Source organism: Thioalkalivibrio sp. ALE16 (assembly GCF_000381305.1).
Taxonomy (GTDB): Bacteria; Pseudomonadota; Gammaproteobacteria; order Ectothiorhodospirales; family Ectothiorhodospiraceae; genus Thioalkalivibrio.
In genome coordinates this window covers 114,521-171,097 of record NZ_KB906358.1, presented here as the reverse complement: position 1 = coordinate 171,097, position 56,577 = coordinate 114,521, and the positions used below count along the sequence as shown (strand labels likewise).

The 56,577-nt window shown below is 68.0% G+C and carries 50 protein-coding genes and 3 pseudogenes (2 of these 53 only partly in view); 44 read left to right on the top strand and 9 right to left on the bottom strand.

The genetic code is table 11. The features are described 5' to 3' along the window. The 32 genes and pseudogenes from F627_RS15580 to F627_RS0106060 form a co-directional block, all read left to right on the top strand. Positions 1-1,033, top strand: a pseudogene (locus tag F627_RS15580) (sigma-54 interaction domain-containing protein) (it extends 342 nt beyond the left edge of the window). A 199-nt stretch (positions 1,034-1,232) separates the two neighbouring features. Continuing rightward, a complete protein-coding gene (locus F627_RS0106210; RefSeq protein ID WP_018880660.1) occupies positions 1,233-2,603 on the top strand; it encodes a sigma-54-dependent Fis family transcriptional regulator in 1,371 nt (456 codons plus the stop codon). A gap of 128 nt (positions 2,604-2,731) precedes the next feature. After that, positions 2,732-3,070 (top strand): flagellar hook-basal body complex protein FliE, encoded by a 339-nt coding sequence (fliE, locus tag F627_RS0106205; protein ID WP_018866244.1) that lies wholly within the window; start codon positions 2,732-2,734, stop codon positions 3,068-3,070. A gap of 32 nt (positions 3,071-3,102) precedes the next feature. Continuing rightward, positions 3,103-4,767, top strand: coding sequence for a flagellar basal-body MS-ring/collar protein FliF (fliF, locus tag F627_RS0106200; protein WP_018866245.1), 1,665 nt, complete (start codon positions 3,103-3,105; stop codon positions 4,765-4,767). After that, complete coding sequence (fliG, locus tag F627_RS0106195) at positions 4,757-5,767, top strand: flagellar motor switch protein FliG (protein WP_018866246.1); 1,011 nt, start codon at positions 4,757-4,759, stop codon at positions 5,765-5,767. Before fliF ends, fliG begins: the two co-directional genes overlap by 11 nt. After that, positions 5,764-6,483, top strand: coding sequence for a FliH/SctL family protein (locus F627_RS0106190; RefSeq protein ID WP_018880659.1), 720 nt, complete (start codon positions 5,764-5,766; stop codon positions 6,481-6,483). Before fliG ends, F627_RS0106190 begins: the two co-directional genes overlap by 4 nt. Beyond that, the gene (locus F627_RS0106185) at positions 6,480-7,862 is read left to right on the top strand and encodes a FliI/YscN family ATPase (RefSeq protein WP_019583578.1); all 1,383 of its coding nucleotides are present in this window, start codon (positions 6,480-6,482) and stop codon (positions 7,860-7,862) included. The genes F627_RS0106190 and F627_RS0106185 overlap by 4 nt, the downstream gene beginning before the upstream one ends. Beyond that, positions 7,859-8,305: a flagellar export protein FliJ gene (gene fliJ, locus F627_RS0106180; protein ID WP_018866249.1), complete on the top strand. Its 447-nt coding sequence runs from the start codon at positions 7,859-7,861 to the stop codon at positions 8,303-8,305. Before F627_RS0106185 ends, fliJ begins: the two co-directional genes overlap by 4 nt. 65 nt (positions 8,306-8,370) lie before the next feature. Next, positions 8,371-9,462, top strand: a complete 1,092-nt coding sequence (locus tag F627_RS0106175; protein WP_019583577.1) for a flagellar hook-length control protein FliK — start codon at positions 8,371-8,373, stop codon at positions 9,460-9,462. A 290-nt stretch (positions 9,463-9,752) separates the two neighbouring features. Continuing rightward, the gene (gene fliL, locus F627_RS0106170) at positions 9,753-10,250 is read left to right on the top strand and encodes a flagellar basal body-associated protein FliL (RefSeq protein WP_019583576.1); all 498 of its coding nucleotides are present in this window, start codon (positions 9,753-9,755) and stop codon (positions 10,248-10,250) included. 10 nt (positions 10,251-10,260) lie between these two features. After that, the gene (fliM, locus tag F627_RS0106165; RefSeq protein ID WP_018866252.1) at positions 10,261-11,235 is read left to right on the top strand and encodes a flagellar motor switch protein FliM; all 975 of its coding nucleotides are present in this window, start codon (positions 10,261-10,263) and stop codon (positions 11,233-11,235) included. 11 nt (positions 11,236-11,246) lie between these two features. Further along, a complete protein-coding gene (fliN, locus tag F627_RS0106160; protein WP_018875433.1) occupies positions 11,247-11,831 on the top strand; it encodes a flagellar motor switch protein FliN in 585 nt (194 codons plus the stop codon). A 2-nt stretch (positions 11,832-11,833) separates the two neighbouring features. Beyond that, positions 11,834-12,277: a flagellar biosynthetic protein FliO gene (fliO, locus tag F627_RS0106155; RefSeq protein ID WP_019583575.1), complete on the top strand. Its 444-nt coding sequence runs from the start codon at positions 11,834-11,836 to the stop codon at positions 12,275-12,277. Further along, a complete protein-coding gene (gene fliP / locus F627_RS0106150) occupies positions 12,277-13,029 on the top strand; it encodes a flagellar type III secretion system pore protein FliP (protein WP_019583574.1) in 753 nt (250 codons plus the stop codon). Before fliO ends, fliP begins: the two co-directional genes overlap by 1 nt. A 9-nt stretch (positions 13,030-13,038) precedes the next feature. After that, positions 13,039-13,308, top strand: coding sequence for a flagellar biosynthesis protein FliQ (fliQ, locus tag F627_RS0106145; protein ID WP_017942239.1), 270 nt, complete (start codon positions 13,039-13,041; stop codon positions 13,306-13,308). 4 nt (positions 13,309-13,312) lie between these two features. After that, positions 13,313-14,086: a flagellar biosynthetic protein FliR gene (fliR, locus tag F627_RS0106140; protein WP_017942240.1), complete on the top strand. Its 774-nt coding sequence runs from the start codon at positions 13,313-13,315 to the stop codon at positions 14,084-14,086. A 1-nt stretch (position 14,087) separates the two neighbouring features. Continuing rightward, on the top strand, positions 14,088-15,239 hold the full coding sequence (gene flhB, locus F627_RS0106135; protein WP_019583573.1) for a flagellar biosynthesis protein FlhB: 1,152 nt from the start codon (positions 14,088-14,090) through the stop codon (positions 15,237-15,239). Beyond that, positions 15,239-17,341 (top strand): flagellar biosynthesis protein FlhA, encoded by a 2,103-nt coding sequence (gene flhA / locus F627_RS0106130; protein WP_018866259.1) that lies wholly within the window; start codon positions 15,239-15,241, stop codon positions 17,339-17,341. Before flhB ends, flhA begins: the two co-directional genes overlap by 1 nt. A gap of 48 nt (positions 17,342-17,389) precedes the next feature. Then, a pseudogene (flhF, locus tag F627_RS0106125) lies at positions 17,390-18,497 on the top strand (flagellar biosynthesis protein FlhF); the annotation flags it as partial. Between the two features lie 168 nt (positions 18,498-18,665). Then, complete coding sequence (locus tag F627_RS0106120; protein ID WP_038028158.1) at positions 18,666-19,490, top strand: MinD/ParA family protein; 825 nt, start codon at positions 18,666-18,668, stop codon at positions 19,488-19,490. Continuing rightward, positions 19,487-20,254, top strand: coding sequence for an RNA polymerase sigma factor FliA (locus F627_RS0106115; RefSeq protein WP_019583571.1), 768 nt, complete (start codon positions 19,487-19,489; stop codon positions 20,252-20,254). Before F627_RS0106120 ends, F627_RS0106115 begins: the two co-directional genes overlap by 4 nt. 41 nt (positions 20,255-20,295) lie before the next feature. After that, complete coding sequence (gene cheY, locus F627_RS0106110; RefSeq protein ID WP_017942246.1) at positions 20,296-20,676, top strand: chemotaxis response regulator CheY; 381 nt, start codon at positions 20,296-20,298, stop codon at positions 20,674-20,676. A gap of 95 nt (positions 20,677-20,771) precedes the next feature. Further along, the gene (locus tag F627_RS0106105) at positions 20,772-21,536 is read left to right on the top strand and encodes a protein phosphatase CheZ (protein ID WP_019583570.1); all 765 of its coding nucleotides are present in this window, start codon (positions 20,772-20,774) and stop codon (positions 21,534-21,536) included. 45 nt (positions 21,537-21,581) lie between these two features. Beyond that, on the top strand, positions 21,582-23,699 hold the full coding sequence (locus tag F627_RS0106100) for a chemotaxis protein CheA (protein WP_019583569.1): 2,118 nt from the start codon (positions 21,582-21,584) through the stop codon (positions 23,697-23,699). Positions 23,700-23,701: 2 nt separating this feature from the next. Continuing rightward, positions 23,702-24,814, top strand: coding sequence for a chemotaxis response regulator protein-glutamate methylesterase (locus F627_RS0106095; RefSeq protein ID WP_018866265.1), 1,113 nt, complete (start codon positions 23,702-23,704; stop codon positions 24,812-24,814). Between the two features lies 1 nt (position 24,815). Further along, positions 24,816-25,559 carry a flagellar motor protein gene (locus F627_RS0106090; RefSeq protein ID WP_018866266.1) on the top strand — a complete coding sequence of 248 codons (744 nt, stop codon included), beginning with the start codon at positions 24,816-24,818 and terminating at the stop codon, positions 25,557-25,559. Between the two features lie 7 nt (positions 25,560-25,566). Then, the gene (motD, locus tag F627_RS0106085) at positions 25,567-26,469 is read left to right on the top strand and encodes a flagellar motor protein MotD (protein WP_018879082.1); all 903 of its coding nucleotides are present in this window, start codon (positions 25,567-25,569) and stop codon (positions 26,467-26,469) included. Beyond that, positions 26,466-27,266: a ParA family protein gene (locus F627_RS0106080; protein WP_018866268.1), complete on the top strand. Its 801-nt coding sequence runs from the start codon at positions 26,466-26,468 to the stop codon at positions 27,264-27,266. Before motD ends, F627_RS0106080 begins: the two co-directional genes overlap by 4 nt. Further along, complete coding sequence (locus tag F627_RS0106075) at positions 27,263-27,964, top strand: chemotaxis protein CheW (protein ID WP_018875441.1); 702 nt, start codon at positions 27,263-27,265, stop codon at positions 27,962-27,964. The genes F627_RS0106080 and F627_RS0106075 overlap by 4 nt, the downstream gene beginning before the upstream one ends. A 128-nt stretch (positions 27,965-28,092) precedes the next feature. Then, a complete protein-coding gene (locus F627_RS0106070) occupies positions 28,093-28,551 on the top strand; it encodes a chemotaxis protein CheW (RefSeq protein ID WP_018866270.1) in 459 nt (152 codons plus the stop codon). A 63-nt stretch (positions 28,552-28,614) separates the two neighbouring features. Next, positions 28,615-28,800, top strand: coding sequence for a hypothetical protein (locus F627_RS0106065; protein WP_018866271.1), 186 nt, complete (start codon positions 28,615-28,617; stop codon positions 28,798-28,800). A 148-nt stretch (positions 28,801-28,948) separates the two neighbouring features. Further along, positions 28,949-29,374 carry a DUF2802 domain-containing protein gene (locus F627_RS0106060; protein ID WP_018866272.1) on the top strand — a complete coding sequence of 142 codons (426 nt, stop codon included), beginning with the start codon at positions 28,949-28,951 and terminating at the stop codon, positions 29,372-29,374. Here F627_RS0106060 and F627_RS0106055 read toward each other — a convergent pair. Further along, a complete protein-coding gene (locus F627_RS0106055; protein ID WP_019583568.1) occupies positions 29,369-29,728 on the bottom strand; it encodes an EscU/YscU/HrcU family type III secretion system export apparatus switch protein in 360 nt (119 codons plus the stop codon). The two genes, F627_RS0106060 and F627_RS0106055, sit on opposite strands and share 6 nt — an antisense overlap. Positions 29,729-29,731: 3 nt before the next feature. Beyond that, positions 29,732-30,796: a flagellar hook-length control protein FliK gene (locus F627_RS0106050; RefSeq protein WP_026280717.1), complete on the bottom strand. Its 1,065-nt coding sequence runs from the start codon at positions 30,794-30,796 to the stop codon at positions 29,732-29,734. 360 nt (positions 30,797-31,156) lie between these two features. Here F627_RS0106050 and F627_RS0106045 point away from each other — a divergent pair, with 360 nt between their 5' ends. Continuing rightward, the gene (locus tag F627_RS0106045; RefSeq protein WP_026279202.1) at positions 31,157-31,648 is read left to right on the top strand and encodes a low molecular weight protein-tyrosine-phosphatase; all 492 of its coding nucleotides are present in this window, start codon (positions 31,157-31,159) and stop codon (positions 31,646-31,648) included. Between the two features lie 127 nt (positions 31,649-31,775). Here F627_RS0106045 and F627_RS0106040 read toward each other — a convergent pair whose 3' ends face one another. Then, positions 31,776-34,736 (bottom strand): Rne/Rng family ribonuclease, encoded by a 2,961-nt coding sequence (locus F627_RS0106040; protein WP_018866276.1) that lies wholly within the window; start codon positions 34,734-34,736, stop codon positions 31,776-31,778. Between the two features lie 435 nt (positions 34,737-35,171). On the opposite strand from F627_RS0106040, the gene F627_RS0106035 reads away from it, so the two are divergent. The 3 genes from F627_RS0106035 to F627_RS0106025 are packed head-to-tail and all read left to right on the top strand — an operon-like array spanning position 35,172 to position 37,826. Further along, positions 35,172-36,155 (top strand): RluA family pseudouridine synthase, encoded by a 984-nt coding sequence (locus F627_RS0106035; protein WP_019583567.1) that lies wholly within the window; start codon positions 35,172-35,174, stop codon positions 36,153-36,155. Further along, the gene (locus F627_RS0106030) at positions 36,152-36,847 is read left to right on the top strand and encodes an HAD family hydrolase (protein WP_019583566.1); all 696 of its coding nucleotides are present in this window, start codon (positions 36,152-36,154) and stop codon (positions 36,845-36,847) included. Before F627_RS0106035 ends, F627_RS0106030 begins: the two co-directional genes overlap by 4 nt. 13 nt (positions 36,848-36,860) lie before the next feature. Further along, entirely contained in the window at positions 36,861-37,826 is a 966-nt protein-coding gene (locus F627_RS0106025) for a S49 family peptidase (protein WP_018866279.1), read from the top strand. 15 nt (positions 37,827-37,841) lie between these two features. Here the strand turns inward: F627_RS0106025 and F627_RS0106020 are convergent, their stop codons facing one another. From F627_RS0106020 to F627_RS0106000, 5 genes are all read right to left on the bottom strand, one after another. Next, positions 37,842-38,519 (bottom strand): CsiV family protein, encoded by a 678-nt coding sequence (locus F627_RS0106020; protein ID WP_019583565.1) that lies wholly within the window; start codon positions 38,517-38,519, stop codon positions 37,842-37,844. Beyond that, complete coding sequence (gene mfd / locus F627_RS0106015; protein ID WP_019583564.1) at positions 38,520-41,990, bottom strand: transcription-repair coupling factor; 3,471 nt, start codon at positions 41,988-41,990, stop codon at positions 38,520-38,522. 249 nt (positions 41,991-42,239) lie between these two features. Continuing rightward, a complete protein-coding gene (locus F627_RS0106010; RefSeq protein WP_019583563.1) occupies positions 42,240-43,136 on the bottom strand; it encodes a carbon-nitrogen hydrolase in 897 nt (298 codons plus the stop codon). A gap of 21 nt (positions 43,137-43,157) precedes the next feature. Next, positions 43,158-44,231 (bottom strand): agmatine/peptidylarginine deiminase, encoded by a 1,074-nt coding sequence (locus F627_RS0106005; RefSeq protein ID WP_019583562.1) that lies wholly within the window; start codon positions 44,229-44,231, stop codon positions 43,158-43,160. Next, positions 44,228-44,575, bottom strand: coding sequence for a hypothetical protein (locus tag F627_RS0106000; RefSeq protein ID WP_051074646.1), 348 nt, complete (start codon positions 44,573-44,575; stop codon positions 44,228-44,230). The genes F627_RS0106005 and F627_RS0106000 overlap by 4 nt, the downstream gene beginning before the upstream one ends. A gap of 123 nt (positions 44,576-44,698) precedes the next feature. On the opposite strand from F627_RS0106000, the gene F627_RS0105995 reads away from it, so the two are divergent. Together F627_RS0105995 and F627_RS0105990 are read left to right on the top strand one after the other, a co-directional pair. After that, on the top strand, positions 44,699-45,949 hold the full coding sequence (locus tag F627_RS0105995) for a lipoprotein-releasing ABC transporter permease subunit (RefSeq protein ID WP_018866285.1): 1,251 nt from the start codon (positions 44,699-44,701) through the stop codon (positions 45,947-45,949). Then, positions 45,942-46,661: an ABC transporter ATP-binding protein gene (locus F627_RS0105990; protein ID WP_019583561.1), complete on the top strand. Its 720-nt coding sequence runs from the start codon at positions 45,942-45,944 to the stop codon at positions 46,659-46,661. The genes F627_RS0105995 and F627_RS0105990 overlap by 8 nt, the downstream gene beginning before the upstream one ends. Positions 46,662-46,680: 19 nt before the next feature. Here F627_RS0105990 and F627_RS0105985 read toward each other — a convergent pair whose 3' ends face one another. Further along, positions 46,681-47,268: a DUF2062 domain-containing protein gene (locus F627_RS0105985; protein WP_018880646.1), complete on the bottom strand. Its 588-nt coding sequence runs from the start codon at positions 47,266-47,268 to the stop codon at positions 46,681-46,683. Between the two features lie 215 nt (positions 47,269-47,483). Between F627_RS0105985 and F627_RS15575 the strand changes: the two are divergent. The 6 genes and pseudogenes from F627_RS15575 to pheA form a co-directional block, all read left to right on the top strand. After that, positions 47,484-49,797, top strand: a pseudogene (locus F627_RS15575) (DNA internalization-related competence protein ComEC/Rec2). 4 nt (positions 49,798-49,801) lie between these two features. Continuing rightward, positions 49,802-50,878: an S-methyl-5-thioribose-1-phosphate isomerase gene (gene mtnA, locus F627_RS0105975; RefSeq protein ID WP_018875455.1), complete on the top strand. Its 1,077-nt coding sequence runs from the start codon at positions 49,802-49,804 to the stop codon at positions 50,876-50,878. A gap of 142 nt (positions 50,879-51,020) precedes the next feature. Then, on the top strand, positions 51,021-53,639 hold the full coding sequence (gene gyrA, locus F627_RS0105970; RefSeq protein WP_019583559.1) for a DNA gyrase subunit A: 2,619 nt from the start codon (positions 51,021-51,023) through the stop codon (positions 53,637-53,639). Next, the gene (gene serC, locus F627_RS0105965) at positions 53,636-54,718 is read left to right on the top strand and encodes a 3-phosphoserine/phosphohydroxythreonine transaminase (RefSeq protein ID WP_018866291.1); all 1,083 of its coding nucleotides are present in this window, start codon (positions 53,636-53,638) and stop codon (positions 54,716-54,718) included. Before gyrA ends, serC begins: the two co-directional genes overlap by 4 nt. A gap of 49 nt (positions 54,719-54,767) precedes the next feature. After that, complete coding sequence (locus tag F627_RS0105960; protein ID WP_018875458.1) at positions 54,768-55,931, top strand: phosphoglycerate dehydrogenase; 1,164 nt, start codon at positions 54,768-54,770, stop codon at positions 55,929-55,931. Between the two features lie 3 nt (positions 55,932-55,934). Next, a protein-coding gene (pheA, locus tag F627_RS0105955; protein ID WP_019583558.1) for a prephenate dehydratase crosses the window boundary here: on the top strand, positions 55,935-56,577 show its 5' portion. It continues 473 nt past the right edge of the window; 643 of the gene's 1,116 nt are visible here — the first part of the coding sequence; its start codon is at positions 55,935-55,937; its stop codon lies off the right edge, out of view.

Below are 56,577 nucleotides of genomic sequence, written 5' to 3'. Positions count from 1 at the left end.
CGCGAGCCGGGATACGACGACATGCCCGGGCTGGTCGGGTCGCATCCGACCATGCAGGCGGTCAAGCGCCTGGTGGGCCAGGTGGCCCGCACCGACGCCACCGCGCTGATCCTGGGCGAGACCGGCTCCGGCAAGGAGGTGGTGGCCCGCGCCATCCACAACGCCTCGGACCGGGCGGACAAGCCGTTCGTGGCGGTGAACTGCGGCGCGATCCCCGGAGACTTGCTGGAGAGCGAGTTGTTCGGGCACGAGAAGGGCGCCTTCACCGGTGCCTTCACGGCCCGCGCGGGGCGTTTCGAGCTGGCCGAGGACGGCACGCTGTTCCTGGACGAGATCGGCGACATGCCGCTGCCGATGCAGGTGAAGCTGCTGCGCGTGCTGCAGGAACGCGTCTTCGAACGTGTCGGTTCCAACAAGTCGCTCCCGGCGCGGGCCCGAATCATTGCCGCCACCCATCGCAACCTGCGATGACGCGGTGGCGGATGGCAGCTTCCGCCAGGACCTGTTCTTCCGCCTCAGCGTGTTCCCCATCGAATTGCCGCCCCTGCGCGAACGCACCAGCGATATGCCGCAACTGATCGGTGCGCTGGAAGAACGGCTGCGCGAGCAGGGCATGAGCCCGGCCCACCTGACGCCGGCCGTGGTCGCGCACCTGGGGCAGCTCAACTGGCCCGGCAATATCCGCGAACTGGCCAACCTGCTGGAACAGCTGGCGATCATGTATCCCGATCTCCCGGTGGATCTGGCACAGCTGCCTCCCCGGGTCCGTCCGGAAGGGATCGAGGATCTGGCCGTGACCTCTCCCACACCCGGCGGCACCGAGTCGGGGTCGGCGGGCGCCAGCCTGCTGGCCGGTGGACTGCCGCCGGAGGGGGTCGATCTGCGCAGCTTCCTCAATGATCTCGAACGCGACATGATCACCCGCGCGCTGGACGAGACCGGGCATGTGGTGGCGCGCGCGGCGCGTCGCCTGGGGATGCGCCGCACCACACTCGTGGAGCGCATGCGCAAGTTCGGGCTCGGCAAGGCCTGACCCGGCCTCCGGCCAGACGGGCCCCGACCGTAGTGGAGGTCGGGATCCCGTCACCACAAGCCCTGAATTCCCGCGCGACGGTCGACGGATGCTTGACGGGTTGCCCTCCCGTTTTGGATAAACCCCCAATTAATCAGTTACCTGTAACGCTGGCGCGTTTTTTGCTGAACCTTCCCCGAATCTCTATGGGAAGACGTTCATGTCGCGAGCCACAATCCTGTTGGTGGATGCCGAACCGGCACTGCGCGAGGCCGTGGTCCGGGTCCTGGCCACGATTCCTCGAGTCCGACTGCAGGCCTGCAAAGCGGCCGACCTGCCGCAAACCGTGGAAGGGGCCCGTCCCGCAGCGGTGCTGCTGGGCGGTGAACCCGCCCTGAGCGGAGAAGTCCTTCCCGAACCGCGATCCTGCGTCGCCGCGATCAGTCTGGAAGCCAGTCGCGAACGCGAGCTGTCGGCCATGCGAGCCGGGGTGGACGCGCACTTTGCCCTGCCGGAGATGGCGGACGCTCTGGCCGAGTGGCTGCGGCCGCTGCTGGTCTCGGCGCAGGAATTCGAAGCGCCGGCGCTGGTGGCCCGCAGTGCTGCGATGCAGGGGATCGATCGTTTTGTATCGCGGATCGCGCGCAGCGCCGCCACGGTCTTCGTGACCGGCGAGTCAGGGGTGGGCAAGGAGGTCCTGGCGCGGCAGCTGCACGCGCGCTCCCCCCGCAGCCGCGGGCCGTTCGAGGCGATCAACTGCGCCGCGCTCCCGGAGGCCATGCTGGAGGCGATGCTCTTCGGGCATGCCAAGGGCGCCTTTACCGGTGCGCTGGAGGCCCGGCCCGGCAAGTTCCAGCGGGCCCACGGCGGGACCCTGCTGCTGGACGAGGTGACCGAAATCCCCGTGCACCTGCAGGCCAAGCTGTTGCGGGCGCTGCAGGAGCGGGAGGTAGAGCCGCTGGGCGGGCGCCAGGCACAGCGTGTGGATGTGCGGGTGATCGCCACCTCCAATCGCGATCTGCGCGAGGCGGTGGCCGAAGGCCACTTGCGCGAGGATCTGTATTACCGCCTGAACGTCTTCCCGCTTTGCATCCCGCCGCTGCGGGAGCGCCCGGAGGATATCGTGCCACTGGCACAGGCCCTGCTGCGGCGGCTGAGCCGCGGGCGCCTGGGGAAACTGGACGCCGCGGCGCAGCGGCGACTGCGGGAGCACGACTGGCCGGGCAATGTCCGCGAGCTGGCCAATGTGATGGAGCGCGCGATCACGTTGCACGAAGGCGATGACGACCGGGTGACGCTGGAGGCGGTCTGGCTGGATGCGGACATGCTGGCACCCTGGAGCTCGGGCGACTCCGGCAATCAGGCGATCCGGATGAACACGCCCGAGTGGTCGGCCAGCGACGAAAACCCGACGCCGATGCTGGAGCAGACCCTGCAGACCCAGGAGAGCCGGGTGATCCTGAATGTCCTGCGCGAGTCCGGCGGGCGGCGCAAGGAGGCCGCGGACCGACTGGGAATCAGCCCCAGAACATTGCGTTACAAGATTGCGCGCCTGCGCGAGAACGGCTTTGCGGTTCCGGCGTCGGGATGACGCCCAGCGAGGCTGGCATATGGATTGCTTGGAGTTTTGAAGAAAACGGTAAGCCGCGCACATGGGAGCACAAGGGGTCCGTGCAGGCCGCCGGGTCGCCATAGCGAGAACCCCCGAGGGTAGGAAAGATGAGCGAGATGCAGATTCAGAACGTCCTGCAGCAGATGCGTCAGCTGACGCAGACCAGCGGGATCGAGGGGACCAACCCGGCCCAGCCCAATCGCGAACCGCAGCGGGTAGGCGGGGCGGATTTCCAGAACGTGCTGACCGAGTCGCTGCGCGGCGTGAACCAGACCCAGCAGGCCGCTACGGATCTGCAGACGCGCTTCGAGCTGGGCGACGACAGCGTCAGCCTGCCGCAGGTGATGACCGCAATGAGCAAGTCCAGTATCGCCTTCGAGGCGACCAACCAGGTACGCAACCGGCTGCTGACGGCGTACCAGGAAATCATGCGGATGCAGGTCTGATCGGCCGGACGGGCTGAGGGAGAGAACGGACGATGGCCGACAATGCACAGTCCCTGCCCGCGGTGGTGACCGGGGGATTCAAGGAGTTCAACGGGATGCCCGCGGGCCGCCAGCTTGCCCTGATCGGGATGCTGGCCGGCGCGATCGTGGTGATCGTGGCGCTGCTCTACTGGGCCATGCGCCCCACCTACGTGCCGCTGTTCCCGCGCATGGACGCCGAGGACGCGGCCGAGGTCGTGCAGGTGCTGTCGCAGGCCGGCATCCAGTACCAGGTGGATTCCACGACCGGGCAGGTGAAGGTCCCGCAGGGCGATGTCGCCGACGCGCGGCTGCAGCTGGCCGGCGAAGGGCTGCCGCGCTCCGGCGACCTCGGCTTCGAACTGTTGCAGGAGGACACCGGGCTTGGCACCAGTCGGATGATCGAGGGGGCGCGTCATCACCGGGCGATGGAAGGCGAGCTGGCGCGCACGGTCGCCTCCCTGGATGCGGTGGATCGCGCGCGTGTGCACATTGCCGAGGGGGAACAGTCGGTGTTCGTGCGCGACCGCCGGCCGGCCAGCGCCTCCGTGGTGGTGCACCTGCGCGGCGGACGATCCCTGAGCGAGACGCAGGTGGGGGCCATCGTGCATCTGGTGGCCTCCAGCACCTCCGATCTGGATCCCGAGCGGGTCACCGTGGTCGACCAGCGCGGCACGCTGCTGACCCAGGACGGCGGCGAGGCGGGCATGGGCGGCAGTGGCGATCGCCTGAACTTCACACGGGATGTGGAGAACCGCTATACCGACCGCGTTCGGGATCTCCTGATCCCGATCGTCGGGCGCGACAAGGTGCGCGTTCAGGTCAATGCCGATATTGATTTCTCGCGCGTGGAGCGAACCGAGGAGCTGTACGATCCCGAGACCATCGCCCTGCGGTCCGAACAAAGCCGGGAGGAAGAGCGCACGGGTCCCGAAGGCGGTGCCGGGGGCGTCCCGGGCGCGCTGACCAATCAGCCCCCCGAGGGCGGCGTGGTCGGGGAAGAGGGCGAGGAAGGTGCCGCTGCTCCGGCGCCGCTCCCGGGCAGTCGCAGCACCAACGTGACCAGAAACTACGAGGTCGATCGCCGCATCAACCACATCCGCGAGATGCCGGGCGGCGTGCGCCGGGTCTCCACCGCGGTGGTCGTGGACTTCCGTCAGGAGGTCAACGAGGACGGCGAGACGGTGCAGGTGGCGCGGGACGCCGAGGAACTGGAGCGCATCGAGGCATTGGTGCGCGAGGCGGTTGGATTCAACGCCGAACGAGGCGATACGATCAATGTGGTGACCGCGCCGTTCGAGGCGCCCGCGGACGAGATCCCGGCGGAGGAGATCGCCTTCTGGGAGCAGCCCTGGTTTATCGAGGTGCTGAAGATCGTGGCGGCGCTGTTGCTGGCCCTGATCATCCTGCTGACGGTGGTGCGCCCGGCAATGAAGCAACTGATGAAGCGTCCGGCACCGCCCCCGCGGCGCGAGGATGACCGCGAGGCCCTGACCGACGAGTCCGGCGGCGAGGCCGGCATGGGGCCGAGCGAGGGTTCGGCCGTGGCCGCGCTGACGGGTCCCAAGGGTCCGGATCAGCAGGAGATGGATCTGGAGGCCGTGCGCGAGATGGTCCGCGAGGATCCCAAGCGCGTGGCGCAGGTAATGAAGACCTGGTTGGGTGACGATGGCCGCTGACAAGAACTCCAAGCTGGAAGGCGCCGAGCGCGCCGCCGTGTTCATGATGAGCCTGGGCGAGGATGCCGCCGCCGAGGTCATGCGCCACATGGGGCCCAAGGAGGTGCAGAAGATCGGCACCGCCATGGCCTCGATGGACCGCATCTCGCGCAGCGATGTGAACGCCGCGCTGCACGAGTTCTCCACCCATGTGCAGGAACAGACTGCGCTGGGCGTGGGCGCCGACGAATACGTGCGCAGCGTCATGGAGAGCGCGCTGGGCGACAAGGCCTCGGGCCTGATCGACCGCATCCTGCTGGGACGCAATTCCAAGGGCATCGAGGCCCTCAAGTGGCTGGACCCGCGCGCCATCGCGGACATGCTGCGCAATGAGCATCCGCAGATCGTGGCCATCGTGCTGTCCCATCTCGATTCCGACCAGGCCTCCGACACCCTGCAGTACCTGCCCGCGCGGGTGCAGTCCGACATCGTGATGCGCATCGCCACCATGGATGGCGTGCAGCCCCAGGCCCTGCAGGAACTCGACGAGATCCTCGACCGGCAACTCTCCGGTAATGCGGCGAGCAAGACCTCGATGCTGGGGGGCGTGCGCTCGGCGGCCAACATCATGAACCTGATGGAGGGTTCGCGGGAGGCCGAGATCATGGAGACGATCAAGGAGTCGGATTCCGATCTGGGCACGCGTATCGAGGAAGAGATGTTTGTCTTCGATAACCTGGTGGATATCGACGACCGTGGCATCCAGACGCTGATGCGCGAGATCCAGACCGAATCCCTGGTGCTTGCGCTGAAGGGCGCCGACGACGACCTGAAGGACAAGATCTTCCGCAACATGTCCAAGCGCGCCGGCGAGATGCTGCGCGAGGACCTCGAGGCCAAGGGCCCGGTCCGAGTCAGCGAGGTCGAGGCCGCGCAGAAGGAGATCCTGTCGGTGGCTCGGCGCCTGGCCGAGAACGGCGACATTGTGCTTGGCGGTGGCGGTAGCGAGGCCATGTTGTGAGCGACAGCTCGGCGGCCAGGCTGTATACCGACGCCTCGGCGTCGCTGTGGGAGCCGCCGGAGATCGGTGACGACGGTGTCCATCCCCCGCGCCGTCTGCCCACCGCCGCCGAGATTGAGGCGATCGAGGAAGAGGCGCGCAAGAACGGTTTCGAGTCTGGCTATGCCGAAGGTCACGAACTGGGCCAGAAGGAGGCGGAAAAGGCGGCCCGGGCGCGCGAGGACAAGAAACTGCGCGAAACGGTGGCCGCACTGGAGGCAGTGGCCGGTAGTCTCGCCGATCCGCTGGCCGATGCAGCCGACGCCCTGGAGCCGGAGCTTTTGGCCCTGGTGACGGTCCTGGCGCGCAAGGTCGTGCAAAGCGAGCTGGAGTCCCGGCCGGAGCAGATCCGGGCGGTTCTCGAGGGCGCTCTGGCTCAGTTGCCGGGACGCAACCAGGAGGTGCGGGTGCATCTGAACCCGGAGGACCAGGGGCTGGTCGAGACCTACGCCGAGCGCGCGGACGCGCGCATCACCTGGGTCCCGGATCCGGGCCTGGCACGCGGCGGGTGCCGGGTGGAGGCGGGCGCGGCGAGCGTGGACGCGAGCCTGGAGCGGCGCTTGCAGCATGCGGTCGAGGCCCTGTGGAACGGCGAGTATGCCCCGGCCGCTGACGCCGAGCCCCGGGATGACAGCGCCCATCAGGCGTCCGACCGCCCGGATGCGGAGGAGTCATGAGCACTCCGATCGACGAACTGAGCCGCAAGGGCCGCGAACGTCTGAGCACGGGGCTTCTGGACCGGTTGCAGCAGTCCCGGGGTCGCGTGGAGCGGGTCAACCCACCCCAGGCGGAGGGGCATCTGTCGCGCCTGACCGGCCTGACGCTGGAGGCCGAGGGTCTGCGCCTGCCGATTGGCGGGCGCGCCCTGATCCACGGCGAAACCGGGGAGCCGGTGCCGGCGGAGGTGGTCGGTTTCCAGAACGAGCGCACCTTCCTGATGCCGGAGGAGCTGGCCACCGGGTTGACCCCCGGGGCGCGCATCGAACCGCTGGACAACCAGCGCCAGATCCCGGTGGGCGAGGGGCTTCTGGGACGGGTGATCGATGCCAACGGGGCACCCCTGGATGGCCAGGGGCCGATCCGCACCCATGATTTTGGGCCGCTGGCCGGGCGTCCGATCAACCCGCTGCAGCGTGCGCCCGTGCGCGAGCCGCTGGATGTCGGGATCCGGGCGATCAACGGCCTGTTGTCGGTGGGGCGCGGCCAGCGGCTGGGCCTGTTCGCGGGTTCGGGGGTCGGCAAGAGCGTTCTGCTGGGCATGATGACGCGCAACACCACAGCGGACGTAATCGTGGTCGGCCTGATCGGCGAGCGTGGTCGCGAGGTGAATGAGTTCATCCACGAGATCCTGGACGAGGAGTCGCGTACCCGTACCGTGGTGGTGGCGGTTCCCGCGGATCAGTCGCCGCTGCTGCGCCAGCATGGTGCCTGGGTGGCCACGGCGGTGGCCGAGCATTTCCGGGACCAGGGGCTGCACGTGCTCCTGCTGATGGACTCCCTGACCCGGTTTGCCCAGGGGGCGCGCGAGATCGCGATGGCCATTGGCGAGCCGCCTGCTTCCAAAGGCTATGCGGCGTCGGTGTTCGCGCGCCTGCCACAGCTGGTGGAGCGGGCGGGCAATGGCGATGTCGGCGGGGGCTCGATCACGGCCTTCTACACCGTGCTGGCCGAGGGTGATGACCAGAACGACCCCATTGTGGACGCAGCGCGGGCCATCCTCGACGGCCATGTGGTGCTCTCGCGGGAGATCGCGGAGACGGGCCGCTACCCGGCCATTGATGTCGGGGCGTCGGTCTCGCGTGTGATGTCGTCACTGATCACTCCGGAACACGAACGCGCGGCCCGCCGCTTTCGTGATCTGGCCGCCACCTACATGCGCAATCGCGACCTCATCGCGGTGGGGGCCTACCGCAAGGGTGCCGATCCGCATCTGGACGAGGCGGTGGCGATGCATGAACGCCTGGAGGCCTATCTGGGGCAGGGCCGCGACGAGGCCGTCAGCTTCGACCGCGCCCGGGATGATCTGCTGGCACTGGTCGGGGGTGGCGCGGCATGAACCCGAAGCGCCTGGAGCGCCTGCTGCGGCTGCGCAAGATCGAGGAAAGCGAGGCGACGCGCCAGCTGGGCGAGCGGCTGCAGCAACTGGATGCCATCGCCGGGCAGCGCGAGCGCCTGGAGACCTATCAGCGGGAATACCTGCAGGCAACCCTGCCAGACGATGCCAATGCGCTGAAGTGGCTGGCCGGCATGCGCGACCAGCTGCGCTCGGCGCTGGAGCAGCAGGATCTGCGCATCCAGGCGGCCGAGTCCCAGGTGGAGACGGCGCGCCAGGAGTGGCTGGAACGCCATCGAAACAGCCTCTCGCTGGAGAAGCTGCTCGAGCGCCGGCGGGCCGAGACCGCGCGGCATGACGCGCGGCGTCAGCAGACGGAACAGGATATGTGGGCCACCCGCCAGGCCCATGCGCGCGAGGCAGACGCGCGTTGGCAGGGTTCTTGAATGGACCCTGGGTATAGATTGAGGCAAGGGCCCGGGGATGACCCCGGCAGACCGAGGATTCGGCAATGATCGCAACACAGAATACGGGCCAGGGCATGCTGCCGCTGCTGCAACTGCTGGGCGGCAGCTCGATGCAGGGCCTGGACGACCTGAAAGGCCTGCAAGGCCGCCTCAAGGGCCAGGACGGCGAGGATTTCCTGGCCATCCTGGAGCCCCAGATGGAGTCGCTGCTGGCCAGCCTGGGCGTTCCCGGCGAGGAACTGGAAGGGCTGGATCTGGAGGCGATGCTGGCGCGATTCCAGGACTTGCTGGACGGGCAGCCCCTGGCCGCGGATCCCGAAGGGGGTGGCAATGCCTTGCCGGTCGCCGCGCTGATGGCTGCGACCCAGGAACCGGGACGAGCCGAGGTGCCCCGCGCCGAAGGTACCCCGGCCCGGGGAGGAGGCGAGGAGCGGGCCCTGCCCGTGAAGCCGCTGCCGGCCGCGGTCATGCGGCTGTTCGTCGAAGCGGCCCAGGCCAACGCCGGACGCGATGGCGCGGTTGCCCTGAAGCCCGACGTGATGGGTGCGCAGGGAGGCATGGCCCGCGACAACGTCCTGGAGATCCTCGCCCAGTGGATGGGGCAGGGGGGTGACGAGGCGCGCCGCGGCCGTTCCGACCCCCTGAGCGGGGTGCTGCCGGCCCAGGGGCTCGGGCAGGCCGAAGGGACGGACGGGGCGCGGGCGCTGCCGCGCCTCGATCTGACACGACTCCTGCAGCAGCCCAACGGGGCCCGGGAGCTGGCCGACCAGGTGCGCATGCTGGCCCAGGCGCAGGGCGGGCGTACCGAACTCAAGCTGCACCCGCCGCAACTGGGCAGCCTGGATGTGCGTGTGCTGGTCGAGGGTGATCGCACCAGTATCCAGTTCATCAGTGCCAATTCGGTGACCCGCGAGGTGCTGGAGGCGGCCATGCCGCGCCTGCGTGACAGCCTGGCCGAGAGCGGCCTGATGCTGGACGATGCGACCGTGTCCGACCACGCGGCCGAGGAGCAGGCGGAGCAGGAGGCCGGCGAGACGGCGCTCTCGGCGGATGACGAGCCCGCCGAGGCCGAGGACCGCGAGGCCGATGGCAGCACGCTCTCCATGCTGAACCGGCGCCTGGACCTGTTTGCTTGATCCCTCCGTCCCGGTGGCAGCCGCGGCCTGTGGCCGTGGCTGCCGGCTCGTTCCTGCGCTGATGCCGGGTTCTCCCTGTTCCCGTGTGCCGCCAAGATTCCGTCTTTCACGGCGGCCGGGCGGCCGATTCTTGACGTTCTTCATGTTTTCCGCGCCCGCTTTTGCTCCGGAACACCGCCAGTAACCAACCGTAACTGACGGATTAAAAAGACTAAAACGACTTCTGGCATCAGCCTTGCTATGGTCTGTACCGAGAACGAATCCTCGGTTTACCGGACAGCGGGTGCGATATGGCAAAGAAGGAAGTCAATCTGGACGACGACGAAGGCGGCGCCCCGAAGAAGGGCGGGAAGGGCAAGCTGATCGTCCTGATCCTGGTCGTCCTGTTGCTCGTAGTCGGCGGTGCGGCCGCCGCCTGGTTCTTCCTGATGGCGGACGGTGACGATACCGAGCAGGTCGAGGCCGGCCCGCCCGAGCGGCTGTACACCAGCCTCGAGCCGATGACGGTGAACATCGAGGCCCCGGGGCGCATCCGCTACCTGCGCGCGGAACTTGCTCTGGTGACCCATGACCCGGCGGTCGCCGAGGCCTTCGAACGGCACCTGCCGGCAATCCGAAACGACCTCCTGGGCATCCTGGCAGAACAGCGCTACGAGGATCTCAATACCCGCGCGGGCAAGGAGGCCCTGGCGGAAGAGCTGAAAGAGACGATCGCCGGGATCCTGCGTTCCCGCGATGCCCCGGACGCGGTCGAGGCCGTGCTGTTCAACGAACTGGTGATGCAGTAGGAGCCCCGTCATGGCACAGACGGATATCCTCAGCCAGGACGAGATCGATGCCCTCCTGCACGGCGTGGACGAGGGCGACGTCGAGACGGAAGACCCGTATCCGAGTGATGGCCAGGCACGCGAATTCAACTTCGCCACCCAGGACCGGATCGTGCGTGGGCGCATGCCCACGCTGGAGATGATCAACGAGCGCTTCGCGCGTCACCTGCGGGTCCGTCTGTTCAACGTGCTGCGTCGCTCCGCCGAGATCTCGGTGGTGGGCACCCGCATCACCAAGTTCTCCGAGTACATGCATTCGCTGTTCGTGCCCACCAGCCTGAACCTGGTGCGCGCGCATCCGTTGCACGGCACCGGGCTGTTCGTGTTCGACCCGAAGCTGGTGTTCATCCTGGTGGACAACTTCTTCGGCGGCGACGGCCGTTACTACACCCGCATCGAGGGGCGTGACTTCACCCCGATGGAGATGAAGGTGGTGCACGGCGTGCTGGAAGGCGCGTTCGAGGACATGCAGAAGGCCTGGCAACCGGTCATGGAGCTGGAGTTCGAGTTCCTGAACTCCGAGGTCAACCCGCAGTTCGCGAATATCGTCTCGCCGACCGAGATCGTGGTGATCAGCGAGTTCCACATCGAGCTCGACGGGGGCGGTGGCAACCTGCACGTGACCCTGCCGTACTCGATGATCGAGCCGATACGCGAGCAGCTGGACACCGGTATCCAGTCGGACCGCTCCGACGTGGACCAGCGCTGGATGCACGCACTCCAGGAGGAGATTCAGACCGCCGAGGTCGAGATCAGCTCCATCCTGGCCGAGACCGAGGTGACCGTGCGCGAGCTGCTGGATATCCAGCCGGGCGACATCATCCCGGTTGATCTCCCCGAGAAGATTTCCCTGCAGGTCGAAGATATCCCGATGTTCCGCGGGAAGTTCGGCGTATCCAATGGGCTGAATGCGATCCAGATTTCGGAACGCATCATCAAACGATAGAGGGCCGCAGCATGGCAGACACCGACGATCCCAAACAGGACACCCCCGGCCCCGACGCGGAGGCCGCCGCCGAGAATCCGGAGACGGAGGGCGGTTCCGATGACCAGGCCCTGGCCGACGAGTGGGCGGCCGCCCTGGCGGAGCAGAAGGACGAGGATGGCGAGGCAGCCGCCGACCCCGACGCGCTGCTGAACGAGGCACAGGGCGGGGCGTCCGAGGACCCGGCGCAGGAAGCGCCGAAGGCCGAGAAGCGGGAACGCAAGCACAAGCCGGACCCGGGCGCGGAGGCCCTGCAGCCGGAGCAGCTCTCCGGCGTGGTGCAGGGCGACGGGGAGGAGCTGAACCTGGAGATGGTCCTGGATGTACCGGTGACCATCTCCATGGAGATCGGCCGCACGCGCATCCCGATCCGCAACCTCCTCCAGCTGAACCAGGGCTCGGTGGTGGAGCTGGACCGCCTGGCCGGCGAGCCGCTGGACGTGCTGGTGAACGGGACGCTGATTGCGCATGGCGAGGTGGTGGTGGTCAACGAGAAGTTCGGGATCCGGCTGACCGACGTGATCAGCCCCAGCGAACGGATCCGCAAGCTCAAATAGCCATGAATCAACGCTATACGCACATCGCGGCCCTTGTCCTGACGGCCGCCACGGGGAGCCTCTGGCCACTGACCGCCCTTGCCGAGGGGGGTGGCGGCGGCGCCGCCGGGTATCTGGCCCAGCTGATCGGCGGCCTGGTCCTGGTGATCGGCGCGATCGTGGTGCTGGGCTGGGTCCTGCGGCGCACACAGGGCGGGCTCAATCGCGGCTCCCAGGTGATCGAGATCGTCGCGGCGCGCTCGGTGGGTGCGCGCGAGCGCCTGGTGCTGGTCCAGGTGGGGGACGAACAGGTACTGGTGGGGGTGGGACCCGCCGGCATGCGCACGCTGCACACCATGAGCGAACCGGTGCTGGCGCCGGCCGGCGAGACTCCGGACTTCTCCAGCGCGTTGAAGCGCGCCGTGACGCGGCGTGCGCCGGCCACCGGCGAGCGGGGGCAATCGTGATGTCGGTGCTGCTGCGGATTGGGCTGGGGCTGGCTCTGCTGGCCCTGCCGGGCCTGGCCGGAGCGCAGGTCGCGCAGGGCATCGAGGCCCTGACGGTGACCACCAACGGGGATGGTGGCGAGACCTATTCGGTGACGCTGCAGATCATCCTGCTGATGACGCTGCTGACCCTGCTGCCGTCGATCCTGATCATGATGACCGCGTTCACGCGCATCCTGGTGGTGCTGGCCATCCTGCGCCAGGGGCTGGGTACGACCCAGACGCCGTCCAACCAGATCCTGATCGGTCTGGCGTTTTTCCTGACCCTGTTCGTGATGGCCCCGGTGTTCGAGGAGATCTACGACACCGCGTTCGTGCCCTACGTGAACGAGGAGATGGGGACCGAGGAGGTGCTGCAGGCCGGGGTGCAGCCCCTGCGCGAGTTCATGCTGGCGCATACCCGCGAGAGCGATCTGGCGATGTTTGCGGAGATCAACGGGATCGACGGCTTCGAGGAGGCGGACGATATCCCGTTGAGCCTGCTGGTACCCGCATTCATCACCAGCGAGCTGAAGACCGCCTTCCAGATTGGCTTCCTGATCCTGATCCCGTTTTTGATCATCGACCTGGTGGTGGCCTCGGTCCTGATGTCGATGGGGATGGTGATGCTGTCGCCGCTGATTATCTCGCTGCCGTTCAAGGTGATGCTGTTCGTGCTGGTGGACGGCTGGGCGCTGATGATGAACACCCTTGCCACCAGCTTCTTTGTCTAGGAGGTTCCGATGACACCCGAATTGGTCGTCGATGTAGGGCGCGAGACGCTGACCGTCGTGGTGCTGCTGGCCGCGCCGCCGCTCCTGACCGCGCTGGCCGTGGGCCTGGCGATTGGCATGCTGCAGGCGGCCACCCAGGTGCAGGAAATGACCCTGTCGTTCATCCCGAAGCTGCTGGCGATGTTCGCGGCCCTGCTGATCAGTGGCCACTGGATGCTGGCGCTGCTGATCGACTACACCGAGCGGCTCTACGAGGGCGCGCCGGGGATGGTGGGGTAGACCGATGACCCTGGCGGCGGAACAGCTGGTGCTGTGGGTGGGGGCGGTCCTGTGGCCGTTCGCGCGCATTGGCGCCATGCTCGTCGCCATGCCGATCTTCGGCGCCGATACCGTGAATGCCCGGGTGCGCATGGGCCTGGCACTGCTGCTAGCGATCTTCGTCGCCATGCAGGGGCCCGTTTTGCCGGATATCGACCCCCTCAGCCTCGAGGGCGTGGTGGTGACCCTGCACCAGGTCGCCATCGGTGTTTTCATGGGCTTCATCCTCCAGATGGTGTTTTCCGCCGTGACCCAGGCGGGCGAGGTGATCGCACTGGGCATGGGCCTCGGCTTTGCCTCCATCGTGGACCCGGCCCAGGGGGTACAGGTCCCGGTGGTGTCGACCATCTTCGTGATCTTTTCGACCCTGCTGTTCCTGGCGATGAACGGCCACCTGATCGCGCTGGAACTGATGCTGACCAGCTTCGAGACCATGCCGATCGCGCCCACCGGCCTGAACGCCGAGGCCTTCTACGCGTTGGTGGCCTTCGGTTCCACGATGTTTGTCGGGGCGGTGCTGGTGGCGCTGCCGGCGGTGGCCTCGCTGCTGCTGGTCAACATCTCCATGGGGGTGATCACGCGCGCTTCCCCGCAGCTCAACATCTTCGCGGTTGGCTTCCCGATGATGATCCTGATCGGCTTCGTGCTCCTGATGTTCACATTGCCGGGCCTGCCCGAACGCTTCGGCGAGCTGGTGCTCGAGGGCTTCACCCTGATGCAGACCCGGATGGGCTTCTGACATGGCCGAGAACGAGAGCGGACAGGAAAAAACCGAAGAGCCCACTCCGAAACGCCTCCGCGAGGCGAAGGAGAAGGGCCAGGTCCCGCGTTCGCGCGAACTCAGCACCTTCCTGGTGCTGATGACCGCGGGGGCGTTCATGTTGATGTACGGCCCGAACATGGGCGCGCAACTCGCTGAACAGATGAGCAGTCGTCTCGATTTCGAGCCGGAACTGGCGTACGACTCCTCGCTGCTGCTGCCCTACCTGGCACAGGAACTCTTCCGCACCCTGCGGACCCTGTTTCCGCTGTTCGGTGTGCTGATCGTCGCGGCGGTGATGGCGCCGATCGTGATCGGGGGCGCGAACTTCTCCTGGAAGGCAGCGGCGCCGAAGGCCTCGAAGCTGAATCCCGGAAAGGGGCTCAAACGCATCTTCTCCTGGCAGGGGCTGATGGAGTTCGGCAAGACCTTCGCCAAGTTCGTGCTGATCTCCAGCGTCGCGGTCGCGGTGCTCGCCACCTTTTCCGATCGCCTGCTGATGCTGGGCTACGAGCCGATCCATCAGGGTATCGCGCATACCGCCCAGCTGGTGCTGGGGACCTTTATCGCGGTATCGGCCGCGCTAATCGTGGTGGCGGCCATCGATGCGCCGTTCCAGATGTGGAACCACCAGAAGCAGCTGCGCATGACCCGCCAGGAGGTCAAGGATGAATACAAGGAGACCGACGGCAAGCCGGAGGTCAAGCAGAAGGTCCGCCAGCTGCAGCAGGAGATGGCGCAGCGGCGGATGATGGAGGAGGTCCCGAAGGCCGACGTGATCATCACCAACCCGACCCATTACGCCGTGGCCATCGTCTACGAGGCCTCGCGCATGGCGGCGCCCAAGGTAGTGGCCAAGGGCGCCGACGAGGTCGCGGCCTCGATCCGTGCGGTCGCCGACGAACACGCGATCGTCCGCGTCGAGGCGCCGCGCGTCGCCCGCGCGATCTATTTCACCACGGACCTGAACCAGGAGATCCCCAACGGCCTGTTCGTCGCCGTCGCACGCATCCTGGCCTATGTCTACCAGCTCAAGCGGGCCGACGCCGACGCGCAGATGCCGGATGACCTGCCAGTGCCGGAGGATTACCTCGATCCGGACAAGCAGCGCGGCAAGCGGAGGGATCGCTGATGGCCTTCTTCGACCGCCTCGGGAACGTCGGCAAGTGGGGACTCGGCGCGCCGATCCTGCTGATCGCCATGCTGTCGATGATGGTGCTGCCGCTCCCGCCGCTGGCGCTGGACGTGCTGTTCACCTTCAATATCGCGCTTTCGCTGGTGGTGATCATGGTTGCGGTGTATACGCCGCGGCCGCTGGAATTCGCCGTGTTCCCGACCGTGTTGCTGGTCGCGACGCTGCTGCGCCTGGCGCTGAACATCGCGTCTACGCGGGTGATCCTGCTGGAAGGCCATACCGGGACCGACGCGGCGGGCAAGGTGATCCAGGCCTTCGGCGACTTCGTGGTGGGCGGCAACTACACCGTCGGCCTGGTGGTGTTCGCCATCCTGATCATCATCAACTTCGTGGTGGTGACCAAGGGCGCGGGGCGAGTCTCCGAGGTCAGCGCCCGCTTCACCCTGGATTCCATGCCCGGCAAGCAGATGGCGATCGACGCCGACCTGAACGCCGGCATCCTGACCCAGGAAGAGGCGCGCAAGCGCCGCGAGGAGATCGCCAGCGAGGCGGACTTCTATGGCTCCATGGACGGGGCCTCCAAGTTTGTTCGCGGTGACGCGATCGCCGGCATCCTGATCCTGTTCGTGAACATCATCGGCGGCCTGACCATCGGGGCCGTCCAGCACGGCATGACGATCGGCGATGCCGCGACCAATTACGTGCTACTGACCATCGGCGATGGTCTGGTCGCGCAGATCCCGTCGCTGGTGCTGTCCTCCGCGACCGCGATCATCGTGACCCGCGTGACCAGCAGCCAGGACATGGGGCAGCAGGTCTTCGGCCAGATGTTCTCCAACCCGCGCGTGCTGTACGTGGCCGGGGGTGTGATCGCCGCACTGGGGATCGTGCCGGGCATGCCCAATGCCGTGTTCCTGGGCCTGGCCGCGCTTATCTTCGGCGGGGCATACCTGCTCAAGCGCCAGGCCCGCGAGGCCGAGGTGGAGGTGGAGCGCATCCCGCAGGAGGACGAGGGCGGGGCCCGGTCCGAGGATCGCGACCTGACCTGGGAAGACGTGCCGCCGGTGGATCTGGTGTCGCTGGAGGTGGGCTATCGCCTGATCCCGCTGGTGGATCGCACCCAGGACGGCCAGCTGATGGGCCGGATCAAGGGCGTGCGGCGCAAGCTCTCGCAGGAGCTGGGATTCCTGCTGCAGCCGGTGCATATCCGCGACAACCTCGAACTGAGCCCGAATGCCTACCGCATCAGCCTGCTGGGCGTGACCGTGGCCGAGGCCGAGGTCTTCCCCGAGCGCGAACTGGCGATCAATCCGGGCGAGGTGTTCGGGACGGTGCCGGGCACGCCGACCAAGGACCCGACGTTCAATCTGGATGCGCTTTGGATCGACCCGGCGGACCGCGACCAGGCCCAGGGTGCCGGCTATACCGTGGTCGACTGCGCCACGGTGATCGCGACCCATCTGTCACAGGTGTTCCGCGAGAACGCGCATCGCCTGATCGGCCACGAGGAGGCGCAGCACCTGCTCGACCAGCTGGCGCGCCATTCGCCGAAGCTGGTGGAAAACCTGGTGCCCAAGACGCTGTCCCTGTCCATCGTGCTGAAGGTGCTGCAGAACCTGCTGGCCGAGCAAGTCTCGATCCGCGACCTGCGCACGATCGCCGAAACCCTGGCAGACGAGGGGGTCAAGAGTCAGGATCCCGGCACTTTGACCGCGGCGGTGCGGGTGGCCCTGGCGCGCTCGATCGTGCAGGACCTGGTGGGGCCGGAGGACGAGCTGCCCCTGATCGCGCTGGATCCGTCGTTGGAACAGCTCTTGCATAAGTCCCTGCAGGGGAGCTCGGGCGGCACGGTTGGACTGGAGCCCGGGCTGGCGGAGCGGCTGCAGCGCTCGGTGGCCGATGCGGCCCGCCGCCAGGAGACGGCCGGACAGCCGGCGGTCCTGGTGGTGGCACCGGAGATCCGCTCCTGGATCGCCGGGTGGCTGCGCGGCGCGGTCCGCAGTCTGACCGTGCTGGCCTTCACCGAGATTCCGGACAATCGCCGGATCCGGGTGGTCGCCACCGTCGGCCAGGAAGAGTCGCAGAAGCAGTCCGCCTGAACGACACGATGAAGGGTTCCGCCGCGCGAGCGGCGCAGGAGAAAAAGCATGAACGTCAGACGATATCGGGCCCGGGACATGCGTGACGCGATGCGCCAGGTGCGCGAGCAGCAGGGCGAGGACGCGGTCATCCTGTCCAGTCGCCGGGTCGACGGCTGGCTGGAGGTGGTCGCGGCGCTGGAGGACGGCGCAGCGTCGGAGCCGGTAGCCGCGCAGGACGCGCCCGCGACGAGCCGCGAAGCGAGCACAACCGCCCGGCCGGCTCGCGAGCGCGGCGCCGGTCAGGCCGCAGCGTCGTGGCCGGCCGACCCGGAGCTGACCGCCATGCGGCAGGAGCTGCGCGACCTGCGCAGCCTGATGACGCGCCAGTATGCGGAGAGCGAAGAGGCGCGCTGGGCGGCCCGCCACCCGCTGGCGGCGGAATGCAAGGCGCGCCTGATCGACCGCGGGTTCAGCGAGGCCCTGGCGCGCAGCCTGGCCGGAAGCATTCTCGATGACAGCTCGCCGGAACAGGCCTGGGAACGCCTGCGGGCACGGTTGTCGGGCGCGATTGCCACCCACCGACCGGACATCCTGGACGAGGGCGGCCTGCTGGCACTCGTCGGGCCCACCGGCGTTGGCAAGACCACCACGCTGGCCCGCATCGCGCTGCGCCAGATCCGCCGCATGGGCCCGGATTCGGTTACGCTGGTCACCCTGGACAGCCAGCGCATCGGGGCCACGCGCCAGTTGCAGGCCTTCGCCCAGATGGCGGGGATCTCGGTGCGGGTGCTGCAGAACGCGCGAGAGTTGCGCGAACTGGCGCGCCGCGTGGAGGATGGGCACCTGATCCTGGTGGATACGGCGGGACTGGCCCCGCGGGCAGTGGAGGACGAATCCTTGTTCGCGCACCTGCCGCCGGACATCCGGGCCGAGAGCTGGCTGGTGGTGTCGGCGACGACCCAGGGGAGCGCATTGCGGCGGGTGCTGGAGGCATTTCGCAAGGCGGAGCCCTCGGCGCTGGTGCTGACCAAGCTGGACGAGGCCGAGGAGCTGGGCGAGGTCCTGTCCGTACTGCTCGATCAGCACCTGGGGCTGGGGTTCGTCAGTGATGGCCAGCGTATTGCCGAGGACTTTCACCGGGTCGATACCGGGTATCTGACCCGACTGGCCCTGGAGGATGCCGCCGATGAACCCGGGGCAGCGGCCAATGCCCGCGAGACCTGGGCGGCCGAGCGCCTGGCGGAGATGGAACCGCCGCGACGCGCGCGCGCCCAGGCACGTCCGGCACGGGCGGCGGAGCCCGCCACGCTGGAACTGATTCAACCGGTCGGGAAGGGGCGCTATGCCACGCACTAACAAGCCGTTGAAGGTCATCGCGGTTGCCTCGGGCAAGGGCGGGGTGGGCAAGACCAACGTATCGGTGAACCTGTCGGTGGGCCTGGCCCGGCTCGGGCGCGAGGTCATGCTGTTCGACGCCGATCTGGGCCTGGCCAACGTGGACCTGCTGCTGGGGATGCGTCCCGAGCGCACGCTGCACGACCTGGTGACCGGTGATGTGGACAGCCTGGAGGATGTGCTCGTCCAGGGGCCGGACGGGGTAAAGGTGGTGCCTTCGGCTTCGGGGATCGCGGCGATGGCCAACCTGACGCCGGCCGAGCATGCCGGTCTGATCCATGCCTTCAGCGCCTATCGCAAACCCCTGGATGTGCTGATCGTGGACACCGCGGCCGGCCTGCAGGAATCCGTGACGTCGTTCTGCCGCGCGGTCCAGGAGACCCTGGTGGTGGTCTGCGACGAGCCCGCCTCGATTACCGACGCCTATGCCCTGATCAAGGTCCTGCACCGCGATCATGGCCTGCGTCGCTTCCGCATGGTGACGAACATGGTCGACGGCCGCGAAGGCGCCGAGCGACTGATGCAGAAGCTCAATACCGTCTGCGGCAACTACCTGCCGGAGGTGGTGCTCGACCTGGCCGGCTATATTCCGATGGACGATCACCTGCGCAAGGCGGTGCAGAAACGCGCGCCAGTGGTACAGCAGTACCCCGGGAGCCCGGCGGGGAAGGCCTTTGCCGAACTGGCACGGACCGTGGACCGCTGGCCGGTGGGGGGCGGTGACCACGGTGGCGTCGGGTTTTTCGTGGAACGGATGCTGCAGAGCGCATGATGACGACGCGTAATCGACTTTCCGGCTATCAGGCGACCTCCGCGGCCAGCGGCGGACACGAACAGCTGATTGCCGATCACGTCGAGCTGGTCCACCGCATCGCCCATCACCTGATGGCGCGGCTCCCCGCCTCGGTGCAGGTGGATGATCTGATTCAGGCGGGCATGATCGGGCTGCTCGAGGCGGCGCGCCAGTTCGAGGGCGGCCAGGGCGCGACCTTTGCCACCTACGCCGGCATCCGCATCCGTGGCGCGATGATCGACGAGCTGCGCCGCAGTGACTGGACACCGCGTTCGGTGCACCGCAACAGTCGGCGTATTGCCGCGGCGATCCAGACCGTCGAGGCGCGCGAGGGGCGGGCGGCGCGTGGCAGCGAGGTCGCCGCCGAGCTGGACGTGCCGATCGACCGGTACTACGAGATGCTGCAGGATCACGCCGGGGCCCACCTGTTCGCTTTGGACGACCTCGGCGGGGGTGACGACGGGGCTGATCGCGTGATCGAAGGGCAGGAGGTGTCGCCGGCCCGCACCCTCGAGGCCGGTGAGTTCCGTCAGGAACTGGCCGAAGCCCTCGGCGACCTCCCCGAACGCGAGCGGCTGGTGCTGTCGCTCTACTACATCGAAGAGCTCAACCTGCGCGAGATCGGTGCCGTGCTGGGCGTGACCGAGTCGCGCGTCAGCCAGATCCGAAGTCAGGCCACCATTCGACTGCGTGCCCGCCTGGGTTCGTGGCTCGAAGACGGTACGGCTTTGCAGTTATTCTAAAACCCACCCTACGAATCCCGGAGTGACGTGTGGACAAGGGAATGAAGATTCTCATCGTGGACGACTTTTCCACGATGCGGCGCATTATCAAGAACCTGTTGCGTGATCTTGGCTTCAACAATACCCAGGAAGCCGACGACGGCAGCACCGCGCTGCCGATGCTGCAGAACGGGGATTTCGACTTTCTGATCACCGACTGGAACATGCCCAACATGCCGGGGATCGACTTGCTGAAGGCCGTGCGCGCCGACCCGAACCTCAAGTCCATGCCGGTGCTGATGGTGACGGCGGAGGCCAAGCGCGACCAGATCGTCGAGGCGGCCGAGGCGGGCGTGAACGGCTACGTGGTCAAGCCGTTCACCGCCGAGACGCTGAAGGAAAAGATCGACAAGATCTTCGAACGCATTGAAGCACAGGGATAATCATGCGCCTGTGACCGATATGCCCGGCGCCCGTGGCACCGACCGCCGCGGGCGTTGTCCGAAACCTTCCGCGCCGTACCCGCAAGAGGCTTCTCATGACTGAACAGGAACACCCACCACGCGACGATCAGCTGGAGCTTGCGCGGCAGCTGGTCAAGACGCTGGAGGCGGGCGACGACACGGGCGCCCGGGCGCTGGTGCAGGATCTGGCACGCCCCTATGACCGCGAACTCTTCGACGAGCTGGGCAAGCTGACCCGTGATCTTCACGAGGCCCTGCAAAGCTTCCGCGGCGATTCGCGTCTGGTCGAACTGACCCAGGCGGAGATCCCGGACGCAAAGGAACGCCTGAATTACGTGGTCACGATGACCGAACAGGCGGCCCACGACACCATGAATGCCATCGAGTCGAGCCTGCCGATCGCGGAGTCGTTCAGCCAGCAGGCGGCCGACCTGACGGCGAAGTGGACGCGCTTTCGCAACCGCCAGCTCTCGGTGGAGGAGTTCCGGGACTTTGCCCGCGAGCTCGACACGTTCTTCGCGCAGGCGGGGGAAGACACCGAGGAGCTGCGCCGGCTGCTCTCCGAGGTGCTGATGGCACAGAGCTATCAGGACATTACCGGCCAGGTGATTCGCCGCGTGATCCAGCTGGTGACCGACCTGGAAGAGAACCTGGTGTCCCTGATCCGGCTCTCCAGTGGGCGCATGGAGCAGGTCGAGGCGGCCGAGGCGTCGCTTGAACAACGCGAGGCGGACCGCAAGGGTCACGGTCCCAGCGTGCCCAAGACTCAAGATTCCGCCGCGGATGTCGTTCAAGGACAGGACGAGGTGGACGATCTGCTATCGAGCCTGGGCTTCTAGGCAGTTCCCCTCATGCGAATGGCGCCACGCGACCGGAGAGACTGAATGGCCATCGACCCCAATGACGAAATCCTTCAGGACTTCCTGATCGAGGCCGGGGAACTGCTGGAGGGGCTCAACGAGCAACTCATCGACCTGGAACAGAATCCGGATGACCGGGATCTGCTGAATGCGGTCTTTCGTAGCTTCCATACCATCAAGGGCGGAGCCGGCTTCCTGAGCCTGGACCCCCTGGTGACCGTGTGCCATCACGCGGAGGACGTCTTCAACCTGCTGCGTAACGGTGAGCGGCGGGCGGACAGTCACCTGATGGACACCATGCTGCGGGTGCTGGATACCCTGAACGTGATGTTCGGGGACCTGCGCTCCGGCGTGGATCCCACGCCCGCCGAGGCCGACCTGGTGGAAAACCTCCGGCGCATGGCGAACAACGAGGACGTGGCGGCGGAGCCCGCCGCGCCGCCGCCCCCGGAACCCGAGCCGGAGCCAGAGCCCGAACCGCAAGCGGATACGGATGCGGAACCGGCGGCGGATGGCGACGCGATGGTCGGCGCCGATGACGAGATCACCGACGACGAATTCGAGGCCCTGCTCGACAGCCTGCACGGCGATCAGCCGCCGAAGCCCGTGGAGACGGGCTCCACCGCGGGCGATGCGGCCGGAGAAGAACCGGCTGCGGAGGATGCGAGTGGCTCCGGCGACCTGATCACCGACGACGAATTCGAGAACCTGCTGGACGAGCTGCAGGCCAAGGGCGCCGGGCCGGCCGCTACCGGGGCAGTCCCCAGCCCCGCAGACGACGAACCTGCGGAAGCCCCGTCGGCGAAGCCCGAACCGGCCGAAACGGAGAAGGCCGCCGCGCCCGCCGATACCCCTGCAGGAGTCCAGGGCGGTGGCGGCGCGCGTGCCGGCGGCGGGGGTGCCGAGGGGGGCGGCCGGGCAGCCCCGCAGGGCGAGACTTCCGTGCGCGTCGACACCGAGCGCCTGGACGAGATCATGAACCTGGTGGGCGAGCTGGTACTGGTGCGCAACCGGCTGAGCATGCTGCGCTCGCAGCATGTCGATGACGAGCTGGGCAAGGCGATCAGCTCCCTGGCCCTGGTGACCTCGGATCTGCAGACCTCGGTGATGAAGACCCGCATGCAGCCGGTGAAGAAGGTCTTCAACCGCTTCCCGCGCGTGATCCGCGATCTCTCCCGCAATCTGGGCAAGGAGATCGAGCTGGAGATCTTCGGCGAGGACACCGACCTCGACAAGAACCTGGTCGAGGCCCTGTCGGATCCGCTGGTGCACCTGGTCCGGAATGCCGTGGACCACGGCATCGAGACCCCCGAGGTACGCGAGGCGGCGGGCAAGCCGCGCAAGGGGACCGTAGTGCTGGGGGCCGCTCAGGAAGGCGATCACATCGCGCTGCTGATCAAGGACGACGGCGGCGGCATGGACCCGCAGGCCCTGCGGCGCAAGGCCGTGGAGAAAGGCCTGATGGAACCGGCCATGGCCGAGCGCATGACCGATCGCGAGGCCTTCAACGTGATCTTCATGGCCGGCTTCTCGACCAAGACCGAGATCTCCGACGTCTCCGGCCGCGGGGTCGGGATGGACGTGGTCAAGACCAAGATCTCGCAGCTCAACGGCACCATCGAGATCGACTCCGAGGTGGGCGTGGGCACCACGCTGCGGGTCAAGCTGCCCCTGACGCTGGCGATCCTGCCCGCGCTGATGGTGATCCTGGATGGCCGGCGCTTCGCCATCCCGCTGGCGTCGGTATCCGAGATCCTGGATCTGGACCTGACGAAGACGCATTACGTGGATGACCAGGAGGTCATCATCGTGCGCAAGCAGGCACTGCCGATTCACTACCTCAAGCGCTGGCTGAAGCCGGGCCACGAGCCCGAGCCGCGCAAGGACGCCCATGTGGTCGTGGTGCATACCGCCGATCGCAAGGTAGGTCTGGTGGTGGATGACCTGGTCGGTCAGGAAGAGGTCGTCATCAAGCCCCTTGGGCAGAATCTGCAGGGCGTGAAGGGCCTGGCGGGCGCCACGATTACCGGGGATGGCGGGATCGCGTTGATCCTGGATGTCTCGGATCTGGTGACCATCCTGATGCGGCAACTGCAGATGTCCGGCCGTCCCCGCCGCGCATCGCGCACGAGCGAGGGCTGAGGATGCCGATCAGGGTTCTGGTCGTCGACGACTCCGGGTTCTTTCGTCGGCGCATTGCGGAGATTCTGGATTCCGACTCGGGCATCGAGGTGGTCGGCTCGGCCGAGAACGGCGAGCAGGCGATCGCAAAGGTGCGCGAGCTCGACCCCGATGTCGTGACCATGGATATCGAGATGCCAGTGATGGACGGCATCACCGCGGTGCGCAAGATCATGGCCGAGAGTCCGCGGCCGATCCTGATGTTCTCCAGCCTGACTACCGAAGGCGCCCAGGCCACCCTGGATGCGCTGGAGGCCGGGGCGGTGGACTTCCTCCCCAAGCGGTTCAGCGACATGGCGGGCGACGAGGACAGCGCCCGCATGCTGCTGCGCCGCCGGGTGCGTTCGCTGTCGCGCAGCCGCGCGCGCTCGGCCAGCGCGCCGGGCACCAGCACACCGGCCCGCGAGTCGCGGCCGACCGCGCGGCGGGAAGAAGCCGACCGTCAGGCCGCAGACGCTGCCAAGCAACAGCCGCCGGTCGCGCGCACCCGGCCGCCAACACCCCTGCGGCAACTGCGGGCGGTCCTGATCGGGACTTCCACGGGGGGGCCGGTCGCCCTGCAGGAGGTGCTGAAACCGCTACCAGCCAGTTTCCCGTTGCCGATTGTGCTGGTCCAGCACATGCCGGCCAGCTTCACGCCGGCCTTTGCCGACCGGCTGAACGCGATGTGCAACATCGAGGTGCGCCAGGCGAAGGACGGCGATGCCCTGAAGCCGGGCGTGGCCCTGCTGGCCCCCGGGGGCATGCAGCTGACTCTGGAACGGGGCAGCCAGACCCATGTGCGCATCGCGGAGAGCCCGCTGGGCACGATCTACAAGCCAAGCGTGGACGCCGCATTCAGCTCCGCCGTGGATGCGCTGCGCGGACAGGTCCTCGCGGTCGTGCTGACCGGGATGGGTGCGGACGGTCGCGAGGGTGCGCGGGCGCTGAAAGGGGCCGGGGCGCAGGTCTGGTCGCAGGACGCGGCGACGTGCGTGGTCTACGGGATGCCGGCGGCGGTGGCAGAGGCCGGTTTGTCCGATCACGTCTATCCGCTGCCCGAGATCGGTCCCGCGCTGGTCAAGGGGTTCTGCTGACATGGATATCCTGAGCCTCATCGGGGTGACGCTGGGGCTGGTGGCCGTGCTCGGAGGCAGCATTGCCAAGGGCAGCGGCCTGGGCGCACTGTGGAATGCTGCGGCGTTCGTGATCGTGGTGCTGGGGACGCTGGGGGCGACCCTGGTGCAGGCGCGCCTGACGGTGTTCATGCACGGGATGCGGATCCTGCCGTGGGCCTTCAAGCCGCCGAAGATCGACAACCGGGCCATGGTCGAGCAGATCGTGGAATGGTCGCATGTGGCGCGCAAGGAAGGCCTGCTCGGGCTGGAGACCCTCGCCGACGAGGAGAGCGACGGCTTCGCTCGCAAGGGGCTGCAACTGCTGGTCGACGGTAGCGAGCCGCAGACCATCCGCCAGATCCTCGAGGCCGACCTCGACAACCGCGAGCACTTCGACATGCAGGGTGCGAAGGTGTTCGAGAGCATGGGCATCTATGCGCCGACCCTGGGTATCGTGGGGGCGGTCATGGGCCTGATGGCGGTGATGCAGAACCTGGCGGATCCGAGCAAGCTGGGGGCGGGGATCGCCGCGGCCTTCGTGGCGACCATCTACGGGATCGCCTCGGCCAACCTGCTGTTCCTTCCGCTGGCCAACAAGTTAAAGTCGATTATTCAGAACCGCTCGCAACACCAGCAAATGCTGATGGAAGGCCTGATCGCGATCGCCGAGGGCGAAAACCCGCGGAATATCGAAAGCAAGCTGAGTGGCTTCATCCACGAGTGAGGTCACCATGGCGCGACGCAAGCGGGCGGAGGAACATCAGAATCACGAAGCATGGGCCATTCCTTACGGGGACCTGGTCACGCTGCTGCTTGCGTTCTTCGTCGTGATGTACGCGATCTCGTCGGTGGATGATGGCAAATATCGCGTGCTGTCGGAGTCCCTGGTGGATGCCTTCCGGGCGCCCATGCAGGCGGAGCCGATTCAGGTGGGGGATCCCACCGTGGCACGCGACCGCACCCCGCAGGATCTCCGCGCACTGGTGCCGATCGAGGTCCAGCCGGGGCTGGTGGAGGACGGTCCGCAGCCCATCGACATGGCGCTGAGCGGGATGCTGGACGACAGCCCCGACGACGCCGGCATGCAGGCCTTTCTCGACGAACTGGCGGAGACCGCCCGCGAGATCGAACAGGCCATGGCGCAGTGGATCGACCAGGGCGACCTGCGCGTGACCCGGGAGGCCTACTGGCTGGAGATCGAGATCACCAGCCGCCTGCTGTTCCCGTCCGGGTCGGCGACGCTGAACCCGGAGGCCGAGGCGTTGTTGCAGGAAGTGGGGGGCATCCTGGCCCCGCGGGTGTCGCGCGTCCACGTGGAGGGGCACACCGACAACGTCCCCATCCAGACGGCGGTCTATCCTTCCAACTGGGAGCTCTCGTCGGGACGCGCCGCGGCGGTCGTCAGCGTGTTCGAGGAGACGGGTGTGGACCCCGAGAATCTGGTGGCCCTGGGGTATGGCGAACACCGACCGGTGGCCAGCAACGAAACGGCGGAGGGCCGTGCCGAGAATCGGCGCGTGTCCATCGTGGTCTTGCCCGGGGCGCGGCCACGCGCCGAGGGGGCGCAGGAACCGGAGCGCCTGCGCGAGGATCTTCCGCCCGCGCCGCTCCCGACGGATGGAGACACACCATGAAGGTCTGGGCGGTGGCAAACCAGAAGGGCGGGGTGGGCAAGACCACGACCACCGTAACGCTGGGCGGCCTACTCTCCGGTCCGGAGCAGCGTGTGCTGCTGGTGGATGTGGATCCGCATGGTTCGCTGACGGCCTATTTCGGCCACGATCCGGAAACCGCCACGCGCGGGGTATACGAACTGTTCAGCCAGTGCGCCGAAGGGGCCGACCCGGATCCCAACGGGTTGATCCGCGAGACCCGCTTCCCGGGGCTGGATCTGCTGACCGCGAGCACCGCCCTGGCCACTCTGGACCGCCAGCTCGGGACGCGCAGCGGCATGGGCCTGGTGCTGAGGCACGCGCTGGAGAAGGTCTCCGACCAGTATGACTACGTGCTGCTGGATTGCCCGCCGATGCTGGGTGTGCTGATGGTGAATGCGCTGGCGGCCTGCGACGAGCTGCTGGTGCCCGTACAGACGGAATTCCTCGCCCTGAAGGGGCTTGAACGGATGATCAATACCCTGAAAATGGTACAGAAGTCGCGCAAGGCCGAGCTGCAGTACCGGATCATCCCCACGCTTTTCGATCGCCGCACGCGCGCCGCGCACGAGGCCCTGGCCGAGCTGCGCCGGCTGTACGGGGACGACGTGTGGCCCGGGGTGATCCCGGTGGACACGAAGTTTCGGGATGCCTCCAGCGCCGGTCAGCCGCTGTGCTTCATGATCCCCGATGCACGCGGCGTGCTCGCATACTCGGACCTGCTGGAGGCGATCGGCGGACAGCTGTCCGAACCCCATGAACGGAGGCGGCGCGGATGAAGCGATCCACAGTCGACAACCTGGCCCTGAAGGCGGAACCGGACGCGCTGGACGACTATTTCGGCAGCCTGCTCGACGAACCGGAACCGGTGCGGACGCTGTTGCGTCAGGATCTGCTGGAGCCGCCCGCGCCGGTGGCGGAAGCCGTTCCGGAGGTCGACACTTCGACGTCGGTTGGGGAGCCGGAGGTAGCGCCTGCCGCGACACCGCCCGCACCGCCCGCACCGCCCGACGATCCGGCGGAGCGGGACTACCCGCGCCCCGAGGAGTCGTTCTCCGCCCTGGTGATCGAGGCCGGCAACCTGACGCTACTGGCGCCGCTCCACGCGCTGGGCGGTGTGGCCCCGCTGGATAGCCTGGAGGTGCGACCGACCCCGAATCACTCCGTCTGGTACCTTGGGCTGGCCGATACCAAACAGGGCCGGGTGCAGCTGATCGACCTGGCCGCGGTGGTGACGCCGGAGGACCGCGAATACGAGCCGGATACCGCCCGCCAGGTCGTGTTCCTGGCCGGCTCCCGCTTCGCCCTGGCCTGCCGGGCGATCCACGGGACCCGCGTGATCCAGCCGGATTCGCTGCGCTGGCGCAGCCACCGGCGGCGCCTGCCCTGGCTGGCCGGGGTGGAGCGCGAGAAGATGGCGACACTGCTGGATCTCGAGGCCCTGGACCAGACCCTCGACGAGGGCGGCTGGGACTGAAGCACCCCGCGCGGCATTCAAGCCTCGCGGCGAGCGGCCGATAACCCGGTCAGGACGACACCACAGGGCGAAACCCGCCTGCACGGAACATCGAGGACGACATGAGCAGCGCACAAGACGTAGAAGCCATGGCCAAGGCCGACACCGCTCCGTATGTGACCTTCAGCCTTGCGGAGGAAACCTACGCGATCGACGTCCTGCAGGTTCAGGAGGTCCTCAAGGTCACCGAGATCGCGCCGGTCCCCGGCGTTCCGGATTACATCCTCGGGATCATCAACCTGCGCGGCAATGTCGTGACCGTGATCGACGCGCGGCGGCGCATGGGGCTGGACGATCGCGAATCCGACGAGGCCTCGCGGATCGTGATCATCGACGTGGACAACCAGAACGTCGGGATCCTGGTGGACTCGGTATCCGAGGTCGTGCGGATCGCCCCGGACGCGGTCGAACCGGCGCCGGAGGTCGGCAACGATGACAGCAGCCGTTTCATCCAGGGGGTCACCAGCACCGAGGAGGGGCTGACCATCCTGGTGGACCTGAACAAGCTGCTGTCCGACGAGGAGTGGGCGCAACTGCGCGAACTGTAGCGCGGGCGTCGGGTCCAACTCCCTGAACAAGCGGGCCATTGGGCGCAAGCCGGGAGGTGAGCCATGGTCGACGAGTTTCAGCCGGATCGCACGGTCCGGCCCGTGCATACCACCGTTCCCGGTCGCCGTCTGAGCGACGATCACGACCGCGACCCGGTCTTTCGGCCCGCGGTGCGTCCGACCCAGCAGCGCCCGCCACGCAAGGAGGAACGCGGCAAGCGGCGGGGTCTGATCGACGATTACGCCTGAGACCTCCGTCCGCGCGCGCCGCTGCGAGAAATCCGCAAACCCGGGCTGATCGCGCTCCGGCAATCGCGCTGCGCTGGTCAGGCGCCCACGATTCACGCGACAATCACCGGGCCCGGTATTCAGGAGAGTGCGCGCAATGGGAGAGGGAATGGTGATCTGGCTGGTCGCGCTGATCGCGCTGCTGGCGACCATCGTGGCCGCATTTTCCGTCGGGCTGGTGATTCTGCTGCGGCGCCAGCTCGCCGCCCTGCGCCAGGACTATCAGCGCCAGGCGACCTCGGTGATGGCGTTGCAGGGGGCCATGAAGGCCCTGTCCGAGGGTGTAGCCACCCATGGCCAGGCCCAGGCCTCCGTGCAGCGGGCCCTGGAACGCCTGCATGACCAGCACAGCGAGTTGCGGGCCCGCGAAGGGGACAGCGGTGCCTACGAGCAGGCCATTCGTCTGATCCAGCAGGGCCTGGGGCGCGAAGAGGTGCGCCGGCGCTGCGGGCTCACATCCACCGAGCTCGACCTGCTCTTCAGCCTGCACGGGACCGGCACGGCGGCGCCAACGGGTTCTAGCGGGCGTTCATGATTCCGGCTCGGGCTCGCCGCCCGAGCGTCCCCGGTTGCGCGATGCATCCCGATAGTCATCGGGGGTAATGCCCGCCAGGAGAAAGACGAAGGCGAGAATCTCCGCCACCGCCACGTACAGTTCCTCCGGGATCTCGCTCCCGACGGGGATCTGCGCCAGCGCCTCGCTCAGCGCCGGGTCCTGATGCAGCGGGATGCCGTGCTCCTCGGCGATCCGCAGGATGGCCTCGGCGGTGGCTCCCGATCCACTGGCCGTGATCTTCGGCGCCCGGCGCCGATCCCATTCCAGCGCAACCGCCCGCTCGGGCGCCCCGTCGCGCCCGGCCTTTCGCTCTCCGGTGTCCCCGCGTGCCACCGTTCAGGCCTGCTCGTCGAGCATACGGTGGGTGCCCGGCGGCCGCGGCTCGGGGTCCACCTCGCCCTGGCGGACCGACAGCCCGGTGACCGTCAATTCGCGCTCGTCCAGACGTTCGCGCAGCCGGGGCAGTTCCTGCCGCAGGCGCGCGACCGTCTCGGGCTCGCTTGCGGTGAAGTGCACGTTGACGCCTGCTGTGCGGGCGCCCGCTGCCACGCGCATCGGTCCCAGGTCCCCGATATCCAGGGTCAGCACGATCGACCAGGGAGGATCCGGCTCCTCGTCAGTGGGCGACTCGCGCTGGATCTCGCCGAAGACGCCGTGGACGGCCTGCTCGCTGCGTAGCGGCAGCTCGAAGAACCAGCGGCTGTTCCCGGGTTCGTCGCTGGCGAAGGATTGCAGCGACTGGAGCTGCAGGGAGGTGACGCGCTTCAGCAAGCCTTCCAGCAGCCCCGTCAGCGCTGGCAGGGCGGGTGCGTTCGCTGGCGTCGCGGGGGCCGGCGGGGCCGCCGCGGGGCGGGATTCACTTCCCTGGCGGAGCTGATCGGCCGCGCGCAGCAACTGGGCCTTGAGATCGACGGCCAGGGGATGGGCCGGGCCCTGGCCCCGGGCCGCGAGCCCCAGCATGGCCTCCATCCAGAGCCCGGATTGCTGAACCTGCTGGCGCAGGCTTTCCGGCTGTGACAGTTGTGCCGGCGACGGGAGGAGGTCGACAAGACGCTGGAGCGCTGGCGGTAGAGGGGCCGCCGCTCCGGTGGCCTGCGTTGGCGCTTCGCCGCGTGGAGCTCCACCGGCGGGTGGTAGCAGCGCCTGCAGGGTAGGGCCCAACGGACGCGCCCCGGGGAGGTGCTGGCGGAGTTCCTGTCCCAGCCACTGCTGAGCGGGACTGGCCGACGGACCAAGCCCGGCGGGTCGCGGGCCGGCGCGGTCCAGCGTCAGGGGTAGCAGACGCACCTCCAGGCGCGGCTCGGTCCGGGTGATCTCGGCGAGCATCACCGGCGGGCCCGAGCCACCCGCGGGTCGATTCACCAGTGCATCGGGCAGGGCGCCGGCCAGTTGTGCCGTCACCAGCGCAGGGCTCGCCGTAGGTCGCGCTGCCGCTCCGGCTGTCCCCGCGGTGTTCGCACCGGCGGTATTCGCACTGGGTCCCAGACGCAGGCGCACGCTGCGATCCGGGAGGACATCCAGCACCCGAACCTCGATACGGGCCCCAACCTGGAGGCTTGTGGCTTCACGACTCCCGGCACCCCCGGTCAGGGTGCCGGGGGATGTCCAGCCGGGGATTCGCGGGCCGCCAAGGTCGACCATGACCACTTCCTGAGTTTAAAGGCTCAGCATCGCACACCGCGGGGCCGGGCATGAAACGAATCCGCCGGCGCATTCCGGTTTGGTATCCTGCGTGTTTTGATGATCGGGATGACGATGGAGATGGCGAAGATACGTGTACTGATGGTGTGTCTGGGCAACATCTGCCGTTCGCCCATGGCGCACGGGGTGTTCGCGGCGCGCATCCGCGAACACGGGCTGGAACACGCGATCGAGGTGGACTCGGCCGGGACCGCGGGCTATCACGTGGGTGCCAAGCCCGATCGCCGCGCAAGCCAGGAGGCGCGTTCGCGCGGCTACGACCTGGATGATCTGCGCGCACGCCAGCTGGAGCCGGAGGACTTCCTCGAGTTCGACTACATCCTGACCATGGACGACGCGAACTACCGCAACGCCGAGGCGATTCGTCCGCCCGAGGCGCGGGCCGAGTTGCTGCGGTTTCTGGACTTTGCCCCGCAGTTCGATGAACACGAAGTCCCGGATCCGTACTACGGCGGAGACGAGGGCTTCGTGCACGTCATGGATCTGGTGGAGGCGGCCGCCGACGGGCTTCTGGCCCACATCCGCGAGCGTCACACGCTGAAGGCCTCCTGAGCCGACCCCGGGACCGTAACGCCTGATCGCGATGATAGGAACGGGTCCGGGGATAGCGGAGCCGGACCCACAAAGAAAGGGCCCGCCGAAAGGCGGGCCCTTTTCGATTGGAACCGGCTGGTTCCGTTCAGTCGTTGCCCTTGCGCTCCGTGTCGCCGGCCGTGGTGTCGGCCGGTTCCGGGGCAGGCTTGGGCGTCGAGACGCGTTCGGCCTTGGCCTCGTCGGGCTTCGACGGGGCAGGGGCAGAGGATGCGGCGGCTTCGTCGCCGGACCGTTCCGGGGTCGGTTTCGAGCGCGCGCTCTTCGCCGTGGCCGGTGCCTCGGTCGATTCCTTCGGCGTAGCTTCGCCCGGGTCCGGGGTCGCTTCGCCGGCTCCCGTCTTCGCGGCACCACGCGGCCGACGCTTGGCCGGGGCCGGGCTGTCGGCCTCCGGTTTCGGTGCCGCCTCGGCACTGGGGGCGGGCGCGTTTTCCGACTTTTCCGGTTTCGCTGCGCCCTGGCTTTCGCTGGAGGCCGGGCTCACATCCCCGGTCGGGTCGGCATCGGCGCCAGGCTTGCGGCCGCGTCCACCGCGGGTACGACCCTTGGCTGACGGCGCATCCGCCACACTTTCATCGCTGTCCGCTTTCGCCGGTGTTCGCTCCGGTGCAGCGTCCGGCGAGGCGGGGGTCGATTCGGTTTGCGGCTGCCGACCGCCCCCTGACGGGGCGTCCCGGGGCTTCCCGGAGGCCGGGGCGGAATCGGCCGGAGTCGGCGCGTCCCGACCGGACTCGGTGGCGTCTGCATCCCCCGACGTGCTCTGGGTGCCATCGCCCCCGGTGTCGCCGGCATTGTCACCGGAGCGGCTACGGCCACCGCGACGACGGCCTCCACGGCGGGAGCGGCGGGACCGCGTACGCCCCTTGCTGCCGTCGTCCTCGTCGGATTTCTCGGGGCCCTTGCCCGCGGGGGCACCGCCGGTGTCGCCGGTCGCGGGTTGATCCTGATCTCGCGCAGGCGGCTTCTCCGCCGGCTTGCCGTTGCCCTTCTTGTCACCGGCGGTCTTGTCAGCAGTCTGGCCCTCGGGGCCCCGGCTCTCGGCCGCGGGTTTGGTCGCATCGCGGCCCGGACCCTTGTCGGCCTCGCTGTCCTTCTTGCCGCCGCGCCGCGAGCGACCCTTGCCGCCATCACCCTTGTCGGACCTGGCGTTATCGGACTTGGCGCCATCGGCCTTGTCGGGGCCGCCCTTGCGCCCATTGCTGCTGTCGCCGCGTTTGTCGCCGGACTTGCGGCTGCCGCTGTCGGCCTTTTTCCGGGAACCGCCGCGCGCGCCGCCACCCTTGCCGCCACGGTCGCGGCCGCCTTCCTTGCGACGACCTTCCGATTGTTCCTGGTCGGATGCGGGCGCGGCATTGGGGAACAGCGAGGACCAGATACGGGCAAAGAATCCCGGCTGTGTGACCGGCTCCGACGGTTCGGGGGCCATGGGTGCGGCTTCGCTGACGGGGGCGGGCCCGGTCATCTTGACACCCTGGACCAGCGGCTTCTCGACCTTGCTGCGGCGCTCCTGATGCGGATCGCTGTCGTCCTCGACGATCTCCACGAGTTCGTGCGAGCCGCGATCGCTGATGGTCTCCTCGCGTTCGTCACCGCGCACGCGACGGACCTCGAAGCGCGGGGTGAGGTACTGTGGGTTGGGGATGATGCTGATGTCGACCTGGTGGCGACCCTCGATGTCGGTGATCGACTCGCGTTTCTCGTTCAGCAGGAAGGTGCCCACGTCGACCGGGACCTGGGCCATGACGAGCCCGGTCCGGTCCTTCATGGCCTCTTCCTCGATCAGCCGCAGGATCGACAGCGCCAGGGATTCCACGCTGCGGATCTGGCCGTGGCCCTCGCAGCGCGGGCAGGTGTTCTGGCTGGATTCCCCAAGGGAGGAGCGCAGCCGCTGGCGCGACATCTCCAGCAGCCCGAAGCGGCTGATGCGTCCCACCTGGACCCGGGCGCGATCCATCTCCAGCGCCTCGCGCAGGCGGTTCTCGACCTCGCGCTGGTGCTTGTTGGCGTTCATGTCGATGAAATCGATCACGATCAGACCGCCCAGATCGCGGATGCGCAGCTGGCGCGCGACCTCTTCGGCCGCCTCCAGATTGGTGTGGAAGGCGGTCTCCTCGATGTCGCCGCCCTTGGTGGAACGGGCCGAGTTGACGTCGATGGAGATCAGGGCCTCGGTGTGATCGATCACCAGGGCACCGCCGGAGGGCAGGGTGACCTCGCGGTCGAACGCGCTCTCGATCTGGCTCTCGATCTGATAGCGGTTGAACAGCGGGACCGGGTCATCGTAGCGCTTGAGCTTGCGCAGGCTGTTCGGCATCACCAAGCGGACAAAGTCTTCCGCCTGCTGGTAGACCCCGTTGTCATCGATGATGACCTCGCCCACGTCGTTGCGCATGTGGTCGCGCAGGGCGCGGATGATGACGTTGCTTTCCTGATGGATGAGTGCCGGGGCCTTGGCCTTGTCCGCGGCCTCGGTCACGGCGGCCCACAGGGCGGTCATGTAGTCGAGGTCCCATTGCAGCTCCTCGGTGCTGCGCCCGACGCCGGCGGTACGGGCGATTACGCCCATGCCTTCCGGCATGTTGAGCCCGGAGAGGGCATCGCGCAGGGAGGCGCGATCCTCGCCTTCGATGCGGCGGGAGACGCCCCCCGCCTTCGGGTTGTTGGGCATCAGGACCAGGTAGCGGCCCGCGAGGCTGATGTAGGTCGTCAAGGCGGCGCCCTTGTTGCCGCGCTCTTCCTTCTCGACCTGGACCAGCAGTTCCGTGCCTTCCTTCAGGAATTCGCGGATCGGCTTGTCACTGTCGGCGGGGGCGCCAACGGCGGTATGGGCAATCTCCTTGAACGGGAGGAAGCCGTGGCGATCAGCCCCAAAGTTGACGAACGCGGCCTCCAGGCTCGGTTCGACTCGGGTGATCTTGGCCTTGTAGATATTGGCCTTCTTGCGCTCTCGCGAGGGCAGTTCGATATCCAGGTCGTACAGCCGCTGGCCGTCGACCATGGCGACACGCAGCTCTTCCGGCTGCGTGGCATTGATCAGGATGCGTTTCATGCAATGGACTCGGTAGGGCGTCCTGGCGTCCGGCGGGGAACCGCGGGACCCCGGGTGCGGCGATCGAGCGGCGGCACGGCAACGCTTGCGCACGCGTGCTCGCAGCGGCGGCGCGTAGCGAAAGCCAGCGCGCCAGCCAGGTGTTCACCAGCAACCACGGGATCAGTCGCCTGCTGGAGGCGGAGCCGGGGAGACAGGACTGGGTTAGAAGAAATAGCGTCACAGTGTCGCTTTGCGGCGATGGCCCTTCGACCGGGAGCTGTCGAAAGCTCGTGGGTCGAAGTGGCGGGTGATTCGAGGCGCGTTGCCGGCAACTCGCAGCAACGTACCGTGCGCCAATGTAGGGCATAACCCCCCGTATGGGCAAGTTTTTCCGGCCGCGGGAACGCCGCGTGCAGTAGCCCGGGAAGCGCCGCTCCGGTAGCATCCCGCGCCATGAATGCAAGGCGTGAACCCTCCGGCCCGCGCAGCTTCCGGGTCACCGAGCGTGGTGACGGGCAGCGGCTCGACAACTTTCTGCTCCGCGAACTCAAGGGCGTGCCCAAGGGGCTGATCTATCGCCTGGTACGCCAGGGCGCCGTGCGCGTCGACGGACGCCGGGCCAAGGCCCACAAACGCCTGGCGGCGGGCAACGAGGTTCGCGTGCCCGATCTCGATCGGCCGGAAGCGGCCGCCTCGGAGATCCCGCCGAAGGTGCTGGATCGACTGCGGCGGGCCATCATCCACGAGGATGACGACCTGCTGGTGCTGGACAAGCCCTCGGGCCTCGCCGTGCACGGCGGCAGCGGGCTGGCCTTCGGCATTATCGAGGCGATGCGCCAGTTGCGGCCGGATACGGAGCTCGAGCTGGGCCACCGCCTCGACCGCGAGACCAGCGGGTGCTTGTTGCTGGCGAAGAACCGCCCCGCGCTGCAGGACTTCCACGCCGCACTCCGCGAGGGCCGGGTGGAGAAGCGCTACCTGGCGTTGCTGGTGGGCCCGTTCCCGGGTGGCCAGCCCATCGAGTGTGATGCCCCGATCGCCAGCGGCCGCCAGGATGACGGCCGGCGCCGGATGCGCGCCGGCGGGGAGGCCGGGGATGACGGGCCACGGGCTCGTGCCGCCCAGAGTGTCTTTCAGCCGCTGGAGGTGCATGGCGCGTACCAGCTGGCGGAGGTGCGGATCGGAACGGGGCGCACGCACCAGATTCGCGTGCACGGCCAGGCGATTGGCCACCCGGTGGCGGGCGACCACGACTACGGCCTGCCGGATGCCAACCGCCACCTCCGCAAGCAGGGCCTGAAACGGCTGTTCCTGCATGCCCAGGCGCTGGCCTATCAGTCGGCGGACGGCGAGCGGCATGTGTTCTCCGCACCGCTACCGGACGAGCTGTGCGAGGTGCTGGCGCACCTGGATGCCGGCGCTGGGGACGACGCATGAGCATCCCGCTCCTGCCGCCCGGCGACGCGGACCTGCGTCTGATCGTATTCGACTGGGACGGGACCCTGATGGACTCGCCGCGCCGCATCGTCCACTGCCTGCAACGGGCAGCGGTCGCGACCGGCGCCCCGGAGCGCGACGAGGCCAGCCTGAGCAATATCATCGGGCTCGGGGTGCAGGCGGCGGTGCAGGAGCTGTACCCGGGCGCGGACGAGGCATTCGTTCACCAGTTCACCGCCGCCTACCGCGCCTGTTACCTGGAGGCTGAAGATGCCCCGGAGACCCCGCTGTTCGCCGGCGTGCCCGAGATCCTGAACTGGCTGGATGCGCGCGAGGTACTGCTGGGTGTGGCCACCAGCAAGTCACGCCGCGGCCTGGACCAGGCGCTGGAGGCAACCGGTCTGGCGGGCTACTTTGTGGCGACCGCCACCGGCGACGAACACCCGTCCAAGCCGAACCCGGCCATGCTCCGCTGCGTGATGGAGCGGGCGGGTGTGGAACCGGGGCGCACGCGCATGGTCGGTGATAGCGTTTATGATCTGGAAATGGCTCGCCATGCCGGTGTGCCCGCGGTGGGGATATCCCACGGCGTACATCCGCCACAGAGACTGCAGGGCGCCGAGCCGCTGGCCCTGCTGCCGAACCTGGCAGCGCTGCTGGAGGCCTTCCGGCAGGCCGAGCGTACAACCTGAACAAGGAACCACGATGGGCTGGGCAAACGAGAACAAACCGGGCTGGGAACGCGAGACCCTGGAGAAGCTGGTCCAGGCACAGGTGATCGAGCAGCGTCGGGCCCGGCGCTGGGGCATCTTCTTCAAGCTGCTGTTCTTCTTTTACCTGGTCGCACTGCTGATCCTGGTGCGCGGCGGCGACATGGGCCTTGCCGGCCTGTTCGAGACCGAGCGCGAGCCCTCCGAACACGTGGCGGTGGTGGAGGTCGAGGGTCTGATCGCCTCCAGCGCGGCGGCCAACGCCGAGGATATCGCCAAGGTCCTGAACGAGGCGTTCGAGGCCAAAGGTACCCAGGCGGTGATGCTGCGCATCAACAGCGGGGGCGGCAGCCCGGTGCAGGCCGCGAACGTGCACGACGAGATCCTGCGGCTGAAGGAGAAGCACCCGGATATCCCGGTGTATGCGGTCATCGGGGACGTGGGGGCCTCGGCCGCCTATTACATCGCCGTGGCCGCGGACGAGATCTATGCCAGCCAGGCCAGTATGGTCGGCTCCATCGGGGTCCGCATGGACAGCTTTGGACTGGTGGACCTGATCGACAACATCGGGGTGGAGCGCCGCCTGTTCACCGCGGGCGAGAACAAGGGGTTCCTGGACCCCTTCCTGCCGCTGGACGAGGGCCATGTGAACCACCTTGACGGCGTACTGCAGGGCGTGCACCAGCAGTTCGTGGACGTGGTGCGCACCGGGCGCGGCGATCGCCTCGTGGAGCGGGACGACCTGTTCAATGGCCTGATCTGGACCGGGGACCGGTCGGTGGAGCTGGGCCTGATCGACGGGCTGGGCACTGACCGGAGCGTGGCCCGGGACGTGATCGGCGTGGAGAAGCTGGTGGTGTTCAAGCCGCGCCGCAGCCCGCTGCAGTTGTTGTTCGAGGACCTCGGCATGGCCGCCTTCCAGCAGTGGATGACCTGGGAATCCACGCCGCAGTGGCGCTGACCGGCCTCGGGCGCGTCAGGTCTCGTCGATGCGGGTGACGCGGGCGATCATGCCGATCACCGGGTGATCCAGGTAGAACAGGTCATCGCCGGAGTTCATGCGCTGGCTGCCGCGCACCGTGATTGCGCGTGGGGGGCGGTCGTCCAGCGGCTCCTCGACGTGGTAGATGAGGTCGGTCTCCAGGTGGAGGAAGCGTCCCACCCAGATGCGCAGGCGGCCCTCCAGCTCGAAGCGCTCCTCGACGGCTTCGGCCAGCGGGCGGGGTGACAGGCCGCTCGCATCCCCGAGGGCATCGTGCACCCCCAGGCGCCGCCCCTGCTGGACCCGCAGCCAGGGGGCCGACGCATGGTCGCGCCCGGTCTGGTCCCAGGCGAGGCGGGCGATGATACGCCCGGCGCCGGAATCCTCCACGCGCCGTACCACCCGCTGCAGTTCGAAGCCGCGGCGCGAATCCCGGTAGTTCCGCCCACCCAGCTCCGATTCGCCGAACAGCGGCTCGCGCGGGGCCGCGAGCTCCATCTGCAGCCGCCGGCTCTCCTCTGTGCGGTGCTCGAAGATCACCAGTTCGATGCGGTACCGGCGCCCGGCCTGGGCGAGTACCGGGCCGCTCAGGCCGGCCACGGGCAGGGCGGCCAGTCCGGTCAGGATCCGGCGACGCAGGGGATTCGGGACGGGAAAGGTGTTCTTGGGCATTCAGGCGGCCTGCTGTTCGGGGCTGATGGTATCCAGTAGACGCAGAACGGCCTGCGCCCGGGCCTCCAGTGTCTCCATTGGTGCGAAGAAACGGAAGGCCTTCTGGCCGTCCAGTTTGTACGCCTGCGGATCGGATTGCACCAGCTGGATCAGGGCCGCGATGTCCAGATTGGGACTCGGCCCAAAGACCAGACGGCCCCCGGCCGGTCCCAGTTCCAGCTTGCGGATGCCGAGCGGCGTGAGCTTCAGGCGCAGGCGGGCCGCCTCCATCAGGGCCTTGGCCGGGGCGGGGAGCAGGCCGAAGCGGTCCACCAGTTCGACCTCCAGCTCGCGCAGGGCGTTGGCAGAGGCGGCGCTGCTGATCCGCTTGTAGAGGATCAGCCGGGTATGCACGTCGGGTACGTAGTCGTCCGGGAGCAGGGCCGGCAGGCCCAGCTCGACCTCGGTGCCGGTGGCCTCGGGCCCCTCCAGCTCCGGGATCTTGCCGGAGCGCAGGGCGTTCACCGCGCGGTTGAGCAGGTCGTTGTACATCGAGAAGCCGACCTCGTGGATCTGCCCGCTCTGTTCATCGCCCAGCAGTTCGCCAGCGCCGCGGATCTCCAGGTCGTGGCTGGCCAGGGTGAAACCGACGCCCAGGTCTTCCAGCGAGGCAATGGCCTCCAGGCGCTTCTTCGCGTCGGCGGTCATGGCCTTTTCCGGTGGCGTGATCAGGTAGGCATAGGCGCGGTGGTGCGAACGGCCGACGCGCCCGCGCAGCTGGTGCATCTGCGCCAGGCCCAGCTTGTCGGCACGGTTCATCACGATGGTATTGGCGGTGGGGACGTCGATCCCGGTTTCGATGATCGTGGTGCAGACCAGAATGTTGTAGCGCCGGTGATAGAAGTCGAGCATCACCTGTTCCAGCTCGCGTTCGCGCATCTGGCCGTGCGCGATTCCTACCCGCGCACCGGGCAGCAGCTCCTGCACGCGCTGGGCGGTGCGCTCGATGGTGTTCACCTCGTTGTGCAGGAAGTACACCTGGCCGCCCCGACGGATCTCGCGCAGGCAGGCCTCCTGGATAATGGCGTCGTTCCATTCGTTGACGAAGGTCTTGATCGCCAGGCGCTCGCGCGGCGGGGTGGTGATCACCGACAGGTCGCGCAGGCCGGCCAGGGCCATGTTCAGGGTGCGCGGGATCGGGGTCGCGGTCAGGGTGAGCATGTCCACTTCGGCGCGCAGCTTCTTCAGCGCCTCCTTGTGGCGCACGCCGAAGCGCTGTTCCTCGTCAACGATCACCAGTCCCAGGTTGGAGAAGTCGAGGTTGGCCTGCAGCAGCTTGTGGGTGCCGATCACGATGTCGACCTTGCCGTCCTTCAGGCCTTCCAGCACCCCGGCCTGCTGCTTGGCACTGCGAAAACGCGACAGGGACTCGATACGGACCGGCCAGTCGGCGAAACGGTCGGTGAAATTCTGATGATGCTGCTGGGCGAGCAGGGTGGTGGGGACCAGCACCACCACCTGCTTGTTGTTCTGCACCGCGACGAACGCGGCGCGCATCGCCACCTCGGTCTTGCCGAAGCCGACATCGCCACAGATCACGCGATCCATGGGCCGGGTATCGGCCATGTCCGCGAGGACCGCGTCGATCGCCTGTTGCTGGTCCAGGGTCTCCTCGAACGGGAATCCCGCGGCGAAGCCGTGATATTCGGGGGTGTCGGTGGCGAAGACGGTGCCCTGTTTCGCCGCGCGCCGGGCGTGGATGTCCAGCAGTTCCGCAGCCACGTCACGCGCCTTTTCCGCGGCCTTGCGGCGCGCCTTGTCCCATTGTTCGCTGCCGAGCCGGTGCAGCGGGGCATGCTCGGCGTCGGCGCCGGTGTAACGGCTGATCAGATGCAGCGAGGAGACCGGCACATAGAGCTTGGCGCCATCGGCGTATTCCAGGGTCAGGAACTCGGAGGGCTGGCCGTTGAAGTCGAGGGTCTGCAGCCCGAGGTAGCGGCCCACGCCCTGTTCCTCGTGTACCACCGGGGCGCCGATGGTGAGGTCGCTGAGGTTCTGCACAACCGCATCCGCATCCCGGGTGCTGCGGTTGCGGCCGCGGGTCTGCCGGGCCCGTTCGCCGAGCAGCGCGGCCTCGGGGGCGACCGCGACGCCATCGGGCAGGACGAAACCCTCCCCGAGGGCGGCGACGGTGACGTGCAGGCCCGCCCCGGCATCGAGGAAGGCGTCCCAGTTCTCCACTGGATGGTGCGGGACGGCCTGTTCCCGCAGCAGGGTCAGCAGGGCCTCGCGCCGCCCGGCCGATTCCGCGGTGAGCAAGACTCGCTGCTGCCCCTCGATGAACGCCTTCAGCCGCTGGGCCGGGTCTTCGCGACCCTGCTGCATCCCCAGTTCCGGGAGCGGGTCGCAGGTGAACGCGATTTCGGCGCCACGGTCCGCGGGAAGTGGTGCGGCCGGGTGGCCCATGGCCACCCCGGAGTGCGCGCGCAGGGCGTTCCCGAGCTGGTCGATATCCAGATAAAGCCGCTCCGGCGGCAGCAGCGGGCGATCGTACTGGTGGCTCAACTGCTCGAAGCGATCGCGGATCTCCTGCGCAAACTCCTCCGCGGCGCCGGCGATATTGCCGAGCTGCACCACCTGGGCCTCGGGGCAGTAGTCGAACACCGTGTCCATGCCCTCGAAGAACAGTGGCAGGTAGGCCTCGATACCCGGCGGGACCAGCCCCTCGCTGATGTCGCGGTAGATCGGGTGCCGGGTCGGGTCGCCGGCGAACTGAGCCCGGTAGCGTGTCCGGAATTCGCGGATGGCCGTATCGTTCAGCGGGAACTCGTGGCTGGGGAGGATCTCCAGGCGCTCGACCTTTTCGGTGGAGCGCTGCGATTCCGGATCGAACTGGCGCAGGGAGTCGATCTCGTCATCCAGGAACTCGATACGCACGGGCTCGTCGGCACCCATCGGGAACAGGTCCAGGATCTCCCCGCGGGCCGCGAACTCGCCATGGCTGATGACCTGCTGCACGGCGTTGTAACCGGCCTCGGCGAGATTCTCGCGCAGGGTCATGCGGTCCAGCCGCTGGCCGGTCTGCAGGGAGAGCCCCTGACTGGTCAGCCAGTCGCGCGGCGGGAGACGCTGCATCAGGGTGGAGACCGGCATCAGCACAATGCCGCGTTCCAGACCGGGGAGGTGGTACAGCGTGCGCAGGCGTTCCGAAATGATGTCCTCGTGCGGGGAGAACACATCGAACGGCAGGGTTTCCCAGTCCGGCAGGCGCAGCAGCGGAAGGTCGCGGTCGCCGGCAAAGAACTCCCATTCCTCCTGCCAGCGGTCGGCGGCCTCGTTGGATTCCGTGATGACTAGCAGCGGGCGATCGAACGCCGCAGCATTGCGGGACAGGGCGAGGGTCGCCGCCGTGGCGTTGAGTCCCGACCAGATCTCGAAACCGGAGCCGGGGAGGCGACCGGGCAGAAGCGGATTGCGCCGTTTTTCGGACATGGGCCTGCGGATCGGGGCTGCGGAAAGGGCAGCGATTATACGGATTCCGCCGCACGGGTGCGCGAGGTCCTTGTGTCGATCAAGGGCGATTCACAGGAAGCCTGGAAGGCAAGAAGGGTTTCAGGGTGAAGAAATCATGAGGACGCCGTTGCCTGACACGGCGCCTGTCGTGCCCCTGCGGCCGCTCAAATCATCCCCCTTCCAATCTTCCCTTCTTCCTGTAAACGCTTTTGTTTGCGTTCAGGGGAATCAGTCGGGGTCGATGTAGCGCTTGAGGATGGGGGCGTAGGCGTCGATGCGGCGGTCGCGGAGGAAGGGCCACTGGCGACGCACGGCCTCGGTGCGGCCGCGATCGAGCTCGACAGCGAGGATCTCCGGCGCGTCCTCGCCGGCGCGGGCCAGGAACTCCCCCTGGGGACCGGCGACGAAGCTCGTGCCCCAGAAGGTTGCGCCGGGCGAATGCCCCGAGGGGTCGGGCTCGTGGCCGGTGCGATTGCAGGCGATCACCGGGAGGTTGTTGGCCACGGCGTGGCCGCGCTGGACAGTGATCCAGGCCTCCTGCTGGCGACGCTGTTCCTCCGGTGTGTCCTGCGGGTCCCAGCCGATCGCGGTCGGGTAGATCAGGACCTCGGCGCCGGACAGCGCCATGATGCGCGCAGCCTCGGGATACCACTGGTCCCAGCAGACCAGGACGCCAAGCCGGCCGACGGAGGTGTCGATGGGCACAAAGCCGGTATCGCCCGGCGTGAAGTAGTACTTCTCGTAGTAACCCGGGTCGTCCGGGATGTGCATCTTGCGGTAGGTGCCGACCTGGCGGCCGTCGGTTTCGAAGACCACGGCGGTGTTGTGATAGAGCCCCGGGGCGCGCCGCTCGAACAGGGAGCCGACGAGGACCACGCCGTGCTCTCGCGCGATCGCCGCCAGGCGTTCGCTGCTGGGACCGGGGATCGGTTCGGCCGCATCGAAGGTGGCGAGATCCTCGGTCTGGCAGAAATAGGGGCCGGTATGCAGTTCGGCCAGGACCACCAGGCGGGCACCGTTCGCCGCGGCCGTAGCCACGGCCGCAGCGGTGGCGTCGAGGTTGGCCTCGACGCTGCCGGCGTCCTGGTGCTGAATCAGGGCAACGGACAGGGTGTCACGGGACATGATGGGGACTCGGGCTGGCGGTTATTCCTGCGGGATGCCGAGGGCGGCCGCGGGATACTGCATGGTCAGGCAGTGAAGGCTGCCACCCTGACGAATAATGGGGCGGCAGTCGATTTCCACGATCTCGCGTCCCGGAAAGGCCTCGGCAAGCCGGTCCCGCGCGAGGGCATCCGCGGCATCGTCATACACCGGCAGGAGGACGGCTCCGTTCAGGATCAGGAAATTCGCATAGGTCGCGGCCAGTCGCCGGCCATCCTCGAAGATCGGGGCGGGCCAGGGCAGAGGGATCAGGCGGTAGGGTTCGCCGGACGGCTGCCGCAGGGCCCGTAGCTCCTGTTCCATTGCCTGCAGTTCCGGGTAGTGCGGATCCTGCGGGTCGTCGCACTGGACGTAGGCGATGGTGTCCTGCGCACAGAAGCGCGCCAGCGTGTCGATATGGGCGTCGGTGTCGTCGCCCTCCAGCTGGCCGTGTTCCAGCCAGAGCACGCGCCGGGCCCCCAGCCATCGGGCCAGGCTTTGCTCGATGCCTGCGCGATCCAGCTGCGGGTTCCGGGTGGCGGACAGCAGACAGCGCGCGGTGGTCAGCAGGGTGCCGGCGCCGTCCGATTCGATGGAGCCTCCCTCCAGGACCAGGCCGGTCGGCTCCGGCACGCAGCTCCCGAAGACGCCCTGGCTCGCGAGGGCCCGGGTGATGCCGTCGTCGAGGTCCGCGGGATACTTGCCCCCCCAGCCATTGAAGGTGAAGTCCAGCAGGCGCGGCTGGTCGCCATCGAATACGGTGATCGCGCCATGATCGCGCGCCCAGGTGTCATTGCTGGGGGCCAGCGCGAACCACAGGCGATCCGGACGGATCGCGGTCTCGGTGAGAAAGCCGGAGATCTCCTCGATGTGTTCAGGGTCGCGCGCGACGATAATCACCGGTTGGTACTGGCTGATGCTCGCCGCGATCAGCGCGAACACCGGATGCACCTGTTCCAGGACCGGGGCCCAGTCGGTGTCATCATGCGGCCAGGTGAGCTGGATCGCGCCCTGGGGCTCCCATTCGGCCGGGAGCCGGCGTTGCGTCATTGTCGGGCCGGTTTCCCCGGTGCTCATGGACGATCGGCGCTGGATCCGTTGCGCACGGCACTGTGCAGGACGTATTCGCCCTCGAACACCACGGAGAAGTCGGCGTAGTCCCAGCGCGTAATCGGCGGGTCGCCCACCGTGGCATGGCGTCGCTCGGGCTCGCCGTGCTGGCGGATTACCGCGGCCTGGGTCTGGCCACGGGTGGGAACCCCTTCGCGTTCCTTCACGGTGAATCCACCATCGGGACTGCGCAGGATGTCGGCCGATGCAGTCGCCATGGCCCCGGCAAACAATGCCAGGACGAGGGCGCTGGCGACGGTGCGCACAGTGGTCTTCGGGGTGGGGTTAGAGGCGTTGCATTTCCCTGGCATGGCCGACTCTCCGTTTGCTGGACAGTCCCATGGTAGCGTCTAGCGTGACGCCATGCCTCCCCTCCCTCAACGCAGGTCCGCCGGGCTATAGGCGCGAACGGGTATCTCTGGCATGATTTCGCGATGTTTCGCCCCCTGACCCTCGCCATCGGCCTGCGCTACACGCGCGCGAAGCGGCGCAATCACTTCATCTCGTTCATCTCGGTGGTGTCCATCATCGGGCTGGCCCTGGGCGTGATGGCGTTGATCACGGTGCTGTCGGTGATGAACGGGTTCGAACGCGAGTTGCGCGACCGCATCCTGGGCATGGCCTCGCATGCCACGATCCGCGAGGCCAATGGCGGGCTGCGGGATTGGGAACGCCTGCAGCGCGAGGCCCCGGAGATCGACGAGCGCGTGGTCGCGGCCGCGCCGTATGTCCAGGGCGAGGCCATGCTGAGTGCGCGCGGGAATATCTCCGGGGCACTGATCCGGGGCGTGGAGCCCGAGGCAGAGGAGCGCGTCGCGCGCATTGCCGAGCACATGCTGCAGGGCGAGCTGGGCAGCCTGGAGGCGGGGCGCTACCGGGTGGTGCTCGGGCGGGAACTGGCGGCCGAACTGCGCGTCCGGGTCGGCGACTCGATCATCCTGATGGCGCCTCAGGCCTCGGTCTCGCCGGCCGGCGTGATGCCGCGCATGCGCCGCTTCGAGGTCTCCGGCCTGTTCGAGGTGGGGATGTACGAGTACGACCGCGGGACGGCGTTCATCCACCTGGAAGACGCCCAGGCGGTGTTTCAGATGGGCGAACAGGTGACCGGGCTGCGGCTGCGCCTGACCGACATGATGGAAGCGGGTGTGGTAGCCCGCGACGTGGCGGCCCAGCTGGACGGGCTTTTTCGGGTGTCCGACTGGACACGCCAGCACGCCAACCTGTTCCGCGCGATCCAGATGGAAAAGATGGTGATGTTCATCATCCTGTCGCTGATCGTCGCGGTCGCGGCCTTCAACATCGTCTCGACCCTGATCATGCTGGTCACCGACAAGCAGGGAGACATTGCCATTCTGCGTACGCTCGGGCTGTCGCCGGCGGGGATCATGGTGATCTTCATGGTCCAGGGGGTGGTGATCGGGGCGATCGGGATCCTGCTGGGCACCATCGCCGGGGTGTCGCTGGCCGCGAACATCGACGTGGTGGTCCCCTTCATCGAGCGGGTCTCCGGCATCGAGTTCCTGTCCGCCGAGGTGTACTACATCAGCGACCTGCCCTCGGAGCTCAAGCTTGCGGATGTGCTCCGGGTCGGGGTGCTCGGCTTCCTGCTGACCGTGGTGGCCACACTGTTCCCGGCCTGGCGTGCCGCCCGCACCCAGCCGGCGGAGGCGCTGCGCTATGACTGATCACGCCACCCCGGTCCTCGAGGCGGTCGGTCTGGAGCGCCGTTTCCGCGACGGCAAGCTGGACGTGGCCGTTCTCAGCGGGGTGGACTTTGCCCTGCAGCCCGGCGACCAGACGGCGATCATCGGGGCCTCGGGGAGCGGCAAGAGCACTTTGCTGCACCTGCTGGGCGGGCTGGACCGCCCGACGGCGGGGTCCGTGCGCCTGCTGGGAATGGACTGGACCCGCATGAGCGAGGCCCGACGTGGCCACCTGCGCAACCAGCACCTCGGCTTCGTCTACCAGTTTCACCACCTGCTGCCCGAGCTGACCGCGGCGGAGAACGTGGCCCTGCCACTGCTCATCCGCGGGGTCTCCAACCGCAAGGCCCGGGCCGAGGCACGCCACTGGCTGGGCCAGGTGGACCTGGAACCCCGCCTGGAACACAAGCCCGCGGAGCTCTCCGGTGGCGAACGCCAGCGGGTCGCAATCGCCCGGGCGCTGGTGACGCGCCCCTCGGCCATCCTGGCGGACGAACCCACCGGCAACCTGGACCAGGAACGGGCGGCGCAGGTGTTCGAGTTGCTGCGCGCGATGAACCGTTCCACCGGGACTGCTCTGGCCCTGGTGACCCACGACATCACTCTGGCGCGCGAGCTTGATCGCTCGGTCCAACTGGTCAAGGGCCATCTGGAGCTGGAACCGTTCGACGGTCAGCTCGCCACGCACGAATAGACCGCGTGTCTCTCTCGCTTCAGGCGCCCCGGTCATCCGGCGGGCGGCCATCCCGCCGCGCGGCCGCCTGGCGTTCCGCCATTTCCTTGCGCAGCCGTCGCAGGTAACGCCGGCTGCGCACGCGCTGGACGACGTTCAGCCGCCACAGGAAACGCACCAGCAAGTAGCCCGAGAGGCCGGCTGCCACGCCGAGCAGGACGCTGCCCAGGAGCAGGGGCTGCCAGATCGTCAGCAGCTCCGTGGAGAACCACTCCCAGCTCCAGTCCAGATGGATGTCGCGGCGCGGTTCGTCCAGTAGCTTGCGCCCGATCGTGTAGGCCAGATACAACATGGGCGGCATGGTGACCGGGTTGGAGATCCAGACCAGGATCACCGAGATCGGCAGATTGACGCGGACCAGCACGGCCACGGCGGCCGCGATCAGCATCTGCATGGGCAGTGGCAGGAAGGCCACGAAGAGCCCGACGGCAAACGCACCAGCCACGGAGCGGCGGTTCAGATGCCACAAATCCGGCGAACCCAGGCGCGGCCCCAGCGGGGCGAGCGCCTTGTGCCCGCGCATGTGTTCCATGCCGGGAAACATCTTCTTGATGATGTGTCTTGCCATGTACCGGGCTGCCGATGGTCCGTCGTGCGTGGGTGCGCCGCCGCGCACCTGCCGTGCATTCTCGCCGCTATTGTACGTGCGGGACCATGGTCGGCGGGGCAAGCCACATCCGGTCCGGCCATGGCGCCTGGTCAACGGGGCCTTTTGTGACGGGCTTTGCCCTCGGGCTGATCGCGGCGGCGTGGGGCCTTTACCGGCTGCCCGAGCCGGTTCCTTTGATGCCCGGACCCATACTGGCCCTGTTCCTGGCCGCCGCGGGCGTCAGCCTCGGCCTGCGGCGCCTCGGCTATGCGGGTCTCTGGCCCTGGACGCTGGCGCTGGGTGCGCTGCTCGCCTGGGGGCTGGTCCAGCAGAACGCCGACATCTGGCTGGAACATGCGCTGCCTCCCGCCCTGGCCGGGGAGGAGGCCACCGTGTTCGCCACGATCATCAGTCTGCCGGAACATGGCGAACGTCGCAGCCGTTTCCGGATACGAGTGGCCGCGAACCGATCGGGACCGGAAGCGTTTCGGGCGCGCGAACTGCTGGTTTCGACGTACCCCGCGCGCCCCGAGCTCGAGGCGGGATCGCATGGCTACATGACCCTGCGCCTGCGGCCGGCCCGGGGGCCGGCGAATCCGGGTGGGTTCGATCGTGCCGGCTGGTACTACCGCGAGGGCCTGCATGGATCCGCGACACTGCTCGACTTCGAGGCGTTAGAGGACGCCCGGGCACCACGGATTCGGGACGCCCGCTGGCAGGCCGGGTTGCATCGCATGCGCGGTGCGCTGCGCGAGCGCCTGGAACAGGCGGCCCCGGGCCTGCGCCACCCCGGCCTGGTGCAGGCCCTCGTCATCGGCGACCGGCAGGGCATGACCGACGAGGAGTGGCAGGCCTTCCTGCGGACCGGTACCAACCACCTGATGGCGATCTCGGGCCTGCATGTCGGCCTCGTCGCCGGGTTTGTCGGATTGCTCGCGGGGCTTGCCTGGTCCGGTCTCGTCCCGGTGCAGGCGCGGATACGCAAGCCGGCCTTCATGGCGCTGGCGGGCCTCGCCGGGGCTGCGCTCTATGCCGCGCTGGCCGGCTTCAGCATTCCGACCCAGCGCGCGCTGATCATGCTGGCGGCTTTTATGGCCGCGCTGTTGTGGCGGCGCGAGGCGTTTGCCTGGCGCGGACTGATGCTGGCGGCGATCGCCGTGGTGCTGTGGCGGCCGACCAGTGTGCTGGCTCCGGGCTTCTGGTTTTCCTTCGGCGCCGTGGCGGTGATTCTTCTGCTGTTGCAGGGCCGTTCGGGCCGTTCGGGCTGGCGCGCGGCCGGCAGCATTCAGGTGATGCTCGCGCTGGCCATGCTTCCCCTCAGCCTGGCCTGGTTCCAGCTGGGGTCCTGGGTGGCGCCCGTCGCCAATCTGGTGGCGGTACCGGTGATCAGCCTGCTGGTGCTCCCTTTGTTGCTGGTCGGGGCCGGTCTGGCGGCATTGTGGGCACCGCTCGGCCAGCCGTTCCTGCATCTCGGCGACGGGATCCTGATGCTGCTGGTCGGGCTACTGGACGGCCTTTCGCACGTGCCCGTGCTGGTGGACGAGCGGCGGGTGCCGCTGGCGGCCAGCCTCCTGGGCGGGGTCGCGGTGCTGGTCGCCTTGCTGCCGCGCCTGCGCCTCGCCGCTCCGTGGGTGGTGCTGGCCGGCATCGCCCTGGCCCTGCCCATGCGTCCGCAGATCGATGCGGGCAGCGTACGGGCGCTGCTGCTGGATGTAGGGAACGGGCAGTCGCTCTTGCTGCAGACCCGCCACCATGCGTTGTTATGGGATGCCGGTCCCGGGCGCGCCGGGGGCTACAGCGCGGGGGATCAGATCGTGATTCCGAGCCTGCGTGCGGAGGGGGTACGCCGCCTGGACCGCATGATCCTGAGCCACGAGCATGCCGCGCATTCCGGCGGGGCCGCCGCCGTACGCGCGACGCTACCTGTGGGCGAGGTCCTGCGGCGCCGCCCGCAAGGACCCGGGGAACGGCCCTGCGAGGCAGGCGAGGTCTGGGAATGGGATGGCGTCGATTTCGAGATTCTCCATCCACCCGCCGGCTGGGACGGGAGCGCCTCGGCCTCCTGCGTGCTGGCGGTGGAGACGGCTGGCGGTGTGCGGCTGGTACTGACCGGCGGGCTCGGCGGCCTGGGCGAGGCCGTGCTGATGCAGGAAGGGGCGGAACAGCGAAGCAGCGACCTGCTGGTCGTGCCCCGCGGGGCCGGCGCCGACAGCCTGAGCCGCGGCTGGCTGCAGGACGCCCGCCCCGCCATGGCCTGGGCCAGCACCGATGCGCAGGGCAGGGGGCTGGCCGGCGCGGCACGCCAGCGCCTGGACAGGGCCTGCGTCCCGCTGCAGGAGACCGGCCGCCAGGGGGGCCCTGCGGCTTGAGGCGGATACGGAACTGAAGGTCGGGCCCGGCCACCGGGCGGGTTCCCGGCGGTTGTGGCGGCCCGCGCCAGACGCCGGAGCGCCCCTGCCGCCAGGCTGTCCGCGCGGGCCCGAAACCGCAGGCGGGCTGGTAGAATGACGGGATGAACCGTGAACACTCCGACACCATTCGCCCGATTCGCTTTCACCACAGCGAACTTCAGTTGCTCGACCAGCGTCGGCTGCCGGGCGAGAACCTCTGGCAGCGTTACCGGGATGCGCCGGCCGTGGCCGCCGCGATCCGCGACATGGTGGTGCGCGGGGCGCCGGCGATCGGGATTACCGCGGGCTTCGGGGTGGTACTGGCCTGCCAGCGGGCGACCGGGCGGGACGACTGGCGTGCGAGCATTGCGGCGGATATCGAAACCCTGCGCGCGGCGCGTCCCACGGCGGTGAACCTGTTCTGGGCGCTGGATCGCATGCAGGCGCTGGTGGACGCGAGCCCGTCCGCGGAGGCGGCGGTCGCGGCGACACAGGTCGAGGCGGAGTGGATGCTCGAGTCGGACATCGCCGGCAACCGGCGGCTGGGCGCGCTCGGCGCGAGGCTGATCGAGCCGGGGCAGGGGGTGCTGACCCACTGCAACACGGGCTCGCTGGCCACCGGGGGCTACGGCACGGCCCTCGGCGTGATCCGCGCCGCCTGGGATGCCGGACGGATCGAGGAGGTCTTCGCCGACGAGACCCGGCCCTGGCTGCAAGGGAGCCGCCTGACCGCCTGGGAGCTGGTACATGACGGGATCCCCGTACAGGTGCTGTGCGAAGGCGCCGCGGCCAGCCTGTTGCGCTCGGGCCGCGTCGGCTGGGTGATTGTCGGGGCGGACCGGATCGCCGCCAATGGCGACACCGCAAACAAGATCGGGACCTACGGCCTGGCCCTCCTGGCGCGTGCCCACGGGGTCCGGTTCATGGTGGCCGCGCCGGTCGCGACCATCGACTTCGAGATGCCGGACGGGACCGGTATCCCCATCGAGCAGCGCGGCGAGGACGAGGTGCTGGCGCTGGCGGGTCAGCGCGTGGCGGCCGAAGGCGCCCGAGGCTACAACCCGGCCTTCGACGTGACCCCGGCGGAGCTGATCGATGCCATCGTCACCGAACGCGGGGTCGTGGAGGCGCCGACGGCGGAGCGGCTCGCGGCGCTGCGCGAGCCCACGGCCCCGGAGACGCTCGCATCCGCTCACTGACGAGCGCTCAAACGCGCCCCCGGTGGACGGTCTTCGGGCCTGAGAGGCCCGGAGAACCGTTTTGAGGCGCGAAAAGCCGAGCCCCAGTGGTTACCCCTGTGGTATGATCGCGAGCTTGTTCAGACGGACGGCGTAACCCTCGATGGCTGAATTTGCCAAGGAAATCTTCCCGGTCAATCTCGAAGACGAGATGCAGCAGTCCTACCTCGATTACGCAATGAGCGTAATCGTGGGCCGGGCCCTCCCCGATGTCCGTGACGGCCTCAAGCCGGTCCATCGCCGCGTGCTCTACGCGATGCGCGAGCTGGGCAACGACTACAACAAGCCCTACAAGAAGTCGGCGCGTGTGGTCGGTGACGTGATCGGTAAGTACCACCCGCATGGCGATTCCGCCGTTTACGACGCCATCGTGCGCATGGCGCAGCCGTTCTCGATGCGCTACATGCTGGCCGACGGGCAGGGCAACTTCGGCTCCATCGACGGCGACTCCCCGGCGGCCATGCGGTACACCGAGGTGCGCATGGCGCGCATCGCGGCGGAACTGCTGGCCGACATCGACAAGGAAACCGTCGACTTCATCGACAATTACGACGGCTCCGAGAGCGAGCCGGCGGTGCTGCCGAGCAAATTCCCCAACCTGCTGGTCAACGGCTCCGCCGGGATCGCGGTGGGGATGGCGACCAACATCCCTCCGCACAACCTGCGCGAGGTGATCAACGCCTGTGTGGCCCTGATCGACGATCCCGAGATCTCCATCGATGGTCTGATGGAACACCTGCCGGGCCCGGACTTCCCGACGGCCGGCATCATCAACGGCATCGAGGGCGTTCGCGAGGCCTACCGTACCGGTCGCGGCCGGGTCCTGATCCGGGCACGCTCGCATGTCGAGCCGCTGGAGGGTGGCCAGCGCGAGGCGATTGTGGTTACCGAGCTGCCCTACCAGGTGAACAAGGCACGCCTGACCGAGAAGATCGCGGAGCTGGTGAAGGAGAAGCGCATCGAGGGCATCTCCGAGCTGCGCGACGAGTCGGACAAGGACGGCATGCGTCTGGTCATCGAGCTCAAGCGTGGCGAGATGGCCGAGGTGGTCCTGAACCACCTGTACATGCACACCCAGATGCAGAACGTCTTCGGCATCAACATCGTCGCCCTGGTCGACGGACAGCCGAAGGTGCTGGATCTGCGTCAGGTGCTGGAGGCGTTCCTGCGGCATCGCCGCGAGGTGGTCACCCGGCGCACGATCTTCGATCTGCGCAAGGCCCGGGAGCGCGCGCATATCCTGGAAGGCCTGGCGATCGCGCTGGCCAACATCGATCCCGTGATCGAGCTGATCCGTGCCGCCCCCAACCCGGCCGAGGCCAAGGCCGGCCTGCTGGCCCGCGGCTGGCCGCTGGGCGTGGTCAGCGACATGCTGGACCGCGCCGGGGCCAGCGCCTCGCGACCGGAGGACCTGGCGCCGGAATACGGCGTGGGGGACGACGGCTATCGCCTGTCCGAGGCCCAGGCACAGGCGATCCTGGACCTGCGCCTGCACCGCCTGACCGGGCTGGAACAGGACAAGATCCTGGACGAGTACCGCGAGCTGCTGGAGCTGATCGACGACCTGCTGGATATCCTCGGCTCCGGCGATCGCCTGCAACTGGAGATCCGCAACGAGCTGCTGGCCGTGGCCGAACAGTTTGGCGACGAGCGCCGCAGCGAGATCCGCGAACGCCAGGCCAACCTGACCCTGGAAGACCTGATCGGCGAGGAGGACGTGGTCGTCACGCTCTCGCACGCCGGCTACGTGAAGTACCAGCCAGTGGCGGACTACCGCGCGCAGCGCCGGGGCGGGCGTGGCAAGGCCGCGACCAGCTTCAAGGAAGAGGACTTCATCGACCGTCTGGTGGTGGCCAACACGCACGACACGATCCTGTGCTTCTCCAGCCGGGGTCGGGTGTACTGGCTGAAGGTCTACGAGCTGCCGCAGGGCTCGCGCGCCTCGCGCGGCAAGCCGATCGTGAACCTGCTGCCGCTGGAGTCCGACGAGCGGATCAACGCGATCCTCCCGGTGCGCGAATACGACCCGGACCACTATGTGTTCATGGTCACCGCGCAGGGGACAGTCAAGAAGACACCGCTGACGGATTTCTCGCGCCGCCGGGCCTCCGGCATCATCGCGGTGGACCTGCGCGAAGGCGACCACCTGGTGGACGTCTCCCTGACCGACGGCACCCTGGACGTGATGCTGGTGACCACGGCCGGCAAGGCCGTGCGCTTCCACGAGAGCGATGTGCGCGCCATGGGGCGTACCGCCTGTGGCGTGCGCGGGGTGCGCATGGAAGGCGATCACCGGGTGATCACCCTGCTGAATGTGGACGAGGGATCGGCGCTGCTGGCGACCGAGCATGGCTACGGCAAACGCACCCGCTTCGACGAGTTCCCGGTCCACCGCCGTGGCGGCCAGGGCGTGATCGCGATCCAGACCGAGGGGCGCAACGGCCCGCTGGTCGGGGCTTCGCGGGTCCTGGACGATGACGAGGTGATGCTGATCACCAACGGCGGGACCCTGGTGCGCACGCCGGTGGATCAGATTCCGCTGATCGGGCGCAATACGCAGGGCGTGCGGCTGATTCGGCTTGACGAAGGCGAGAACCTGGTCGAGCTGGCCCGCGTGGCCCAGCTGCAGGGCGAGGCCGGCGACGAAGAATCCGACGAGATGGGAACCGGAGCGGACCCGGAGACGGGTCCCGAATCCAGCGACGATGGAGAACAGGCATGACGCGAGTGATGAACTTCAGCGCGGGGCCGGCGGCCCTGCCGCAGGCGGTACTCGAGCGGGCGCGTGACGAGCTGCTGGACTTCCGCGGGTCCGGGATGTCGGTGATGGAGATGAGTCACCGCGGCAAGCCGTTCATGGCCGTGGCCGAGAAGGCCGAGCAGGACCTGCGCAAGCTGATGAACATCCCCGAGAACTATTCGGTCCTGTTCCTGCAGGGCGGGGCGACCGGACAGTTCGCGGCCATCCCGCTGAACCTGGCCAATGGCCAGAGCACCGACTACATCGATACCGGGGCCTGGTCCGGCAAGGCGATCAAGGAGGCCCAGAAATACGGACCGGTGAACATCGTGGCGAGTTCGCAGGCAAGCGGCTACGACTCGATCCCGGATCGTGCCTCCTGGAACCTGGACCCCAATGCCGCCTACGTGCACTACACGCCGAACGAGACCATCGGCGGCGTGGAGTTTCCCGATATCCCGGATGTGGGTGACGTGCCGCTGGTCGCGGACATGTCCTCGACCATCCTGTCGCGCCCGATCGATGTCTCGAAGTTTGGCGTGATCTATGCCGGGGCGCAGAAGAATATCGGCCCGGCCGGCCTGACCGTGGTGATCGTGCGCAACGACCTGCTGGAACGCGAGCGCCAGGCACCCGTGCCGGCAGTGCTGGACTGGGCCCTGCAGGCGAAGAATGACTCGATGTACAACACCCCGCCGACCTTTGGCTGGTACCTGGCCGGGCTGGTATTCGAGTGGCTGCTGGAGCAGGGCGGCCTGGAGGCGATGGCCGAGATCAACCAGCGCAAGGCGGCCAAGCTGTACCAGTACATCGACAATTCCGCCTTCTACCGGAACCCGGTGGAGCCCGCGGCCCGCTCCTGGATGAACGTGCCGTTCATCCTCGCGGACGACGCCCTGGACGGGTCCTTCCTGAACGAGGCCGATGCGGCCGGCCTGTCCTCGCTGAAGGGCCACCGGTCGGTGGGCGGCATGCGCGCCAGCATCTACAACGCCGTTCCGGAGAGCGCCGTGGATGCGCTGATCGAGTTCATGGCGGACTTCGAGAACCGCCACGCCTGATCCCGTCGAATCGCTGTTGCCGGGGACGCTACCGGACGAGGAGGTCGTGATGTACCGGATTCAGACCTACAACAACATCGCCGTGCGCGGGCTGGATCGTTTCCCGCGTGACCATTACGAGGTCGCCTCGGATATCAATCAGCCGGACGCGCTGATGCTGCGCTCCTTCGATCTGCATTCGGTGGAGATCCCGGATTCGGTCCTGGCGGTGGGGCGCGCCGGGAGCGGGGTCAACAATATCCCGGTCGCGGCCCTGTCCGAGCGCGGCGTGGCCGTGTTCAACGCCCCCGGCGCGAATGCCAATGCGGTGAAGGAACTGGTCATCGCCGGGCTGTTGCTGGGTGCCCGCAACCTGCTGCCGGCGGCTGGCTACGTGCAGGAACTGGACCCCTCGAAGGAAGACTTCATGTCCGCGGTGGAGCAGGGCAAGAAGAAGTTCACCGGCTTCGAACTGCCGGGCCGACGTCTGGCCGTGCTGGGCCTGGGGGCGATCGGGGTCGGCGTGGCCAATGCCGCCCGTGCGCTGGGCATGGAAGTGGTCGGTTTCGACCCCAAGGTCACGGTGGAAAACGCCTGGCGCCTGGATTCCGGCATCGAGCGGGCGCGCTCGGTAGAGGCGGCCATGGAAGGCGCCGACGCCGTCACCGTACACGTGCCGCTGACCGAGAATACCGCCAATCTGGTGAACGCAAAGACGCTGGCCGGCATGAACCCCGGGGCGATGGTGCTCAACCTGGCCCGCGAGGGGATCGTGGATGACGCCGCGGTGCGCGAAGGGCTGGATGCGGATCGACTGCATGCCTACATCACGGACTTTCCGGTACAGGGCATGGTGGGGCACCCGCGGGTGATCACCCTGCCGCATCTGGGCGCCTCGACGACCGAATCCGAGGAGAACTGCGCGGTCATGATCGCCGACCAGCTCCGGGACTACCTGGAGAACGGCAACGTGGTGAACTCCGTGAACCTGCCGACCCTGGTGCTGGACCGCAAGGGAGATACCCGCATCGCGATTATCAACCGGAACCTGCCGGACCGGGTCGGGCGCATCTCGCACACGCTGGGCGAATCGAATATCAACATCCTGCACCTGATGAATGACTCCCGTGGCGATCTGGCCTACACCCTGATGGACGTGGACGGCCACCCCGACGCGGAGACCCTGGACGCCCTGCACCGGATCGACGGCGTGCTGCGGGCCCGGGTGCTGTAGGCGATGGCCGGGGATCCGCATTCGTCGCCATCCGCCGAGGACCGCGAAGATCTCGCGGCCCTGCGCGCGCGTATCGACGCGCTGGATGCCGAGCTCCTGGAGCGGTTGAGCGAGCGCGCCCGCTGCGCCGAGGCGGTGGCGCGGGTCAAGCGCAGCCAGGAGAGCGACCCGGTGTTCTACCGCCCGGAGCGCGAGGCCGAGATCCTCCGGCGGGTGCGCAAACGGAATCCCGGCCCGCTGTCCGACGAGGCCATCACGCGGCTGTTCCGCGAGATCATGTCCGAGTGCCTGGCGCTCGAGCATCCGCTCCATGTCGCCTATCTCGGACCGGTGGGGACCTTCACTCACCTGGCGGCGCGCAAGCACTTCGGCCATGCCGTCGAGACCCAGCCGCTGGCCTCGATCGATGCGGTGTTCGGCGCGGTGGAGACCGGGCGCGCGCAGTTCGGCGTGGTTCCCATCGAGAACAGCTCCGAGGGGGTCGTCACCCACACCGTGGACTGCTTCATGGATTCCTCCCTCCAGATCTGTGGCGAGGTCGTGACCCCGATCCACCACCACCTGCTGTCCCGGGCCGAGGATTTCGGGCAGGTGCGGCGGGTCCTCGCGCATGCGCAGGCGCTGGCGCAATGCCGCCAGTGGCTGG

What these genes read in the sequence shown, in the direction of transcription:
- fliF (WP_018866245.1), top strand. Translation starts at nt 3,103, where the DNA reads ATGGCCGACAATGCACAGTCCCTGCCCGCGGTGGTGACCGGGGGATTC.
- F627_RS0106005 (WP_019583562.1), bottom strand. Translation starts at nt 44,231, where the DNA reads ATGAGCACCGGGGAAACCGGCCCGACAATGACGCAACGCCGGCTCCCG.
- mfd (WP_019583564.1), bottom strand. Translation starts at nt 41,990, where the DNA reads ATGTCCGAAAAACGGCGCAATCCGCTTCTGCCCGGTCGCCTCCCCGGC.
- mtnA (WP_018875455.1), top strand. Translation starts at nt 49,802, where the DNA reads ATGAACCGTGAACACTCCGACACCATTCGCCCGATTCGCTTTCACCAC.
- fliJ (WP_018866249.1), top strand. Translation starts at nt 7,859, where the DNA reads ATGAACCCGAAGCGCCTGGAGCGCCTGCTGCGGCTGCGCAAGATCGAG.
- F627_RS0106185 (WP_019583578.1), top strand. Translation starts at nt 6,480, where the DNA reads ATGAGCACTCCGATCGACGAACTGAGCCGCAAGGGCCGCGAACGTCTG.
- fliE (WP_018866244.1), top strand. Translation starts at nt 2,732, where the DNA reads ATGAGCGAGATGCAGATTCAGAACGTCCTGCAGCAGATGCGTCAGCTG.
- motD (WP_018879082.1), top strand. Translation starts at nt 25,567, where the DNA reads ATGGCGCGACGCAAGCGGGCGGAGGAACATCAGAATCACGAAGCATGG.
- gyrA (WP_019583559.1), top strand. Translation starts at nt 51,021, where the DNA reads ATGGCTGAATTTGCCAAGGAAATCTTCCCGGTCAATCTCGAAGACGAG.
- fliG (WP_018866246.1), top strand. Translation starts at nt 4,757, where the DNA reads ATGGCCGCTGACAAGAACTCCAAGCTGGAAGGCGCCGAGCGCGCCGCC.
- F627_RS0106060 (WP_018866272.1), top strand. Translation starts at nt 28,949, where the DNA reads ATGGTGATCTGGCTGGTCGCGCTGATCGCGCTGCTGGCGACCATCGTG.
- F627_RS0105995 (WP_018866285.1), top strand. Translation starts at nt 44,699, where the DNA reads ATGTTTCGCCCCCTGACCCTCGCCATCGGCCTGCGCTACACGCGCGCG.
- F627_RS0106210 (WP_018880660.1), top strand. Translation starts at nt 1,233, where the DNA reads ATGTCGCGAGCCACAATCCTGTTGGTGGATGCCGAACCGGCACTGCGC.
- F627_RS0106175 (WP_019583577.1), top strand. Translation starts at nt 8,371, where the DNA reads ATGATCGCAACACAGAATACGGGCCAGGGCATGCTGCCGCTGCTGCAA.
- F627_RS0106080 (WP_018866268.1), top strand. Translation starts at nt 26,466, where the DNA reads ATGAAGGTCTGGGCGGTGGCAAACCAGAAGGGCGGGGTGGGCAAGACC.
- F627_RS0106075 (WP_018875441.1), top strand. Translation starts at nt 27,263, where the DNA reads ATGAAGCGATCCACAGTCGACAACCTGGCCCTGAAGGCGGAACCGGAC.
- F627_RS0106010 (WP_019583563.1), bottom strand. Translation starts at nt 43,136, where the DNA reads ATGTCCCGTGACACCCTGTCCGTTGCCCTGATTCAGCACCAGGACGCC.
- F627_RS0106020 (WP_019583565.1), bottom strand. Translation starts at nt 38,519, where the DNA reads ATGCCCAAGAACACCTTTCCCGTCCCGAATCCCCTGCGTCGCCGGATC.
- flhA (WP_018866259.1), top strand. Translation starts at nt 15,239, where the DNA reads ATGGCCTTCTTCGACCGCCTCGGGAACGTCGGCAAGTGGGGACTCGGC.
- F627_RS0106070 (WP_018866270.1), top strand. Translation starts at nt 28,093, where the DNA reads ATGGCCAAGGCCGACACCGCTCCGTATGTGACCTTCAGCCTTGCGGAG.
- serC (WP_018866291.1), top strand. Translation starts at nt 53,636, where the DNA reads ATGACGCGAGTGATGAACTTCAGCGCGGGGCCGGCGGCCCTGCCGCAG.
- F627_RS0106095 (WP_018866265.1), top strand. Translation starts at nt 23,702, where the DNA reads ATGCCGATCAGGGTTCTGGTCGTCGACGACTCCGGGTTCTTTCGTCGG.
- F627_RS0106025 (WP_018866279.1), top strand. Translation starts at nt 36,861, where the DNA reads ATGGGCTGGGCAAACGAGAACAAACCGGGCTGGGAACGCGAGACCCTG.
- fliP (WP_019583574.1), top strand. Translation starts at nt 12,277, where the DNA reads ATGTCGGTGCTGCTGCGGATTGGGCTGGGGCTGGCTCTGCTGGCCCTG.
- F627_RS0105960 (WP_018875458.1), top strand. Translation starts at nt 54,768, where the DNA reads ATGTACCGGATTCAGACCTACAACAACATCGCCGTGCGCGGGCTGGAT.
- F627_RS0106045 (WP_026279202.1), top strand. Translation starts at nt 31,157, where the DNA reads ATGGCGAAGATACGTGTACTGATGGTGTGTCTGGGCAACATCTGCCGT.
- F627_RS0106105 (WP_019583570.1), top strand. Translation starts at nt 20,772, where the DNA reads ATGACTGAACAGGAACACCCACCACGCGACGATCAGCTGGAGCTTGCG.
- F627_RS0106120 (WP_038028158.1), top strand. Translation starts at nt 18,666, where the DNA reads ATGCCACGCACTAACAAGCCGTTGAAGGTCATCGCGGTTGCCTCGGGC.
- fliN (WP_018875433.1), top strand. Translation starts at nt 11,247, where the DNA reads ATGGCAGACACCGACGATCCCAAACAGGACACCCCCGGCCCCGACGCG.
- F627_RS0106000 (WP_051074646.1), bottom strand. Translation starts at nt 44,575, where the DNA reads ATGCCAGGGAAATGCAACGCCTCTAACCCCACCCCGAAGACCACTGTG.
- fliM (WP_018866252.1), top strand. Translation starts at nt 10,261, where the DNA reads ATGGCACAGACGGATATCCTCAGCCAGGACGAGATCGATGCCCTCCTG.
- flhB (WP_019583573.1), top strand. Translation starts at nt 14,088, where the DNA reads ATGGCCGAGAACGAGAGCGGACAGGAAAAAACCGAAGAGCCCACTCCG.
- F627_RS0106030 (WP_019583566.1), top strand. Translation starts at nt 36,152, where the DNA reads ATGAGCATCCCGCTCCTGCCGCCCGGCGACGCGGACCTGCGTCTGATC.
- fliQ (WP_017942239.1), top strand. Translation starts at nt 13,039, where the DNA reads ATGACACCCGAATTGGTCGTCGATGTAGGGCGCGAGACGCTGACCGTC.
- cheY (WP_017942246.1), top strand. Translation starts at nt 20,296, where the DNA reads ATGAAGATTCTCATCGTGGACGACTTTTCCACGATGCGGCGCATTATC.
- F627_RS0105990 (WP_019583561.1), top strand. Translation starts at nt 45,942, where the DNA reads ATGACTGATCACGCCACCCCGGTCCTCGAGGCGGTCGGTCTGGAGCGC.
- fliO (WP_019583575.1), top strand. Translation starts at nt 11,834, where the DNA reads ATGAATCAACGCTATACGCACATCGCGGCCCTTGTCCTGACGGCCGCC.
- F627_RS0106065 (WP_018866271.1), top strand. Translation starts at nt 28,615, where the DNA reads ATGGTCGACGAGTTTCAGCCGGATCGCACGGTCCGGCCCGTGCATACC.
- F627_RS0106035 (WP_019583567.1), top strand. Translation starts at nt 35,172, where the DNA reads ATGAATGCAAGGCGTGAACCCTCCGGCCCGCGCAGCTTCCGGGTCACC.
- fliR (WP_017942240.1), top strand. Translation starts at nt 13,313, where the DNA reads ATGACCCTGGCGGCGGAACAGCTGGTGCTGTGGGTGGGGGCGGTCCTG.
- F627_RS0106115 (WP_019583571.1), top strand. Translation starts at nt 19,487, where the DNA reads ATGATGACGACGCGTAATCGACTTTCCGGCTATCAGGCGACCTCCGCG.
- F627_RS0106090 (WP_018866266.1), top strand. Translation starts at nt 24,816, where the DNA reads ATGGATATCCTGAGCCTCATCGGGGTGACGCTGGGGCTGGTGGCCGTG.
- fliL (WP_019583576.1), top strand. Translation starts at nt 9,753, where the DNA reads ATGGCAAAGAAGGAAGTCAATCTGGACGACGACGAAGGCGGCGCCCCG.
- F627_RS0106040 (WP_018866276.1), bottom strand. Translation starts at nt 34,736, where the DNA reads ATGAAACGCATCCTGATCAATGCCACGCAGCCGGAAGAGCTGCGTGTC.
- F627_RS0105985 (WP_018880646.1), bottom strand. Translation starts at nt 47,268, where the DNA reads ATGGCAAGACACATCATCAAGAAGATGTTTCCCGGCATGGAACACATG.
- F627_RS0106100 (WP_019583569.1), top strand. Translation starts at nt 21,582, where the DNA reads ATGGCCATCGACCCCAATGACGAAATCCTTCAGGACTTCCTGATCGAG.